Raw genomic sequence first — 57,671 nt, forward strand, 5'->3', positions numbered from 1 at the left:
ACCTCCAAATAATCTATAGTTATTTTGAGGTTTTGCTATATGTCTAGATTATTAATAGCATTATATTTTAATAATATTGACTTTTTTCTATAAATTGAAACTTCTGTGTAAATTTGTGTGGTAAGTATACTGGAGTGACCTAAAAGCTCTTGAACGGATCGTAGATCAGCACCATTACTCAAAAGTTGAGTTGCAAAAGTATGACGTAAGTAGTGAGGTGTAGCATGTGGGTTAATATCAGCTATTTTTTGATACTTTTTAAATATATTTTCTACTGAAAAAATTGATAATCTAGTTCCGTATTTATTTAGAAATAATGCTGAAGTCTTTGGACTTAGTTGTCTTCTAACATTTAACCATTCTTTCAGTTTGTTAATGACTTTTTCGCTAGATAGAAACATAATCCTTTCTTTATTTCCTTTTCCTGAAATGAGTAATATTTGAGTGTCAAGATTGATATGTTCAATATCTAATGAGGAGAGTTCACCTATCCTCATTCCAGTAGAATATAATAAATAAAGTATGGCAATATTTCTTTTACATAAAACTACTTTGAAGGATGATTTACATTCATCTAATTCCCTTATTGGAACTTTTAAAAGTGAGATAATTTCATTATCTGTTAATGTTTTAGGTAATTTTTTACGAGGAGCAAACTTAATATCTATAGTGTTAAAAGGGTTAGTAGTCAAATTGAAATTCTTCACTAAATAGTTAAAGAAAATCTTTATTGAAATGTACCTACGTTTGATAGTACTTGGTTTTAAGGTTAACGTATTCTTTAAATATGTAAAATACATTTCTATTTCTGTATGGGTTATATTTGTATTTCTATTAGTATCACACCATCTTTTAAAGTTTGACACATCACAATAATAAGCTTTTAGGGTATGCTGTGATAAATCATTGTGGGTATTAAGATGATTAAGATAATTATTAATGTGTTCAGATGTTAACTGTATAAGACTGTTCATGGAAGACCTCCTAGTAAATTTAATTAGATTAAGTTATAGATTTTATAATAGTATAGTAAATATATAAAGTGCAAGTAGTTTTGGTGTATTTTCGACAATTTTTTTTATGTTTTTTAAAAGAAATACTTCATTAAAGATCATTTTCAATTGATTTACAAAAGAAAAAGTATATTGAGTAACAAAAAGGCTAAACAAAATTTAAATAGGAATTATAATTTCCTACTCATTATAAAAAAATGGATATCTAAGATTGATATTAGAGGGCAAAGTAATTATATATATAATAAAATTATATTTAAAACAACAAAACTAATGAGGTGGAATTTATGTTTGAAGAAATAGATAAAAAGAAAAAGTTACTAGATAGTAAAAGGCCTTTTTCAAAAACTGCAATAGATAATTTAAAGAAATATTATGATGTGGAATTGACATATAACTATAATGCTATAGAAGGAAATATACTAACAATAACAGAAACTAAAGTTGTACTTGAAGATGGAATTACAATATGAAAAGGAAAAACATTAAAGGAGCATTTAGAAGTTATAAATCATAAAGAAGCAATAGATTATATAGAAGATATAGTAAGAAAAGATATAGACATTAGTGAAACAGTTATTAAAAATCTTCATTATATTATTCTAAAAAGCATAAACAATGAAAATGCAGGAATGTATAGAAGTGTAAATGTTTTAATAAATGATAGTAAACATAGACCACCTGAACATTTTTTAGTAGAAGATCAAATGAGAGAATTAATTTCTTGGTATAATGAAAATAAAACAAAGCTTCATCCAGTAGAACTTGCAGCAGTATTTCACCATAAATATACTTATATACATCCTTTTATAGATGGTAATGGAAGAAGTGGAAGGCTTCTTACTAATTTAATATTAATGAGAAGTGGATACCCTATCTGTGTAGTAAAAATGGAAGACAGAGATGAATATATGAATGCTTTAAAAAAAGCTAGTGTAAATAATGATTATACTAATTTTATAGAAATTATAGAAAAATCAGTGGATAGTAGCTTAGATATGTATTTTTATATTGTTGGATAATACGAAAGTAACCTAGAGAAATAACATTCTTTAGGTTACTTTTTTTATATTCAAATATTTAATATTAACATAAATTCAAATAATAGGAAAAATAATTGACCAAGACAATAAAATAATTTGTAATATAAATATATTGACTAAGACAATAATAGGAAGGTGATTTATTGATTGGACTCGAGTATATACTTAGCTTATATACCATGCAGCATATAGAGCTTTCGGAAAAGCTAGGAATAAAAAAACAAAACATACACTTATGGATAAAAGGAAAACAAAAAATTCCTAAAAACATCTCCCTAATTTAAAAGGAGTATTAGATAAAAGATATGCAAGACCAGAACTTGATAAAAGAAGACTTGGAGAACTGATAGACTTAATCTCCACAATAAAACTTCATAAAAACGGAGAAAAAGATTTACTTGTTAGAGTATATGAATACTTCTTAGGAAAATTCGCAGGAGCAGAAGGTAAAGGAGGAGGAGAGTTTTATACTCCTACGAGCATAGTTAAAACATTAGTCAAAATGATAGAACCATATAGAGGAAGAATATATGACCCATGCTGTGGTAGTGGAGGTATGTTTGTTCAAAGTGAAAAGTTCCTTGAAGAACATCAAGGAAAAATAAGTGACCTTTCAATATATGGACAAGAATTTAATACAACAACTTGGAAGCTTTGTAAAATGAACCTTTCCATTAGAGGATTAGAAGGAAATATAGGACAGCATCATGCGTATACTTTTCATAATGATGTACATAAAACATTAAAAGCAGATTATAGTATGTTATTTCTTATAATACAACTTATTATTTCAATAATACTTTTAATACTAGCTATTAAGTATAGAAAAATAAGTGAATCAAATTGGTTTACAGATATATTACCTTTTTTTATTGTTGCTTTTATAATTATTGATAGAGATTTTAAGGATTTAAATAAACTAGATTATATAATTATAATCATATCAATTGGAGTTTTAATATTAGGAATTAGTAATGTAGTTTTAAGAATAAAGAAAAAGCTTTTAGAAAAAGGAGAAGACTAAGAATGCAAATGAACTACCCCCTGTCAAGTAGATAGTGGAACTAATTAAAAATTCGTAGCGTCAATCATTCAATTGATTGGCGCTATATTTATGCAACTGATGAATAGTGTCCATAGTCATTGATAACTTACTGGAATCTAATTTAGTTTGAATATCTTTAGACAGGGTTGATTGATGTAGTTCATAATAATAAAAAAATTATGAATAGAAAAGGAAGTTGGTGTATATGAGAAAGTTATTATGTGTTGTATTTGGATCGTTACTTATAATTATTCTATTATATAATAAAAGTTCTATTGCTTATGAAAAGACAGCAGAGGAGTATATTAAAACTAAAGGCTATGTGATTACTACTCGAAAAGGAGAAATAAACAGATACACTTTAGAAAAAAATAAACTTTATGGAGGAACAGAAACTATACCATATCAACAATCATGGGCGGTTCAAAAGGTAAATCCTGATGATTATTTAGGAAAAGAAATAATCATCTATTGTTTTACGGTAAAAAAACACCCCTTAGAAAAAATTTATAACGTTGATACAAATCTTTACATTATTATTTGTGATGGTAAAGTTATTGGTGGATATTCATATCCTAATGCTAATATATGCGGTGCAGTAGATTCATTAGATGGAGAAACATTAGAAGAAGTAACAGGATTAAATTTTCAACAATGGAGAGAACGCTGGCGAAAAAATATGATAATTAAGTATGAAACAACAAAGTTGTTTGTTAAGAGCAAAGAACAATATGAGTTAAAAATTATAACTGGTAGAAAGAATATTTTTGATTTTATTAGTCTTTTATTGGAACAGGCAAGTCAACGTGTTGATATATATATGGAAGGAAGAGTAGAAGGATTTGGAAGAACACTTTAATGAGGCAATTAATCGTGGTATTAAAATTAAGGGAGTATAAAACAAGGTGCAGAAAATTTAGGATGGGACATGAACTATTTAATGGGGGAAACTCTATTAGCTATGAAGGAGTTAGTGGAGAAATTGAATATTTAGTAAAAAAGCTATCAAATTTGATAGCTTTTTTAATCTACAACAATTATTTTTCGGAAAATGTATTATATCTTATATAAAGTTACTTCTGTATATTTTAAATAATATCCTTAAGAGAATCGGATATTTCTTTAAGTCTATCGGATATTTTTTTACTTAGCTGTTCATTATATCTATGATTTGGAATAACAATACTTATAGCACCGATAGCGATGGATTTTGAGTTTATTAATGGAGAAGCTATACAGTAAAAATCATGTTCAGGTTCGAACTTTATATAGAATCCATTTTGTCTTATTTGATTAAATATATCCATAAGCTGAGGAGTCTTTTCATTCATTGCTTCCTTATTATTAAATTCTTGCATGAATTTCTCTAAATTAGGTTTTGAAAGGTGAGCAAGAATTACAAGACCTATTGCAGAATTATAAGCCTTTTCTACTGTGCCAACCATAGAAGTAAGTCTTAGCTGATGTTTAGATTCTACCTTGTCAACATAGAGAATTTTATTTTCAAATGGAACGGCAAGGTGGATTGTTTCACTAAATTCGTCAGCTAATTTTTCTATAAAAGGATGAACAGTATCAATAAGAGATATATCAGATTCATAAATTTTTCCCATTTCAAAAAGCTTTACACCTAAATGATATTTATTACTTTTAGGATTTTTATATAAAAATCCTCTATACTCTAATGTAGAAATTATTCCATGTAATGTGGTTATTTTCATATCAAGAGAAGTGCTTATATCTGTTAAAGTAAGCTTTCCATTTTTCTTCGATATATGTTGAAGTACAGATATTGCCTTATCTATAGATTGAATAGTTTTCATATTTCTGTTACTCACCCCTAAATTTTATATAATACTTTTAAAAAGAATATGTTCAAATAAAAATCGTGTAATAAAGTAGTTGATGTAATTCTATCTGAAGAAATTATCTCTAGTATAGCACAAAGTGCAAGTAGATTCAATATAACCGTTTTACATTCGATAATAACAAAAAAATATTGACAAGAAAAAAAGCAAATGATATTATTCAAGTGTGTTATTAATGAAATTAGTTCGACAATAATGAAATTATAAAGTGGGAGGGGAATAAATATGAATCAAGTAATGAAAGATTTATTAAAATTAGAAGAGGAATTACAATTCACTAAATTTTCAAGTGAGGATGCATTAAATTTAGGATTAACATTTATTAAAATAGCAAAAGAATTAAATCAAGGAGGTATAGGTATCAAGATTGAGAGAAATAGACAAGTATTATTTTCTCATTTAATGGATGGAACAATGGTAGAAAACGCATACTGGTATGATAGAAAAAAGAATGTTGTTGATAGATATAATCACTCATCTAAGTTTGTTGAGGAAATGTATAAAGATATGGGAACGACTTTTGACAAATCTAGTCTTTTAAATCCGGAAGATTTCCAAGCAGTTGGAGGATCATTCCCATTAATAATCTCAAACGTAGGAGTCATAGGATCTATTACTGTTTGCGGATTAACTGGGGAGTTAGATCATAAAATATGTATTGATGGAATCAGAGAATTCTTAAATAACAATAAATAATATTCTAGAAAGGAAGAATATCATGACAAAAAGAATATTAATAACTGGTGGCACATCAGGAATAGGGCTTAGTGCAACTAAGCTTTTCATTGAAAAAGGATGGAGTGTTATGGTTGTAGATATAAATCAAGATAAGGGAGAAAAATTGATTAAAGAGCTTAAAGAACAAGGAAATGATAAAGTATACTTTTGGAAATGCGATATTACAAAGGACAGCGAAGTAAAAGCTCTTTATGATTATACTATAAAAACATTAGGTGGAATTGATAGTGTTATTAATAATGCTGGCATTTGGATTGGTGGAATGCTTCACGAAACGAAGGAAGAAGATTGGGAAAAAGTATTTAATGTTGATGTAAAATCCATATATTTAACTTCAAAATATTTTGTACCATATATGATTGCAAATGGTGGAGGAACTATAGTAAATACAGCTTCAGTTTCAGGTATGCTTGGAGATTACAATATGGCAGCATATAATGCAGCAAAAGGTGCTGTTGTAAATATGGCTAAAGCTATGGCACTTGACTATGGAAAATACAATATTCGTGTGAATAATGTTTGTCCTTCAGCATGTGCAACACCTATGTTTTTGGCAAACTCACAGGAAGTTATAGATATGTTTAACGAAGCAAATCCACTTAAGAGAATTTGTACTCCAGATGAGGTAGCAAAAGTTATATACTTTTTAGCATCAGAGGATTCAAGTTCGTGTAATGGCATGAACTTACCAATCTCAGGTGGTCTTGACATACATACAGGTCAACCAATGCAGTAGATTATGAGAATATCTATATAAGTTTTAAGTAGATTTTATAAAAAATTCCAAAATATTTATCAAAGAGTTACAACTTAAAAAGTAAAAGAAGATATCTATAAATTATAAAAAGTGCTCAGAAATCGAGTACTTTTTTGTAAGTGTAAAAAAATTGTGAATACGATATTACCTTCCTCGTGTTATTTTTATATATTCTCCCGGCAAAATTCCTGTGGATTTACGGAAAAGTTCTGAAAATCTTCCTGCGTTGGAATATCCTACTGCATTAGCTACTTGTCCTATATTTAAATCTGTATATGTCAAAAGATGTTCTGCCTGTCCTATTTTTCGGCATTGAATATAGTCATCAATAGATTATATATCGCAAAAGGGAACTATTAAAATAGGTGGATATACCTCCACAGATGATGAAGTTGAAGAAGCTTACCGTCTTGCTAACTGCGAAACATTTATTCTAAATATGGAAAAAGAATATGATACAGAGATAGGTGAAAATGGTAATAGACTTTCCGGAGGAGAACGACAAAGGTTATCAGTGGCAAGAGCAATTTTAAAAGATAGCCCTATTATACTGCTTGATGAAGCGACAGTCTCCCTTGATATTGAAAATGAATTATTTGTGAAACAAGCAATAAGTAATCTTTTAAAGAGCAATAAAACAGTGATTATGATAGCACATACTTTGCCAATCATTAAAAATGCTAATAAAATTCTTGTTGTTGAAAACGGAAAATATGCTGACATGTGGAAAGCATCACAAAAATTAAATTTAATATCTTTGTCAAAATCTAAGTAAATAAAGACTCTCATACAATTGATTTCTTTCTGTATTTCTATTATATGCTATAATAGCATTAGCTAATTTATAATATAGTATGTGTTTACACAGAAAGGTAGATAACATGAATAATAAAATAAATATTCAGATATATGGTTCTTTAGATTGGGTTTCTGGTGGAAGCTCTTCTGGTTGTGGAGGGTGTTCTTTAAGCAAAGGGGGAGGCTGTGGTGGTTGTAGAGCCAAGGCTTCAAAGTCTATGATTGAAGTATACGAAGATTTTGTAAAGTTTATAGAAAAAAGCGATGTAAAGGAATCTATAAACTATGAATTTTATGACATAAGTAAAATTAACGTGCTAGATCATGAGAATATTATATATGTATATGAAGAAGGATACGAACTTCCTTATTGCGTTATAAATGGTATGGTAAGATATTACGGTGGAGTGTCTAAGGAACTAATTTATGAAGAGGTAAAAGAGCTATTAGATTAATTTTAGAGACGATTACTCTTAAAGAGATTGCATTAAAGCTCGTATTCATTGTTGATAATGCAATAATACCAGGAATCAGATAATACATATAATTATAAACGTTTTTCCTTCCTTTTTCATAGCTTTTAAAACATCCCATATTCTTCTTCTTGCATTTAAGTCTATTCTTATAGTAGGTTCATCCATAAATATAATGTCAGGATCATGAATAAGAGCCTTAGCAATCATTAATTTCCTCTTCATCCCACCAGAAAGCTTTCTAGTCGTTTTATTTTCTACACTTTTTAAATCAATAAAATCTATTAATTCATTTGTTTTCTTTTCTGCTTCTATTTTAGGGATTTTAAATAACTTTGCACTAAATAATAAATTTTCTTTTACTGTAAGATCTTTGTCTAAGTTTGTATGCTGTGGAACAATACCAATTTTTTTCTTTAATTTATTATTGTTTCTATCTAAAACCATATCATTTATCGTAATGATTCCTTCTTCTGGCTTTAATAGTCCTACTAGCATCTTTATTAATGTAGTTTTTCCAGCTCCATTAGGTCCTAATAAAGCGCAAAATTCCCCTGTTGTTATTTCTAAATTTAAAGAATTTACAGCTGTAAAATGACCAAATTTTTTTGTAACATGATTGATTTTTATCATATATAAACCTCCATGTTATTCTGTATTTTACTATATATTAAATATTTATAACTTTTTTTTCACTTAAAAGTATTATAGAAAGAATGAGGCTTCGTGTAAATGATTATCATTATCGAAATGTTTGCTGCTATATGTTCGGTAATGAACAAATCTATTATATTAATTATTGTTTTGATTAAACTTTAGATTTATAATTACAGCACAATCTGTTCTGTAATAAATATATTGTACTGGTATGGCTAGTTCCTGTTGCACTTTTGATTGCTATATTGGTTTGGATTTTTACTGGAGCAGCACTTGAGACTATGGAGAAGGTATATACAATAACCTTTGATAAAACAGGAACGTTAACTTATGGAAAACTAAAAGTTAGTGAAATATATTTTAATAAAGATATAATAAATCATGTATATATAAGAATTAGCGACTTTTTCAGGAGATTTTTTAAAATTAAGATTAAACCACCATCGAATAGCTTGAATAAAGCTTGATACAATATGATTATTGATAAAGTCTATATCAATCACATTCATAAAATGTAGTCTAAATGGAGCAATAAAGACAAAATGGAGTGGAAATGATAATTGATATCAATTATAATTTATATAAAATAAATATATTGGAGGAGAAAAATGATAGAAAAAAGTAACCGATTGAAGGGAAAAGATCAAGTTACAATAGGAATATTCGCTGCTATTTATTTTGTTTTGAGTTTTTTATCAAACGTTTCAGGGGGAATACATCCAATACTATGGATTATGTCACCAATTGTTGCTGCTTTGCTTGGTGCTACACCATATATGCTTGCGGTAAGTAAAGTCAAAAAACCTTTAGCAATTTTGATGTTGGGGATTATTGTTGGGTTTATTTATTTTATTACAGGTCAATTTCCGTATACAGTACCTATTGGATTCATTATAGGTGCTATTATTGCAGAAATCATTAGATATAAAACAAAATATGATAGTTTTTGGGCTAATGCATTAGGTTTTTCATTCTTTTCTATGGGGATGGCAGGATCGCCTCTTCCATTATGGATATATCGTGAAAGCTTTATAGCTCAAATTTTGGAATATGGTATGTCGCAAGAATATGTAAATAGCTTAGAAAGTATTGTGTCCCCTAGTATGTTGGTAGTTATGATTGTTTCTACTTTTTTTGCAGGTCTTTTTGGAGCACTTTTATCACGAAAAATTTTTAAAAAACACTTTAATAAGGTTGGTATTGTATAAATGCAAAGTCAAGAAGAATGGATACCGTTAGATCCAAGAACTATAATAATATTACTTATATTTGCAAATGTAATTGCTTTTACTCAAAAATCAATATACGTAGAAATAGGAGTTATTGCTGCTCTTTTCATATTTATGCTTTATTGTGGCTGCTTTAAAGAAGCAGTTAAATTGGTTCTTTTGTTTATAGTTATTGATTTATTTAAACGTTATATTTTTTCAAAATCATTACCTGTATTTGTAACTATTTTTGCAATGATGTCAGTTTATATACGTAAGATTATTCCTTGCTTAATGATTGCAACAGTAATTTTAAAAAAAATTCCTATGAAGTACATAATATTAGCTATGAGAAAGTGGCGTTTTCCTCATAAATTTATAATTTCACTATCAGTTACATTAAGATATTTTCCTGCAATACGTCAAGAAAGTAGATATATAAAAGATGCTATGAAACTTAGAAATATAAAAGGGATTAAGATGATTGAATATTTTATGATTCCTCTAATGATGTCAGCAATTGGTACTGCAGAAGAATTATCAGCGGCTGCAGTTACTAGGGGAATAGAAAACCCTATAGAAAAGACTAGTTTGGTTAATAGTAAATTTATGACACATGATTGGATTATTCTAATAATTGGGATTATTCTTGTAGCTATAACTTTGGTGATGGGGGTATTATGATAAGTATAAGAAATGTATCATTTTCATATGATGGGAAAAACAGTGTATTAAAAAATATTAATTTAGATATAAAAAAGGGAGAATGTATACTGTTGTGTGGTAAAAGTGGTTGTGGTAAGACAACAGTTACAAAGCTTATAAATGGTTTGATTCCTCACTTTTATGAAGGGTGTTCAGTAACTGGAGAAGTCACAGTAAATGGGGAAAATATTTTTCAGACTGAGATTTATGAACTTGCACAAATGGTAGGTTCTGTGTTTCAGAATCCAAAATCACAGTTTTTTAATTTAGATTCAGATGCAGAAATTGTTTTTGGCATGGAAAACTCAGGAGTAAATCCAGATATAATTAAGGAAAGATTAGAGTTGACAACTCAAGCCTTAAGAATAGAAAAACTAAGGCATAGGAATGTTTTTTCAATGTCTGGAGGTGAAAAACAAAGTCTTGCATTTGCATCTGTTTATGCTATGAACCCTGATGTATATGTATTAGATGAACCAACTGCAAATTTAGATGAAAGAGCAATTGATATTTTAAAGACACAGATTAAGAAAGTTAAGTCAGAGGGTAAAACAATCCTAATTTCTGAACATAGAATATACTTTTTAAAAGAAATAATTGATCGTGTAATATATATTGAGGATGGAGAGATAGAAAAAGAATTTACACGAGATGAATTTTTATTACTTAATGATAATGACAGGATTAGAATGGGGCTTAGAACCTTAGATAATAGAATTTCTTGGAAAAATAAATATAATAAATCGTTAAAAAAAGATAAATTGATAGTTAAAGATTTAGCTTATAAATATAAAAATAAAGAAGTATTTACCAAGCTTTCTTTTGAAGTTAGTAGTGGTGAAATTCTAGGAGTGACAGGTTATAATGGTGCGGGTAAAACAACATTTTTAAGATGCTTAGCAGGTCTATTGCCTTTTTCAGATGGTGATATACAATATAATGGTAAAACTTTGAAAAGAAGAAAAAGAAATAAGCTTTCTTATATGATTATGCAGGATGTAAATCATCAATTATTTAGCGATTGTGTATGGAATGAGTGCAAGAGCTTATCAAAAGAAGTAGATTGTGAGGAAATTTCTACTATATTGAAAGCTTTTTCTTTAGATAATTGGAAGCAACATCACCCAATGGCATTATCAGGTGGACAAAAACAAAGGCTTGCAATTGCAACAGGCATTTTATCAAGAAAAAGGATTTTGCTCTTTGATGAACCAACCAGTGGATTGGATTATGAGAATATGATAGCTGTAAGTGGGATGATAAAAAAGCTATCAAATCAAGACTTTATGATTATTATAGTTAGTCATGATAAGGAATTTTTATCATGTACTTGCAATAGACAAGTAAAAATATAAGGAGTGTTTTATGGGATTTACTGATAGATTTCTATTAGGTGAAAATGTAACTATAGTTGTGTCGGAAGAAAATACAAAAGTGCTTCAAGTGAAAAATAAAAGTGGCGAAGGGATAATGACTTCACATAAGATTATTGGTGGAGTGTATTTAATCTTTAATGATTTTCACATGGAGAATTTTTACTCTGATGTCACTCATGATACTAATGTTTTTTGTATTGATTATTGTAGAGAGGGTAGAATAGAACATATAGAAACTGATGGTAGTTATTGCTATATAGAATCAGGGTATTTAAAGGTTGATGACCGTAGTAATCATAATAAAAAATTTTCATTTCCACTTTCACATTATCATGGAATTACTATAGTATTTTTTCTAGATGAAGCACCTAATTCCATTACTAATACATTTCGTGATTTTCCAGTTGATTTAAGAAATCTAAAAGAAAAGTATTGTAATAATAAAAAATCCTTTGTAATTCGAAATGAGGAAACTATCGACCACATTTTTAAGAAATTGTATGAAGCACCTCATAATATAAAAAATTATTATTACAAGATAAAAATAATGGAGTTATTATTATATTTAGATGTACTAGAAATATCTGACTGCTATCAGGGGAAGCCTTATTTTTATAAAACTCAACTAGAAAAGGTCAAGGCAATTAAGGAATTTATGACTAGTCAATTAGAAACACACTATACTTTAGATGAATTATCACAACGTTTTAATATATCATTAACTTCAATGAAAAAGTGTTTTAAGGGTATATATGGATCATCTATATATGCCTATATGAAAATGTATCGCATGAATAAAGCTGCGGTATTACTTAGTACTACTGATGTTAGCATAACCGAAATAGCAGGGAAATTAGGCTACAATAGTTCTAGTAAGTTTGCGGCAGCATTTAAAGCTGTGATAGGGAAAAATCCTCGCGAATATCGTAAATCATTAACATAGTAAAAGGATGCATTTAATTGTAGCATAAAATAAAGGAAGCTAATTTTACAATGGTACCTATAGAATAGACACATTGAAAAAAGTGTTTATGCTATAGGTACTTTTTCTGTATAATTATTAGTATTTAATCATTTTAAATTACCGTTTAAAGTCACTTCAATCCTTTCTTTTTACAATGTAAGTCCGTTGAAAGGATTCACAAAATATTACACATCTTATATATAGTTACTATAATATACATTACTAAAAAGATATAAATAGAGTTATTACAGCAATTCATGGATATTGAATAGCATCCAGAGATTGTAATTGCTTTGCTAGTAGCTTTTATCATATGATTGAGGAAAATGTATTATATCTTATATAAAGTTACTTCTATATGTTTTAAAGAAGTCATATAGGCTGAATCACTTGACACATATATCCATTTAATTATATTATTTCAATATAAGTATAAATTCGACATCAATATTTAAAAATAATTTCAGAATGTACAATTTATTCAGAAGATAAGTAGAAAGGTAACTAAAATGAAATAATTATTAAACAATATAAAAAATATAGAATGGAGGAAATAAGTTGAAACTAGATGATTTAACTATAAAAAGCACTAAAGAAATTATTGGATTAATTGAAAATGAAATACAGAGAAAAGAAAGTTATGAAGATGCTAGTCAATTGTTTTGTGAAAAAATATTTAACTTATTTGGTGAAAGTGTGCTACTTGTTAGAGTTTTTTTGTCAGTTCCATTCGAAGAGTTGCCTGAGAAGAATAAAGTATTTGTTAATAATCTCTTAGGAGCTAAATCCAACCTATTAAAGCCTGAAACAAAAATATTATCATTGATTGGGACAAAGGGTGTTCTACCTGAATGGAACAGCAGATTGAAATCAAAAGGTCATGTAGGAATACCACTAATATCCCGAGATTTTATTCATGAAATTCCGATGATGGATAGAGTTTTAAATCAAATAGGTGTTTCTTTTGGAGATGATAGAAATAGAGCTTCACAAGATAAATCATTCTCTGGATTATTTTATGTTAAGGATTCAAAATCAGAAGTAGATGAGTTAGGTAGGCATGTAATTGCAAATCAGAAATTCGTATAAGATTACGGTGTTAAAACGGTTTTTGGTTTTGGAGGTGCGTATTTAAATCATGATGAATTTTTTACAGCAATTGTATTCTTAAAAAAACATATGAACATGGGTCCAGCAGAAAACTTAGCTTTAACTACAACCAACTTCAAAATTGCAACAAAGGGATACTTAGAATCAAGAAAAATATTCAATTATTAATGGAATTAAAATCGAGAAAATAAGGGAGTGATCACATGAAATTGGAAACAAATAACAGACTAACTAGCAACTTAAAATCAACAGGTCAGATAATTCTTATGGCATGTATAAATATTACTCTATTAGTAACTATAATCTTCATAATGTGGGAACGTAATAAATTTCTTACAATTGGAGTAATTTCATTAGTGAGTATCTTATATACAATTGTTTTACATATAGTATTTGATAGATCAAGAAAGCAAATAGATAGTATAGCATTGATTATGGAAGATTTCATTGAAGGTAATCTACAAGAGTTTGATTTAAAAGATAAGGGTTTTATTAGTAATGACAAAATAGGAATACGTCTAAAGATGATAGTTGATAAAATGAGATTCTTAATGAAGGAACTTAGCTACACTTCAGATATGGTTGCTCAGTCTTCAATTTTCTTAAGTGATAATCATACAGAATCATCTCAAGCGACCAATAATATTGCAAAGGCAATACTTGAAATACTAGAAGGTGCAGAGTTACAGCATAGTGAGACTTCAGATGCTGTTGTACAGGTTAGTAAGATGACAGAAGAAATATCTGAAATGGTTGATAATATTGAAATGGTATTAAAATTTGCTGAGGAATCTGCCCATAAGACAATGATTGGGAATGAGAATATGCAAAAGGATGTTGAACAAATGTCTGCAATAACAAAATCAACAGATATTGTTAATGAAGCTGTACATGGGTTCGAGAAGAAGTCTAAGGAAATTAGCCATATGGTAGATACAATATCACAAATCGCAAATCAAACCAATCTTCTTGCACTTAATGCAGCAATTGAAGCAGCAAGAGCTGGAGAATATGGAAAAGGATTTGCTGTAGTGGCTGATGAAGTACGTAAGCTTGCAGAAGAATCACAAATTGCTGCGGGTGAAATTGTAGAGGTAATCACGGGCATAAATGAGACCAATAAGCAAGCTGTTGAAGCAATAGAAGTTGGTAAACGAGAAATTAAAACTGGTCAAAAGACAATCATTCAAGCAGGAAATGATTTTAATGATGTTAAGATATTAGCAAATGATGTTTCTGATAGAGTAAATGAAATATCAGAGGCAATCAAAAGAGTTTCTAAGAGTGGAGGGGAGGTCAATCAAAAGATGACACTGATTAATACAATTTCTGCAAAAACTGTTGAAAATTCACAAACAGTTTCAGCTGCCTCGGAAGAACAGGCTGCTTCAAGTGAAGATATAGCGGAATCTAGTCAGAAGTTAGCATATCTATCTAAAGAAATGAATAGTGCTGTTGTTACATATAAAGTTGAGTAAAGTCAATAAAAATAAAAAAGTATTCATTATAAAAAATCTGCCATGTTGGTGTTCAACTAGGGCAGATTTTTTTGTCTTTATGTAAGAGGTTTGCCTATTATTTCTTCAATCTTCTGATGTAGTAATGTAGCTTCATTATCAAAAGTACTGTTCATAAATGGTTCTTTTAGAGCATCACTTGAATCTTCCCATATATCATATTTTTCAACAATACTATCAGATGAAGCCATTATAGACTCATAAAAAGAATTAATCGGTTTGGAAGTATATTCACACTCTGAATACTGTATGAATTCTTGATCTTTAAATCTATCAATCATAATTTCTTTAAAACGCTCATATCTATCAGGATTTTTTTCAAAATACTCAACAAGGTCTAACTCTGTTTGATCATCATAAAAATCTCCACCAAGCATAATTGATCTAGCTTCCTCATTGTCACAATAGCAAAACATCTTTAACATATTATCATCAAATCCAAATCGACTTGTAATTTCATAAGTATAAATAATTGCATAATCTGCATGCTCACTATCCCAGTATGGAATCAAGTAAGAACCTATCAAGTAAGCATATTCAGGAATATTAAGTGCCAGTAAATATAATGCTTCAATACCAAATACACATAAATCATCTATCCACATATCATAAGTATCACTGTGGCGTATAGAATAGGATACAATTTCTTTGGCCGTAGATATAACATCTTCTCTAAGCTCTGGAAATTTTAAAGCATGAGAGAATAAAATTGTTTCTGATGCATTCCCATCAAAATCTATTGTATCAAAATTCAAATGACTTTCTCCCCAAATACTAAGCTTATCTAGTTGCTCAAAGCAACCATCAGTTTTTTGTAAGGGCTCAATAGTATCTTCAACTTTTTTAACAAATTCAATATGATAAACATCATCTTCGATAACTTGATCTGATTTTAAAAGTTCCTGATACTCCTTTAGTACAGATCGAATGCTATTAATATCATTTAATTCAAATGCTAATTTTTTATTCATAGTTTTACTCCTTTTAAATCATATTATATATGCTATCAAAAAAATAGATAATATGTATAATTTTATCATTATAAAGTATATATATAAAGTAAAAAATCACTGAAAAAGTAGTATGAATTACAATTAAAAAATCATATACATTAAATAAAGTGAGTTTTGAGTGAAATTCAACAAAAAAGGAGGCGATTGTAAATATGAATTTGGTTGAAATAATTAAAAGCGATTTTAAAGACAAGTTTAATAGAAGAAAAAATGAAATAAGAGTTTTTTTGCCCCTGGAAGAGTAAATTTGATTGGAGAGCATACAGACTATAATGGTGGATATGTATTTCCTTGTGCTTTAAGCTGTGGAACTTATGCTGTAGCAGCTAAGAGAGATGATGAAAGAATAAGATTATATTCTAAAAATTTTAAGGAATTAGGTGTACTAGAATTTAGTTTAAAAGAATTAGTTTATCAGGAAGAACATTATTGGGCTAATTATCCAAAGGGAGTTATGAAAACCTTTAAAGATGAAGGCTATAATATTGATTTTGGTATGGATATTTTATTCTATGGAAATATACCAAATGCATCAGGATTATCATCATCAGCATCTATAGAATTAGCTACAGCTGTATTATTAAAGGGATTATTTGATATAGATGTGTCTATGATATCAATGGTGAAAATGAGTCAGAGAGCAGAAAATGAATTTATGGGAGTTAATTGCGGTATTATGGATCAGTTTGCTATAGGCATGGGAAAAAAGGGAAAAGCTATTTTGCTTGACTGTAATACATTGGAATATAAATATTCTAATATAATGCTAGACAATATGTCTATAGTTATTACGAATACAAATAAAAAAAGGGGTTTAGCAGATTCGAAATATAATGAAAGAAGAAGTGAATGTGATAAAGGGCTTTCTCAATTGCAAAAAAGATTAAATATAAATTTTTTAGGAGAAGTAACAAAAGAGCAGTTTGAAGAAAATAAATATTTAATAACTAATGAAACTGATAGAAAAAGAGTAAAACATGCTATATATGAAAATTGGCGTACAAAAAAAGCTGTAGAGGTTCTGGAAAAAGGAAATATTGAGGAATTTGGTAAGTTAATGAATGAATCTCATAAATCCTTAAAATATGATTATGAAGTAACAGGAAAGGAACTGGATACCTTAGTAGAATTATCATTAAAGCAAGAAGGGGTTATAGGATCAAGAATGATAGGTGCAGGCTTTGGAGGTTGTACAGTTAGCATTGTAAAAAATGAAAAAGTAGATGAATTTATGCAAAATGTGGGAAAAGAGTATTTGAACAAAATTGGATATGAAGCAACTTTTTACATAGTAAATATAGGAGATGGTGCAAGGGAATTAAAAAAAGAGGGGATGAGTTTATGATTTTAGTATGTGGGGGAGCTGGTTATATAGGAAGCCATACTGTATTTGAATTGATTGATCAAGGGGAAAAGGTTGTTATTGTAGATAATTTGCAAACAGGTCATAAGGATGCAATTCATGAAAAAGCAAAATTTTATGAAGGAGATATAAGAAATAGAGATTTTTTAGACAAGGTATTTAGTGAAAATGAAATAGAAGTAGTTGTTCATTTTGCTGCTAATTCGATAGTTGGGGAGAGCATGGAAAATCCTATCAAATATTATGATAATAATGTATATGGTACACAGGTTCTTTTAGAGACTATGAAAAAGCATAATGTTAAGAAAATAGTGTTTTCATCAACAGCGGCAACTTATGGAGAGCCTGAAAGAATCCCTATACTAGAAACAGATAAAACAGAGCCTACTAATGCTTATGGAGAAACAAAGCTAGCTATGGAAAAAATGTTCAAATGGGCTGATTTTGCATATAAAATCAAATATATTTCATTAAGATATTTTAATGTTGCAGGAGCACATAAAAGTGGGGAAATTGGAGAAAATCATTCTCCTGAAACACATTTGATTCCACTTGTATTACAAGTTCCACTTGGTAAGAGAAAATATATATCTATATTTGGAGACGATTATGATACTCACGATGGTACTTGTGTTAGAGATTATATACATGTAACAGATGTAGCAGATGCACATATTTTAGCAGTAAAAAAATTGAGAAATGGTAGTGATAGTTCTATTTATAATTTGGGAAATGGAGAAGGCTTTACAGTTAAAGAAATAATAGAAGCTGCTAAAAAAGTAACAGGGCTTGATATAAAATCATCTATTGAAAAAAGACGTAAGGGAGACCCAGCCAAATTAGTAGCATCATCTCAAAAGGCTATGACTGAGCTAGGATGGAATCCTAAATATACAAGTATAGAATCTATTATTGATAGTGCTTGGAAGTGGCATAAAAATAAACCAGATGGGTTTGAAAATTAAAAGGAGTAACTATATGAATATTTATTTAGAAATACAAAAATTAATAAGATATGCTTTAGATAAAAATTTAATAAAAGAAGAAGACTGTATATATTCTAAAAATATGATTTTAGCTGTTTTGCGACTAGATAATTTTGAAAAAACAGAAGCTGTATATGAAAAAACAGAAAGTCCAGTAGAAATAATAGATAATATTTTAAATTGGTCATATCAAAAGGGAGTATTAAAATACAATACCCCTGTTTATACAGATATATTAGATACAAAAATAATGAATTGTTTAATGCCTAGACCTTCTGAAGTTGTTTCGAATTTTTATAGAAAATATGAAGAAGATCCTAAAAAAGCTACAGACTATTATTATGAACTTAGTAAAAATTCAAATTATATTAGAACAGATAGAATAGCTAAAAATGCAAATTGGAAGGTACAAACAGATTATGGAGAATTAGATATTACCATTAATCTTTCAAAACCAGAAAAAGACCCTAAAGCTATTGCAGAAGCTAAGAATATAAAATCTACTGGTTATCCTAAATGCTTGTTATGTAAAGAGAACGAAGGATACTTAGGTAGAGTTAATCATCCAGCAAGACAGAATCATAGAATTATACCTATGAAAATAAGAAAAGAAAAATGGTTTTTACAGTATTCTCCATATGTTTATTATAACGAACATTGTATTGTCTTAAAAAAAGAACATGAACCTATGAAAATATCAAAGGATACTTTTGATAGATTATTGGAATTTACTGAGAAAATACCACATTATTTTATAGGCTCAAATGCAGATTTGCCAATAGTAGGGGGGTCGATTTTATCACATGATCATTTCCAAGGTGGAAACTATGAGTTTGCTATGGCAAAAGCCTCTGTAAAGCAAAGTATTGTCTATGATAAATATCCATATATTGAAGTGGGAATTCTTAAATGGCCTATGTCCGTTATAAGGTTAAGAGGAAAATCAAGAAAAGAAGTTTCAGAATTGGCAGAAATTATTTTAAATAAATGGAGAAATTATAGTGATAAAGATATGGAAATAATAGCATACTCAGATGATATTCCTCATAATACAGTAACACCTATTGCCAGAAGAAGGAATGATAAATTTGAGCTAGATTTAGTTCTTAGAAATAATAGACTAAGTAGTGATTATCCAATGGGAATTTTTCACCCTCATCAAGAATTGCATCACATTAAGAAGGAGAATATTGGTTTGATTGAAGTTATGGGATTGGCTGTATTGCCAGCTAGACTAAAAAATGAATTAGAAAAAATGTCTAATTATCTGTTAAATGAAGAATTGGATATAAAAAAAGATGAAAGTATGTTAAAGCATATAAATTGGTTTAATCAGATAAAAGATAAGTATAAAAATTTGAATAATGAAAACGTAATCAATATTTTAAAAAATGAAGTTGGAAATAAATTTATAACTGTACTTGAACACGCAGGTGTATTTAAGGATGATGAGAAAGGGCAAAAAGCATTTGTTAAATTTCTAAAAAATATTATGTAAATGGAGATAAAAATGAAAAAAATAAAGAAAGCTATATTTGGAAGATTAAAAAATGGTGAACAAGTATTTGAATATATAATGAAAAACAAAAATAATTTTACTGTTAAAATATTAAACTATGGTGGAATTATAAGAGAAATATTAGCTCCAGATAAAGATGGGAATTTTGAAAATATTGTTTTAGGATTTGATAATATAGAAGATTATGAAGAAAAATCACCTTACTTTGGTTGTATTGTAGGACGAATTGCAGGTAGAATATCTAATGCTAAATTTAAAATAGATAATCAAGAATATACTCTTTCTAAAAACGATGGAAATAACAATATTCATGGAGGATATAAAAGCTTTAGTAAAGTTATTTGGGATACAAAAGAAATAATAACTGAAGATAGTATTGGAGTAAGAATGAGATATTTAAGTGAGGACAAAGAAGAAGGGTTTCCAGGGAATATGAATACTCAAGTTGTGTATATGCTTAATGATAATGATGAATTAACTATAAAGTATGAGGCAGTAAGTGATAAAAAAACGATTATAAATTTAACAAACCATACATACTTTAATCTTAGTGGAGACTTAAAAGAAAATATTTTAAATCATAATTTAATAATAGATGCTAATAAAGTAATATATGTAGATGAAAAAATCATACCTACAGGAAAAATTGAAAATGTTTCAAATAGTGTATTTGATTTTACAAAATCAAAGAAAATAGGGAAGGATATAAAAAATCTAGAAAAACAATTAATTAATTGTGGTGGATACGATCATCCCTTAATATTTAACGAATCTAATAAATTTAAGATTAAGCTAGAAGATAAAAAAAGTGGAAGATGTATGTATATTGATACAGATCAACCAGTTGTAGTAGTATACACATCCAATCAAATGGGCAAAGATTTAAAGCTTATAGGGGGTAAGGTATCAGAGAAAAATTTAGGTGTATGTCTTGAAACACAAGACTATCCAGACGCAATCAATCAAAATAAATTCCCTACAAAGATATACAATGCAAATGAAGTGTATCAAACTTATACAAGATATAAGTTTTGTGTAGAATAATATCTCGTATTCTAAATTTTGAGTAATAATAATGGTTTGGACAACGTATTATATTAGTACATTAATATAAATTGATTTTAAAATATATTGTTACTTAGAGGGAAGTGAATGAAGAATACATTAGAATTTAGAAAAATAACTAAATATTTTCCTGGAGTAAAGGCTTTGGATGATTTTAGCTTTAAAGTAGAAAGTGGAGAGGTAATTGCTTTTTTAGGAGAAAATGGGGCAGGTAAATCAACTCTTTTGAAAATATTAAATGGTGATTATCAACCTACTAGTGGGGCGTATTTATTAAATGAAAAAGAAATGCATTTTAATAATCCTAAAGAAGCTATAGATGCAGGAATTAGTGTTATTTATCAAGAAAGACAAATTTTAATGGATTTAGATGTAGCAGAAAATATATTTTTAGGAAGACTTCCAATAAAAAAATCAGGCTTAATTGATACTAAAAAGCTTCACTTGGATGCAAAGGCTATTATAGATGAATTTGGTTTATCTATTGATTCAAGAAGCAAGGTTAAGGATTTAAGCATTGCTCATCAGCAAATGGTTGAAATTATGAAAGCTTATAGCAGAGAGTTAAAGGTAATTGCATTTGATGAGCCTACGGCTAGTTTATCAGATAGTGAAATTGTTGTTTTGTTTAAAATTATAGATAAACTAAAAAAGGAAAATAAAATTATTATCTATGTTTCACATAGAATGAAGGAAATAGATGAAATTGTAGATAAGGTTGTTGTATTTAAAGATGGAAGATTCGTAGATTTAGTAAAAAAAGATGAAGTAACAAGGCAACAATTAATCAAAATAATGGTAGGTAGAGATTTAGGAAATATTTTTAGTGAGTTACAAATAGATCATAAGCTAGGAGAAGTTTTATTAGAAGTAAAAAATTTATCGTCAGATTATATAAAGGATATATCCTTTAAAGTGAAAAAGGGAGAAATATTAGGATTTGCAGGATTAGTAGGAGCAGGAAGAACAGAGGTAATGCGTGCTATTATTGGTGCAGATACTATAAAATCAGGATACATAATATTAGAAGGAAAAAATGCTATTAGCAAAAGTCCAAAGGAGGCTATGGAAAAAGGAATTGTACTTGTACCCGAGGATAGGAAAACACAGGGTATATTACCTAATTTAAGTGTTGGTGAGAATATAAGTATTTCTCTTTTAAAAAAGTTAAGTAATAATCTAGGATTTATTGATGTTAAAAAAGAGAAAGAAATCGTAATTGAAAATATTGATAAATTTAATATTAAAACTCCTTATCCAGAGAAAAAAATTGCAGAGCTTAGTGGAGGAAACCAGCAAAAAGCTATTGTTGCTAGATGGCTAGCTACAAATCCAAAGGTTCTCATACTAGATGAACCCACAAAAGGGATTGATGTAGGTGCAAAATCAGAATTTTATAGATTCATTTGTGAAATTGCTAAAGTAGGGATGAGCGTGATTTTAGTTTCTTCTGAGCTTCCTGAAATCATAGGGTTAAGTCATAGAATTTTGGTTATGAAATCAGGTGAAATAACAGGTGAAATTTTAAAAGAGGATGCAACAGAGGATAGAATACTATCTCTAGCTATGCTAGATGAAGGAGGATATTCAAATGCTTAATAAATTAAAGAAAAATTTTTCTACAGATAAAATAGGTTTAATTTTGGCATTAATTGTTATTGTATTAATATTTTCTACTTTTAATCCTAATTATTTAAGTAGTACAAATATGGTAAATATTTTAATTGCAGCATCTTTGACAGGATTAGTTGCAATTGCTGAAACTTATTTGATTATAGCAGGATTGATTGATTTGTCTACAGGATCTGTTGCAGCTTTTGCTAGTGTATTAGCGGCTGTTCTCATACAAAAGGGAATGGGCTTTATACCTATGTTGTTAGTAGTAATTGTTGCAGGTTTATTTGTAGGCTGGCTAAATGCACTAGCTGTTAATAAATTAAAACTTGAGCCATTCATTGCCACACTAGCTACTATGTCTATTCTAAGGGGGATGGCATTTATTATATGTGATGGACGCCCTGTTTATATTATGAATAAAACCTTTATAAATTTTGGTAAAAATCGAATCTTTGGACTACCAATTCCAGTCATTATACTAATTTTAGCATTCATTGTGTTTGGAGTTTTATTAGCAAAAACAAGATTTGGAAGAAGTGTGTATGTAGTAGGAGGAAACAAGAATGCAGCAAGGCTTGCAGGTCTTAATCCTCAAAAAATCACAAATATTTTATACATGATTACAGGGGGATTATCTGCATTAGGTGGAATTATCTTAGCAGCACGTATGAGTTCAGGTCAACCAGCTGCATCTGTAGGATTGGAATTTGATGCTATTACTGCTGCTGTTTTAGGAGGAACTGCTTTTACAGGTGCTGTAGGAACTATTTTTGGAACTGTATTAGGTGTTTTAATTTTACAAGGTTTCAATACTGGTTTGATTATGTTAAATGTTCCAGTATTTTGGCAATATGTGGCTAGAGGATTATTATTACTTATTGCTCTTGCATTTGATTATTTAAGAAAGCAAAATCGAGAAAAAAAATTATTAGAATCTAGTATGAAACAATCTTAACAAAATATGTATATTATCTTTCTATATAATGAAGGAAAATATAAACTTACATAATTGTGTAAGAAAATAAAAAAGGAGGAAGACGCGTGAAAAAAATATTATCAATGCTTTTGGTAACAATGTTAATGCTAACTTTATTGGTGGGCTGTGCTTCAACTGAAAAAACAGATGAAAAACAAGCTGAGTCTAAAGACAAAGAAGTTGTTATAGCTGGTATTTATAAAGCTGGAGATCAAGTATGGTTTATTGATGAAGGAAAAGCTGCTGAGGCAAAAGCAAAAGAATTAGGTGCCGATAAATTCCTTTTTATTGATGCAAAAATGAATCCAGATATTTATTTACAGGCTATTGACAATGTTATTGCACAAAAAGTAGATGGTGTTGTTACTTGTATTCCAGATCAAAAGTTATCTCAGGTTACAGTAGAGAAATTAAATGAAGCAGGCATTCCAGTTATTGCGGCAGATGATGCCCTACAAGATGAAAGTGGAAAAAAATTAGCTCCTTGGGTAGGTATTAATGCATATAAAATAGGTGAGACTAATGGGGAATGGATGGCAAATTATGCAAAAGAGAATAAATTAGATAAAAATGAAAAATCTGCTGTACTTATATTAACAATGGATACAGTATCAAGCTGTGTACCTAGAACAGAGGGAGAATATGCAAAATTCACTCAAATTATTCCAGATTATCCACAAGAAAGAATATTTAAGGCAGATTATAATGGTGAAACAGATAAAGGATTTAATGCAGCAGCAGCTATTTTTACAGCTCACCCTGAAATAAAAAATTGGATGGTTATGAGTGCTAATGAAGAAGGAGCAGTAGGAGCAGTAAGAGCTTTAGAGCAAGCTGGTTTAGATAAAGATTCAGCTGTAATTGGATTAGGGGCTTATTTAGCTAAAGATGAATTTAAAAAAGAATATTCAGCTATGAAGGCTGCTACATTCTTCTCATCTGATGCAGTTGGAGGAACTTCTGTAGAACTTTTAATGAATAAAATATTAAAAGATGAAGAAATACCTATGGAAACAGCAGTAGATGCACAGGTTGTAACAAAAGATAATTATGTTGAAATAATGGGTAAATCAGCAGAATAATATTAAGTTTAAAAAGCTGACTGTTTATAGGAATTAATATCCTAAGCAGTCAGCTTTTATATTTTATTCTATAGGAAACTATATTTTAAATTTATCTATTTGATTATTAAGCTTTAGAGAAAACTCGTTTAATTTTTCAGCACTCTTTGCTACTTCTTCAACTGCCATTGCTTGTTGTTGAACAGAAGCAGTAACTTCTTGAGATCCTGCTGCTGTTTCTTCTGATACTGCGGATATATTTCCTATAGATTCTACTATTAAATCTTTATCCTTTAGAATATCTATTACAAAACGATTAACTTCTTCTATTTCATTTGTAATATTATCTATTGATTTAGATATTTTTTCGAAGGAATTATTCACATCTTTTACAGATTTAGTTTGATCTATAGAAACAATCTTTACTTCATCCATAATAGTAACTGTATTTTCACTTTCTTCTTTAATAGTATCTACTATTTGTTTTATTTCATCAGTTGCAGTACTTGAGCCTTCTGCAAGTTTTCTTATCTCATCTGCTACTACTGCAAATCCCTTTCCTGCTTCTCCAGCTCTTGCTGCTTCTATGCTTGCATTTAGTGCTAATAAATTCGTTTGCTCTGCTATAGATCTTATTGTATTTAGTATATCTTCAATGTTACTAGATTTTTCACTTAATTGTCGTACTGCAGATTCTATTTTTGATATAGATTGGTTATTTAAATCAGTTTTTTCTTTAAGCTCATTAACTACATTAAGACCTTCTTTATTTACATTGATTGCTTCATTTGCATTTTTATACATACTATCACTGTTATTTGCTAAATTATTAAGTTTATGATCTAGATTAGATGTAAGCTTTGCTCCGTTTTCTGCATCTGCTGCTTGTTCACTTGCGCCTCTTGCTATTTCTTCTACAGTTCTTGATATTTCTTCAGCAGATGCACTTGTTTCTTCTGATGTAGCTGCTAAATTTGTTGCAGCATCGGATACTTCAGAGCTTACTTGTTTTGCATCTAATAATAGGCTTTTAATATTTTCTATCATGATGTTGAAGTTATTTGAAAGTAATCCTATTTCATCATTTGCCTTAATATCTGATTTTACTGTAAAATCTCCATCCTTTACTTTATTCATATTAGCTACTATTGATTTTATAGGATTAGAAATTTTATTTGCAAATATTATACCTAATACTGATGCTGCAATAATTATGAATAATCCTATGAATATAGCATTAGTTAGTATACCTTTAGTAGCTTTTCCAAGCTCATCTAGATATATTGTTGATACTATATACCAACCTGAATCGTCCATTTTCGTATGCACGGCAATTTTATTAGACATATCACCATTAGCTTCTTTATATTTATATTCTGAAATTCCAAAATGTTCATTGTTGTTTATGGTTTCTAAAATCTCTGGAACGCTTATTTCTTGACCTATTTTTTCAGGGTTTTTATGTGTAATGAATGTTTTATCAGAATTTAAAATAAAGGAATACCCCTTTTCTCCTACTTTTATAGAGCTTATTTTTTCAGATAATTCATCTAATAATATACTTATAGATACTGCACCAACTAAGCTTCCTTCATTGTTATATACGGGTCCTGCTATAGAAATGGCAAGATTACCACTAACAGCATCTATATACGGTTCAGTCATAGCAACGCTTTGTTCTTCTATTGCTTTTTTATACCACGGTCTTACTCTTGGATCAAAATCACTTCCTAAATCTACTTCAGGATAAATCCAAAATCCACCGTCTATAGTCCCCATATATATTTGCTTTACTCCTTTATAACTTTCTACATACTGCTTAAATAGATCCATTATAATAGGTTCATACTCAGGATTATTTAGAATCTCTGTAAGGTTAACATTTTTACTAATCATATCAACACCATATTTATATCCTATAAAATAATTTTCAATGGATTGCTTAATATCGTTATTTAACTGTTCTACAGAAATCTTAAATTGATTTTTTAATTCTTGCTTTGCTTTAAAATAAGATGTTGTACCTAAAATTGAAATAGGTAGAATTATAACTAATAAAATTATGGCTATTAATTTTGTTTTTATTGTTAGTTTCATAGTTACCTCCTTGTGTAAAATAAAATTCAAAAATTATTTCGACAATATTCGATGAATGTTCTAATATTCTTATCGTCATCTTTATTATAGAAATTAACTGATTTTAATTTTTCTAAAAATAATTATCTTGGTATAGATTGAAGAATATATAATAAATAGTAAAGAATTTCGATATGGGCATATTTATCCATATTTTGAGTATCACTAAATAAAAACTGATAGAGGAGAAGTTGTAGATTTAACTAAGTTATAGACCTTTGAAATTTATTTTCACGATATTAAAAAGCCATAACACTGATAGAAATCAATGTTATGGCTTTTTAAACTATAATTTAAATGATTGAATAGATGATTGAACTTTACTAGAAAGAGTATCGAGTATTTGTATTTGAGAAGAAAGTTCTTCTATAGTGTTAAGCTGTGTTTGAGTTGAAGCACTGACTTCTTCTGATGAAGCTGCAGATTGTTCAGAGACTAATGCAATTTGATTTATTGAGTCTATAACTTCATTTATTTTATTTTCTAAAGTATGATTCACTTTATATAGATTTTCTATTTTTTCATTTGAATTTTCAACAGAACCTATTATTCTATTAAATACATTTCTAGCACCTTTTACTGCTGTGTTTTGTTGTTCTACTATACAACTTATTTCATCTACTTTAGTAGTTGTAGCAGCAGTTTCTTCCTGAATTTTATTAATTAAGTTGTGTATTTCTTCAGATGAATTTCCTACTTCTAGAGAGAGTTTTCTTATTTCATCAGCAACTACAGCAAATCCTCTTCCAGCTTCTCCAGCACGAGAAGCCTCAATATTTGCATTTAATGAAAGTAAATTCGTCTGTTCAGCTATTTTTTTTATAGAATCAGATATATTTGAAATAAGTCCCATTTTTTCATTTAATTTATATGCTAAATTTGATACTTCTTTTGAAGCGTTTTCAGTTTCATTTGATTTTTTTTCTAGTTTATCAACAACCATTATACCTTTTTTACTATTTTCTAAAGCCATTTTAGAATGATCTCTACTATCATTTATTACGTTATTAACTTCATTCATCATAAGACTCATATCATTACTTAAATCGATTGTATTTGATGCGTGTATAGCTTGGGAGGTAGCTCCATTTGCTATATCTTCTATAGCATGTGAAATTTCTTTTGATGTATTTATAGAAGTTGTTGATGAGTTTTTTATAAAGTCTATAGATTCTGACATATTTACAGACATTGCATCTACATCATTTATAATACTTGATATTTTCGAAATCATACTGTTGAAGCTATTTGATAACAGTCCAACTACATCTTTTGTTTGAATGTTAGATCTAACAGTAAGGTCTCCATTTTCACATTCTTCCATTAATTTCCCGATTTTATGCACTCTTTTCATAAAGTAACTATAAACTATATTTGAAAATAGAGTACCTATTATTATCCATATAGCAATAACCATAAAAATACTTTTGTTAACATTGTTACTTAAACCCATACTTAAACTGATTTGTACTATAAAAAGTGGTAATATTGAAAAAAACACTGTGACTGATATTAATTTGGCTTTAACTGAATTAAACATAACATACCTCCAATTTATATTTCACCCTATATTTTACTTCTTATATAAAATAGTTCTATAAAAATTATTTTATCATATTTGATTTAAAAATTTTATATAAATATTATATTTTTTTAAAAATTCGCTTAAATACCAATCAATTATACCTATTTATTTTTACTATTTCAAAAAATAAAGCTTGAAATTGTCGATAAATATAAAATCCGTTATGAGTTTCAAAAAAGTCTACATTAAAAATTTTCAGAAGAAAGACTTTTTTATTATAAAATACGTAAAATTGGAAAAAATGTCTATATGGTAGTTGATAGAAAGAGGTGTAGTATGAAGAATATATTACATGTTGGATTTGATGTTGGTTCAACAACAGTGAAAGTTGTAGTGATTGATAAAAATAAAAGGATATTATATAGCAAATATAAGAGACATTTTTCAGATATTAAAAAAAGCATAAAGGAACTTATTGAAGAGGTTTATAATGAGTTTAGCGAAGAATATATTACATTTAAGGTAAGTGGCTCTAGTGGGCTTGCAGTTTCAGAAAATCTTGATATACCTTTTATTCAGGAGGTAATCGCTTGTAATTTAGCAGTTGATAAGTTTATTCAAAATACAGATGTTGCAATAGAACTTGGAGGCGAAGACGCTAAAATTACATATTTTAAAAATGGAGTTGAACAACGAATGAATTGTGCCTGTGCAGGAGGGACAGGAGCATTTATAGATCAGATGGCATCGCTTCTTAAGACCGACGCAGCAGGTTTAAATGAACTTGCTAAGAATTATAAAAATATATATCCAATAGCAGCAAGATGTGGTGTTTTTGCTAAAAGTGATGTTCAACCGCTTTTGAATGAAGGAGCAGCAAAAGAAGATATAGCAGCATCTATATTTCAGAGTATAGTCACACAGACAATTAGTGGTCTTGCATGTGGAAGACCAATAAAGGGTAAAATTACATTTTTAGGAGGGCCTCTTTATTTTCTTTCAGAATTAAGACAGAGGTTTATAGAAACCTTAAATTTAACCCAAGAGCAAGTTATATTTCCTCCTAATTCACATTATTTTGTTGCAATAGGTGCAGCTATGAGTTCTATAAAAGATGAACCTTATAAGTTTAAGGAACTTTATGATAGGTTAGGAGAACTAGAAAAGAGAAATAAAAATGATGTTAAGAGATTAGGAGCATTATTTAAAAATGAAGAAGAATTAGAAAAATTTAGAAATAGACATTCAATGGCAACAGTGAGAAAAGAAGATTTGTCATGTTATAAAGGTAATTGCTTTTTAGGCATAGATGCAGGCTCAACAACTACAAAGGTACTTTTAATGGGTGAAGAAGATGAGATACTATACACACACTATGGGAGTAATGAAGGACATCCTCTTAAAATAGTGGTAGAGGTAATTAAAGATTTATATAATAAGCTCCCAAAGGATGCAAGTATAGTAAATTCTGCTGTAACAGGTTACGGAGAAGGGCTAATAAAAAGTGCTTTAAATATAGATTTTGGAGAGATAGAAACGGTTGCACATTATAAGGCGGCAGAGAGATTTTTACCAGGAGTAGAGTTTATATTAGATATTGGCGGACAGGACATGAAATGCCTAAAAGTCAAAAATGGAGTAATACATAATATAATGCTCAATGAAGCGTGTTCTTCAGGTTGTGGTTCATTTATTGAAACATTTGCTAAATCAATGAATTTGACAGTGGAAGAGTTTAGCCAAATGGCATTACTCGCAAAGGAACCTGTCGATCTTGGATCTAGATGTACAGTATTTATGAACTCAAAGGTTAAGCAAGCACAAAAAGAAGGAGCTAGTGTTGGGGATATATCTGCAGGACTTTCATATTCAGTTATAAATAATGCTCTTCAGAAGGTTATAAAAATTAAGAATCCAGAAGATATGGGTGAAAAGATTATAGTTCAAGGAGGAACCTTTAATAATGATGCTGTACTTAGAAGCTGTGAGCTAATATTAGGTAAAAAAGTTATTAAACCTGATATTGCTGGTATGATGGGAGCATATGGATGTTCTTTAATTGCAAAGGAAAGATATGTTGAAGGAGAGATTAGTAGTTTATTAACTAGAGAAAAGCTGAATAATTTTAAAAGTGAAGTTAATCATCTCAGATGCGATGCATGTGCAAATAACTGTCTACTTACGATTAATAAATTTGATAATGGAAGTAGCTTTATAAGTGGTAATAGATGTGAGAGGGGAAGTGGAAAATCTAATATAATAAATGATATTCCAAATTTATATGATTATAAGTATAAAAGACTTTTTGAGTATGTGCCACTAGATAAAGATAAGGCAAGAGCTGTTATAGGCATACCAAGGGTAATGAATATTTATCAAAACTATCCTCTATGGTTTACATTTCTTACTGAACTTGGTTTTAGGGTTGAGATATCACCAAGAAGTAATAAAAAGATATATGAAAAGGGAATGGAAACTATACCAGCAGAGTCAGCTTGTTATCCTGTGAAATTAAGTCATGGACACATAATGAGTCTTGTTGAAAAAAATGTAGATATGATATTTTATCCATGTGTTTTTTATGAAAATAAAGAATTTGATCATAGTGATAATAATTTAAATTGTACACTAGTAATATCATATCCAGAAGTTATAAAAAACAATATGAAGATTTTAGGAGAGAAAAATATTGAATTTATAAATCCATTTGTTACCTTAGAAAGTAAAAAAGCACTTTCAAAGGTTCTTTATGAAACTTTTAAAGATTATGGTTTTAAAAAAAGTGAAATTGATATAGCTCTTAAGTTGGCATTAAAAGAAAATGAAAAGTTTAAAGGTGATATAAGAAAAAAAGGAGAAGAAACACTTGAATATTTACAAAAGAGTGGTAAAAAAGGAATAGTTCTGTGTGGAAGACCTTATCATATAGATCCTGAAATTAATCATGGTATTCCAGAACTTATAACTAATTTAGGAATGGCTGTACTTACAGAAGATTCAGTAGCTCATTTAGGAAAGATTGATAAACCTTTAAGAGTGGTAGATCAGTGGACATATCATTCACGAGCTTATGCAGCAGCCAGTTTTGTAAGTAAGACAGAGTATCTAGAGGTAGTACAACTAAATTCATTTGGATGTGGTTTAGATGCTATTGCAACGGATATGATTGCAGAAATATTAGAAAATAATAATAAAATATATACTTTAATAAAAATAGATGAAGTCAATAATTTAGGAGCTAATAGAATAAGGCTTAGATCATTAAAAGCAGCTATTGAGGAAAGAGAGAAAAATAACATTAAACCTAAGCTTTTAAAAGAACACAGAGATAGGATTGTTTTTACTAAAGAAATGAAGAAAAATCATACAATTCTTGCACCTCAGCTCTCACCGATACATTTTGAATTACTTGAGCAAGCAATAAAAAGTTGCGGGTATGATTTGAAGATACTTCCAAATGTTGATGAGAAAATCATGGAAGAAGGGCTTAAATATGTTAATAATGATACATGCTATCCATCAATATTAATTATTGGACAATTTATAAGTGCATTGAAATATGGAGACTATGATTCAAATAATACATCTATAATTATTTCACAAACAGGAGGAGTTTGTAGAGTTACAAACTATATATCTATTTTAAGGAAAGCTCTAGAGGATGCAGGTTTTGGACATGTTCCTGTACTATCTTTTAATGGCATAGGGTTAGAAAAAAATCCAGGATTTAAAATTACACCTAGTATGATAAATAAAATGATTATATCAATATTGTATGGAGATTTATTTATGAGATTAATATATAGAACAAGACCTTATGAGGTTGTGAAAGGTCAAACAGAAAAGCTACATGATAAATGGGAAAAGATTTGTATAGAAAATATTACAAAGGGAAATTTATTTAGATCAAAAGAAATTATAAGAGGTATTGTAGAAGATTTCGATAATATAGAGTTAAATAATATTAAAAAACCAAAGGTAGGAATAACTGGTGAAATATTTATTAAATTCAATCCCTATTCTAATAATCAAATTGTCAAAATTATTGAAGAGGAAGGGGCAGAAGTAGTAATTCCTGATTTTATTGATTTCTTTTTATACAGTTTATTTAATTCAAACTTTAAGAGTAAATATCTTGGTAAAAGTAAATTAAAGGCTTTAGTTAATAATATGGGAATTAGTTATATTGAAGCTTTTAGAAAGTATTCTAGAGAAGCACTTGAAAATAGTAAGAGATTTAAAAACCCAAAAACTATACAGGAGCTTGCTAAAGATGCTCAAAAGATTCTTTCATTGGGAAATCATGCTGGAGAAGGATGGTTTTTAACTGCTGAGATGATGGAACTTCTAGAAAGTGGAGTTAATAATATAGTGTGTCTGCAGCCGTTTGGGTGTTTACCTAATCACATAACAGGAAAAGGAATGATAAGAGCAATCAAAGAGAAATATCCTGACTCAAATATTTTAACACTTGACTATGATCCTGGTGCAAGTGAGGTTAATCAGATTAATAGAATTAAGCTAATGCTTTCGGTAGCATTCAAAAATTTAGAGAAAATAGATTTGTATGAAGAAGGTGAAATAGTGAATGTGGATTAATTAGATTCTATGTATCTTGCAAAGATGATGACATATAGTAGCACAATTCACAGATTATGTAATTTAGTATTAATTGGTTGCCTTTTTATAAAATATTAAATAATATATATGTATATATTATTTAATAGGTTGAGTTAGAATTTAAACTATAGAAAGGATAATCAGAATATTTTGAGGAGTTGCTGCTAATGAATATAGACAGATTTATAGATAAAAAAAAGTATATGTTGAAATACAGTAGCATTTTATTTACTACATTAAGTGTTGTATTTATATTGATAGCATCTGTTTTTAAATATAATATTATAAATTTAAAGAAGCAAGAGATAGAAAAAAATGAAAATAGAATTGTAAAATTAGAAAAAAATATACTAGGAGAAGATATTTATGATGTAATATCTGACCTTTTGTTTTTATCTGATTCATTTTATTTATATAGTTCAGACGAGATAACATACTCAGATATTGCTGAACAATGGAAGTTTTTCTCTAATAGAAAGAAAGTTTATGATCAAATACGTTATATTGATATTTCAGGTAATGAAATTATAAGAATTAACTATTCTGATAAAGGGTCATATATAGTTAATAAGGAAGAGCTTCAGAATAAAAAAGATAGATATTATTTTAAAGACAGTATTAATTTAAAGAAAGAACAAATATATATATCAAAATTGGACTTGAATATTGAAAATAGTAAGATTGAACAACCTCTAAAGCCGATGATGAGACTATCAACACCTGTGTTTGATAATGAAGGACATATTAAAGGAATAGTCATTCTTAACTATTATGCTAAATATTTATTGGATGATTTTAGAGATATATTACAAACTAGTGTAGGAGAAACTTACTTATTGGATTCGAATGGATATTGGATTTATAATAAAGACAAATATAAAGAATGGGGTTTCATGTATGAGCAAAAAAAGCACATTAGCTTTAAGAATGAATATCCTAAAGAATGGGAATATATAGTGGAGAATCAGGAAGGAAAATTAAATACTAAAGATAGTTTTTATATTTTTTCAAGTATCATTCAGACTGATGAAAATAAAAAATTAGAAAATGCAGATATTGTATTTGGAGAAGGCAACTGGATAGCTGTTTCATTTATTTCAAGGGATAGTAAATATGGGATATTATTTGATAATAATTATTTTGAAGTATTTTTTAGTATAGTTAATAATCAAAAAATGACTTTTTTAATTATATTAATAGTATCTATAGTGTATTCAATTTTAATGACAATGAATAAAATTTCAAATGAAAAAATTAAATACTTTTCTGAATATGATGAAATGACTGGTGTTTTAAATAGACGAGCAGGTCTTAAAAAATTGGACAAGGAATATAAAGAAGTTTTAAGTAATGAAGGTTGTGTTAGTATATGCTTTATTGATATTAACGGACTTAAAGATGTGAATGATTCATTAGGTCACGAAGGTGGAGACGAGCTTATTATGACGGTTGTTAGTTGTATTAAGAAGAATATAAGAAAATGCGACTTCATTATAAGAATGGGAGGAGACGAGTTTCTTATAATTTTTATGGATATTAATAAAGAGAAAGCAGAAAGTATTTGGGAAAGTATAAATAATGAATATAAGAAAATAAATGATGAAGAGAATAGATTATATATTGTAAGTGTGAGTCACGGCATAGAAGAATGCAACTTCTATGACAATAATTACATTGACAATATTATAAATTCTGCCGATGAAAAAATGTATAATGAAAAAAGAGAAATAAAAAAAGGCCTTACAATTATTAGAAAAGTAAAAGAGTAAGGTTATAAATTAATCAAAAAATAAATTGGATTAAAACAGTAATATATAATCTGTATTTTGATCCAATTTATTTTAGATTAATCAAATAAATATGATTATCTATATGATTTTTTAAACTCCAAATAACCATTCTTTCTTAATTTACATGCGGGGCAATCTCCGCATCCGTTTCCTTTGATTCCATTATAGCACGTTAAAGTTTCGTTTTTAACTATATCAAGTACACTTAAATCATCTGCCATTTTCCAAGTCTCAGCTTTATCAATCCACATTAGTGGAGTATGAATCACGAATTGAAAATCCATAGATAAGTTTAATGTAACATTTAAAGATTTTATGAATACATCTCTACAGTCAGGATATCCGCTAAAGTCACTTTGAGATACACCCGTTACGATATGATTTGCTTTTTTTTGCTTTGCAAATATTGCAACGAAAGATAAAAATAATAAGTTTCTTCCATCTACAAATGAGTTTGGAGTTCCATCTTGAGGAGAATCCTTATCTACTTCTATGTCTGTTCTCGTTAAAGAATTTGGTGCTAATTGATTTAATAAATTTAAATCTAGACAATGATGTTCTACATTATATTTTTTACAGATATCTTTAGCACATTCTAATTCTAGTCTATGTTTTTGACCATAGTCAAATGATACTGCAATAACTTCCTTAAATTTTTTCTTTGCCCAGAATAAACAAGTAGTACTATCTTGACCTCCACTAAATACTACTACAGCTTTTTCTTTATTTACTTCTATATTCATATGAAATACCTTTCCTTTCGCTATTTATACATCATCATTAAAGTGTTTTGTAAAGTCGGATCAGTTTTAAATTTTCCTCTTAATGTAGTTGTTACTGTTTGGGTATTAGTTTTCTTTATACCTCTAGTTGTCATACATCCATGTTCACCTTCAATTATAACTGCTACATCATCAGAATCAGTTACCATTTGTATAATCTCAGATATATCTGTTCCTATTCTTTCTTGAAGCTGTAATCTGCGTCCAACAAGATCTGCGATTCTAGCAATTTTACTAAGGCCAATAACTTTATCTTTTGGAATATATGCAACTGCTACTTTCATATTGTACATTAAAGCTAAATGGTGTTCGCAATGACTGAATATATCAATATTTTTCATAAAAACCATATCATTATTATCTTTATCTATACTCAAATCATCCTCAAATGTTTTACCAAACATATCTGCAATTTCTTGGTTTGTATAAGCTTGTCCTTTAAATACTTCTTCGTACATTTTAGCAACTCGTTTAGGAGTGTCTTTTAGACCTTCTCTATCTGGGTTTTCTCCTAAAGCTATTAAAATTCCTCTTATATGCTTTTCAATTTCTTTTAAATTAATACCCATTGTATCTATACACCTCTTTCATTAGGATCCCATATAATTTTGTGAAGTTGTACCTGTAGGGTAACCCCATTCATATTGTATTTTTGCATAAATTCAACTATATCAGTCATATGAATTTTACTAAATACTGGGCTTATATATACATTAGTATTATTTGATAAGTCATATTGATTAATTAAATATCTAGATTTTTCTAAATCTGTAATACTACCTGATACAAATTTAACTGTATCATTCTTAGTGAGATATTTAAAGTTATCAACTAACATTTTGTTTTCCATATCACTTGAAGGAAGTTTGTAATCCATTGTAAACTTTGGTGGATTTTTTATATTTATAAACTCCTTTAAAGATACACTACCATTTGTTTCTATTTCAACTGAAAGATCATTATCTTTTGATAATAAAGTTAATAATTTTATAATACCATTTTGAAGTAAAGGCTCACCACCTGTTAATGTAACGTTCTTAACCTTAGTAGATTTTATATATTCATATATTTCTTCTTCACTCATCAATTCATATTCAGCACTTTCTTTATTAGCCCATTTTGTATCACAATAACTACAATCTAAATTGCATCCTGCAAATCTTATAAATATAGCTAATTGACCAGATAAGCGGCCTTCTCCATTTATACTTACGAACTTTTCAACTACTTTAAAATCCATGCTATTTCACCTCGCAATCTTCATAGGTAGCACTATTAGTAGGGGTTTCATAAACAGTAGCTCTTCTTACATTGTATCCTTTTTCCTTTATATAATTAAAGAAAAAGAATGAAAAGTTTTCTGCTGTTGGTCTGAATTTAACTTCTAGTATTCTAAACCCATCTTGAGATAGATACTCTAAAGTTTCTTTTCTCATAGTACCTTCTTGTATAATTAAGGAATGATCATAGTAATCAACTATTTCTTTAACATCTTTTTTTAAATCTCCAAAATCTATTACCATGCCATCCAACTGTCCTCCATTGATTAATGCTTCTGACTGTACTTCTATTATAACTCTCCATCTATGACCATGAATATTACTACATTTACCTTCATAATTTGCAAGAAAATGAGCACTATCAAAACTGTGTTCTGCTTTTAAAATATACATTAATGTCGTCCTCCTAAATTTACTTTATGAACCTACTTCCATAATAACAACATCCTATTGCTCCATTAAATTGAGGATTTTTAACTGATATAATCTCATTATAATCCTTCTTTAAATATTCTTGTATAGCAGAGTTATTAGCAACTCCACCAGTTAAAACTAATTTTCTTCCTTTAAACTTTGTCAGAAGGGGTCTTAATCTCTTATATAATGAATAATTAACTCCTGCACACAAACTTTCTATGCTAATGCCTTCAGCTATTTTTCCTATTAACTCAGATTCAGAAAATACTGCACATGTTGAATTTAGCTCTACTGGGTTTTGGTATTCTTTACTCATATCATCGACAGAGATTTCAAGTACATTTGCCATATTTTCTAAATATCTGCCACATGAAGCGGCACATTTTTCATTAAGTTCTAAATCTGTTGTAATTCCTTTTTCAACCTTAACTACTTTGACATCTTGTCCACCTATATCAAGGAGTATAAAATCTTTTAAGCCTGTTTGATAAAATCCTCCATAAACATGGGCTTTTATCTCATTTATAGGGGTGAATTTATTTAAGTCAGTATTGTTTCTACCGTATCCTGTAGATACAGCTATATCAATATCACTTATATTTAATTTATCTAAATCTACTGTAACTTTACCATCATAATTGCAGTAGTCTCTATAAAAAGACATTGTACTAACTTTTAGTGTTTTAATTATTTTATTATCTTCCATTACTGCAATTTTCACTTCTCGGCTTCCAAGATCTATTCCTAAAACTTTCATTTACTTTTCCTCCTTTAAATCAGATAGCATATCGAGAAAAGCTTCAATTCTAAGTTTTGTTCTAGCATCTAAGGTATTTAACTTATCTCCTTCAATGTTAAGAATTGGAATATCTAGCTTTTGCTTTAGGATTATATCTTCAACCGCTCTATAGCAAAAAGCTTGAGTATAATGGATTATCCCATCTAATTGTCTCTCTTTGATTTGTTTCTTTAATTCTATAGTTCTAAACTCAGTATCGTATGGATATGTGTAATCATAATACTGATCATATAGATTCTCAGCTTTATCTGCTCTTGGAAAAGCAAATTCTCTTTGAACCTCATTATATACAAAAGATGCATCAAAGTTTTCAACAAATTCATATATATCAGCAGTCATAGGAGGAACACCAACGTATCCTAATCTAAGTTTTTTATTTAGAGGTTGCCTTTTTTCTATATTAGAAATAACATCTTTAAGATTAGACTCAAAAGCGTCAATATCTCCATTTAAATCACTTAAACTTACTTGATAAAGGTGATTTTCAAATCCATTAGCTTTATCATCTATATATGTTAATTTATCAATTTTCTTAGCTAGGTCTCTTACTTTATTTAATGTAGTTCTTATTTTTTCAACTTCCTGTAAATTTACATTAAAAGTTTTCATGAAATTATCTATTTCTTTTGTTACATCTTCTTTTTTATGATTGTGTGGAAATGAAAAAGGGTAGACTTTAATTCCTGAAAGTTCTAATATCTCTATAAGAGCTTTAGTATTAGAACAATCTCCTTCCATAACTCCAACTATTTCTTTTATACCATTCTCTATACAAGCTCCATAGATTCCTTTTATCCATGCACACATACTTTTAGGGAAACCATCTCTTTCTGCTATATCAATATAATTGTAATAATCTTTGGAAGTTATAAAGAGATTGTTTAAATCTATTGGTGTATATCCTGCTGCTATAAGTACTTCAACAGGAACTGTAGTCGTTAAACCTATTTTTTTCATCAAGTAAAGCCTCCTTAAATTTAAAAAAGGACACAAAAAGAGGGCATAACTGCCCCATAAACAAAAAAACTACCATTTAAGGTAATTTGGTCCTAGTTTTGTTTATAGACAGGATGGTTACGAACTGTCTTAATTTATTCATATAAATTATAATAACATTTTAAAGAGAAAATGAAAAGTATATATTTATTTTACACCCTATATTAATCAATAAATGTAATATTATGTATTATAGTATTGATTTCTTAAATACACAATGTTATAATTTAGACAATTAAAGTTACTAAACTAATAGTTTCAATTACAATTATTATGAAAACTATAAAAATAGGGGGTATATAAGAGTGAAAAAAAATCCAAGAGAACTATTAAATGCATTTATGGGTGGTTTACAAGATTTAGGTAAGACTAATGGAGAACAGGTAAACGCTTTCATGAATTTGTTAGGAGAAGCTTATAAACCTGGAAAACTTGATACAAAAGCTAAAGAATTAATAAGTGTAGCTATTGCAGTTTATAATCGTTGTGAATACTGTATAGTATTTCATGCATATAAAGCATTAGAAGCAGGAGCTACTCGTGAAGAAATTATCGAAGCTGCAATGGTATCAGTAGCTTTTGGTGGAGGACCTGCTGTGGCATACACTGTAACTTTATTAAAAGATTCAATTGATGAATTTGAAAAAGATTTTAAATAATACATAAAGACTCTAAAAAGGCAGAAGATATTTTAACTGCCTTTTATTTTTTTTGAATGGAGGCGCCAATAATGATTGAAATAAAACTTGAACAATTATCTGGAGAGAGTAAGAATGGAAAAGTAGGAAAGATAAACGTAAAAATTGGTGATAAAATAAAAGAGGGAGATGTGTTGCTTCAAGTTGAATCTCAAAAAGGGAATGTTTCTGTAAAATCTAATGCTAATGGAATTATTGAAGAAATTGTGATAGATGAAGGACAAATTGTTAATATAGGTGATGTTTTATTTAAAGTAGATGGAGTAAAAACTGAAGATAAGATTTCAAAAACAGGTGGATTTAATTATTTTAATAATTTAATAAAGCCTCAAAAAGGAGAGATTGAATCAGATATAACTATAATAGGGGCAGGTCCAGGAGGATATGTTGCAACAATTTATGCAGCAAAGCAAGGGAAAAAAGTTGTTTTAATTGAAAAAGAACATGTAGGAGGAACTTGCTTAAATCATGGCTGTATACCTACAAAAGCACTTGTGCGCTCATCAGAAGTTTATAGAAATATGAAAAAGTCTGATAGCTTTGGTATTTTTGCTGAGAATGTTTCTGTTAACATGGAAAAAGTTATCAAAAGAAAAGATGACATTAAAAATCAACTTAAAAATGGAATAGAGTACTTATTAGAGAAACATAACATACAAAAGATTGATGGAAAAGGTGAAATTATAGATAAAAATACTGTACTTGTGAAAACAAATAGAAAAGAAACAACTATAAAAACTAAAGATATAATAATTGCTACGGGATCAGAAGCATCAGTTCCGTCTATTAAAGGTATAGATTCTAAGTATGTATTAACAAGTAAGGAAGCTTTAGATATGACAGACTTACCAAATAAATTAGCAATAGTTGGTGGAGGCGTTATAGGAATGGAGTTTGCTTTTATTTATGCAAGCTTTGGGGTACAAGTTTTTGTTATTGAATATGCAGATGAGATATTAGCTTCTTTAGATAAAGATGTATGTTATGAAATAAGTGAAATTGCAAAAGAAAATGGAATAAAATTATATACTAGCTCAAAGGTTGAATCGATAGATGAAACTGAAAATGGTGAATGTGTAGTTTCATTTATTAAAGATGAGCAAAGAAAATATATTTCATGTGATAAAGTATTAGCTTCAGTTGGAAGACAACCATACTTTGAAGGATTAGGTATTGAAAAATTAGGTATTGAAATGAATGATAATAAAAAAGGTATAGAGGTTAATGAAAAAATGCAGACAAGTATACCAAATATTTATGCTATAGGAGATGTTACAAATATAATACAATTAGCTCATGTTGCCTCGCACCAAGGTATTATTGCAATTGATAATATTTTAGGAAAAAATAAAACTATTGATTATTCAACAGTTCCAAGTGCTATTTTCACTGAACCTGAAATAGCAGTAGTAGGAATTACTGAAAAAATAGCAAATGAAAAAGAAATTGAAATAGAAGTTGGAAAATTTCCTATGTCTGCTAATGGGAAAGCATTGACATTAGGAGATGCAAAAGGTTTTGCTAAAATAATAAAAGAAAAATCAACTGGAAAAATAATAGGTAGTACTATAATAGGAGCACATGCAACAGATTTATTAGCTTCTGTAACATTATGTATAAACAATAAACTTACTACAAAGCAAATAACAGAAACTATATTTGCGCATCCAACAACTGCGGAATCAATACATGAAGCAGTATTGAATGTAGAAGGTGGTGCTATACACTTTGAATAATAATATTTCAACTAAAATAATATGTTCAACATCATATAATCCTTGGCACAATCTAGCTGTTGAAGAACATCTTTTAAGCCAAGTTAAAGACAATGAAATAATATTATATCTGTGGCAAAATGAAAATACTATTGTAATAGGAAGAAATCAAAATCCATGGAAAGAATGTATGTGTAAAGATTTTGAAGAAGATGGTGGGAAAATAGCTCGTAGATTATCTGGTGGAGGGGCCGTTTTTCATGATATTGGAAACTTGAACTTCACTTTTGTTATGGATAAAAAATCATATAATTTAGAAAAACAGCTAAGTGTAATCCTTAAAGCTGTTAATAATTTAGGCATTAACGCTAAGTTTTCAGGAAGAAATGATATATTAGTAGGCGAAAAAAAGTTTTCAGGAAATGCATTTTATGAAAAAGAAAATGCGTCATATCATCATGGAACTATACTCGTTGATGCAAATATGGATAAGTTAAGTAAATACTTAAAAGTATCAAAAGAAAAGATTGCTTCTAAAGGAATTGAATCAGTTTGTTCTAGAGTAGTAAATTTAAAAACTATTAACGATAATATAACAATCGAAAAATTAAAAGAGAGCCTTATAAATAGTTTTGTTGAAATTTATAAAGGTGATCTAAATATAGAATATATAAAGGATGAAAAGGATATACAGGATTTATATAAAAAATATTCTTCTTGGGAATGGAAATATGGGCAAACTCCTAAGTTTGATATAAACTTTGTCAATAGGTTTAAATGGGGGGAAATAGATCTGAATCTAAATCTAAAGAACGGTATAATTGATTCTCTAGTTATTTACTCTGATGCAATGAATAGTGTTTTAATTAAGGATATAGAAAATGAATTATTAAAAATACCATTTAAGATGGAGTCTATTTGTAAAAAATTAAATAATATAAGGTGTAGGATTGATGAAAAAGATATGATTTTTGAAATAGAAGAATGGTTAAAAAGTAAAATTGGATAATATGCTCCTAAAAATAGATAGGTTATCTTTAATTAAAAATTCAGATGGAATAAAAATTCCATCTGAATTAATTTGATTTCTATCTTTTGTTTATATTATAATCGGTGTGATCATTTCCATAGTAATGAAGTTCACTAGTTAATCTTATCGTATGTCTATCTTTATTGTGTTTGATTTTTACATTGTCAAATCTAGCATCATCATCAACATTCACTAAATACTGCTTAATTAAATTGTCTGCAATTTTATCATCAACATCCTCATACACTTTAAAATATTCTCTTTCTGAGATTTCAAGTGTTAAATCATATATTCCATTCTCTCTTTTTTTTCTCATTTCCTTTATATCAGTAAACATAGTATTCCTCCTAATTTTTTTTTTTATTAAAAATCTAAATTAAGATATTAAAACTTTCTTATATTTAAATTATAACCATTTATGATTTAAAAATTTATTAATAATATAAAAATATAAATCTTAAGAGTATTTATTGACAAAAATAATTTTATGTGTTAAATTTAAGAAAATTAAATAAATCTTCAGGGCAGGGTGAAATTCCCGACCGGTGGTAAAGTCCACGAACCACAATGTGGTTGACTTGGTGAAATTCCAAGACCGACAGTAAAGTCTGGATGAGAGAAGATAGATTGATTATTTCCAATGAACAATTGTTATTTATAATATTAATTAGACTGTTAAGCTCTGAAGATAAATATCTTCAGAGTTTTTTTGATGAAGAAAAAGTATAAAATTTGGACATTTAGATAATTATGGTAAATATAATGAACATACGTATGAGCATAATACTAAGGGGAATAGAGGTGATTATATGGACAGCAAGTATATGAAACGAGCAATTGAATTAGCATTTAAAGGCAGAGGATATACCAGTCCTAATCCTTTAGTAGGTGCTGTTATTGTAAAAGAAGGTAGAGTTATTGGAGAAGGGTATCATGAATATTACGGTGGAAATCATGCAGAAGTAAATGCTATTAATACATCTTCTGAGGATGTTGCAGGAGCAACAATGTACGTTACATTAGAGCCGTGTTCGCACTTTGGGAAAACACCTCCATGTGCAAAATTGATTATAGATAAGAAAATTAAGGAAGTTATTATAGGAATGATGGACCCTAATCCAATAGTAGCAGGCAGGGGTATAAAACTTTTAAGAGATCAGGGTATAAAAGTTACTGTAGGTATATTGGAAGAAGAAGTAAGAAGATTAAATGAAATATTTATAAAGTACATAACAACGAAATTACCATTTTGTATTTTGAAAACTGCGATGACATTAGATGGAAAAATTGCAACGAATATAGGAGATTCAAAATGGATTACTAATGAAAAATCAAGAGAATATGTTCATGAAATAAGACATGAAGTTTCGGGAATAATGGTTGGTATAGGAACTGTTTTGGCAGATAATCCTTCGTTAACAACTAGATTAAAAGATAAAGAAGGTTCTGATCCAGTTAGAATCATAGTAGATACAGAATGTAGAATACCTTTAGAATCAAAAGTTTTAAACCTTGATTCAAAAGTAAAGACTATTATTGCAACCACAGAAAAAGCAGACAAAGATAAAATTAAATTAATTAAAGAAAAAAAAGCAGAAGTAATTATAACTCCATTAAAGAACAACAGAGTAGACTTAGGATATCTAATTAAAAAACTTGGAGAAATGAAGATTGATAGTATTTTAATAGAAGGTGGTTCTACTTTAAATTATAGTATTTTAAAAGAAGGATGTATAGATAAGGTAATCTCATTTATTGCACCAAAGATTATAGGTGGAGAAAATGCAAAAACTCCAATAGGTGGTGTTGGAATAGATTATATTAAGGATTCTATAGAGCTAAAAAATATTCAATCAAAAATGTTTGACCAAGACATTATGATTGAAGGCTATTTAAGAAAGGAAGAATAATGGATGTTTACTGGATTAATAGAAGAAATAGGAACTATACATACTATTAAAAAAGGATTAAATTCAGCTCAGATTACAATAGGTGCAACAAAGATACTAAGTGATGTTAAATTAGGCGATAGCATAAGTACAAATGGTGTTTGTCTTACTGTTATTGAATTTACGAAAAATTCATTTACTGTTGATGTCATGCCTGAAACTATGAGAAGAAGTAATCTTAATAACTTAAAACATGGAAGCTTAGTAAATTTAGAAAGAGCTTTAAAGATTAATGATAGATTGGGTGGACATATCGTTTCTGGCCATATAGATGGTGTAGGTAAGATAAAGAAAATAGAAGAAGAAGACAATGCTACATGGGTATCTATTGAGGCTTCAAGTAATATTTTGAAATATATAATTGAAAAAGGTTCTATAGCAATAGATGGTACTAGCCTAACAGTAGCTTATGCTGGATTAGATATATTTAAGGTTTCAATAATACCACTTACAAAAGATAAGACTACTTTACTTGGCAAAACAGTTGGTGATGAAGTAAATCTAGAATGTGATATGATGGGGAAATATATTGAAAGACTCTTATCGTTTAAACAAGATGAAAAAAAGGAAACTAAAATAGATTTAGATTTTTTAGCAAAAAATGGTTTTATGTAAACTTAGAAATAGGGGTGAATCATAAATGAAATTTAATACTATAGAAGAAGCAATAGAAGATATTAAAAATGGAAAGATGATTGTTGTAGTTGATGATGAGGATCGTGAGAATGAAGGAGATCTTTTGATGGCAGCAGAGAAAGCTACACCAGAAGCTATCAATTTTATGGCAAAGTTCGGTAGAGGGCTTATTTGTACTCCTATGTCTAAAGAAAGGTTAAGTGAACTAGATATTCACGCTATGGTATCTAATAATACTGATCCAAAAGAGACTGCTTTTACAGTTTCTGTAGACGCAACAAGCACAACAACAGGAATATCTGCTAAAGAAAGAGCTATGACAATTCAAAAACTTATAGATAATAAAACTACTTCAAATGATTTTACAAGACCAGGACATATATTTCCATTAGTAGCTAAAAAAGGTGGAGTACTTAAAAGAGCTGGTCATACTGAAGCGGCAGTAGATATAGCTAAGCTTGCAGGTTTATATCCAGCAGGCGTAATTTGTGAAATTATGAATGAAGATGGAACAATGGCAAGAGTTCCTGAATTAATCGAATACACTAAAAAACATGACTTAAAGCTAATAACAATAGCAGATTTAATTGCATATAGAAGAAAAAATGAACTTTTAGTAGAAAGAGTAACTCAAGCTAACTTACCTACAAAGTATGGTAACTTCAAAATGATTGGATATATTAACAAATTGAATAAAGAACACCACGTTGCGCTAGTAAAAGGCAATGTTGATGATGGCAAACCTGTACTTGTTAGAGTTCATTCAGAGTGTCTTACAGGAGATGCTTTTGGATCTTTAAGATGTGATTGTGGAGATCAATATGCAGAAGCAATGAAAAAAATTGAAGAAGAAGGAAGAGGAGTTTTATTATACATGCGCCAAGAAGGACGTGGTATTGGATTAATAAATAAGATTAAGGCGTATGCCCTACAAGATGAAGGAATGGATACTGTGGAAGCTAATTTATCATTAGGATTTCCTGATGATCTTAGAGATTATGGAATAGGGGCTCAAATACTCTGCAATCTAGGTATAGAAGAAGTAAAACTTATGACAAACAATCCTAAAAAAATATCTAGCCTTTCAGGATATGGTATAGAAATTGTAGAAAGAGTTCCAATACAGATGAATCACAATGAAAAAAATGAATTTTACTTAAAAACAAAAAAGAATAAAATGGGACATATGCTAAATTTTAAGGAGGAAAAATAATATGAGAATTTATGAAGGAAAATTAGTTGCAAAAGAACAAAAATTTGGAATAATAGTTGGAAGATTCAATGAATTTATTGGAGGAAAGTTATTATCAGGTGCACTTGATGGATTAAAAAGACATGGAGTTAATGAAGAAAATATTGAAATAGCATGGGTTCCAGGTGCCTTTGAAATACCACTTGTTGCTAAGAAGATGGCTAATTCTAAAAAATATGATGGAGTAATATGCTTAGGAGCAGTTATTAGAGGTGCAACTCCTCATTTTGATTATGTTTCAAATGAAGTAACTAAAGGAGTAGCAAGTGTTTCTCTAGAGACAGAAGTACCAGTAGTATTTGGAGTTCTTACAACAGATACTATTGAGCAGGCGATTGAAAGAGCTGGAACAAAGGCAGGAAATAAAGGATATGAAGCTGCTGTAACTGCAATTGAAATGGCAAATTTACTATCAGACTTAGAAGGATAAACACTAATATGCTTGAAAATATAAAAACCATTTTCTTCGATTATGATGGAACATTACATAAGAGTATAAGAATATATGCTCCAGCATTTAGAAAGGCATATCAATATTTAGTTGATAATGAATTTGCAGAAGATAGACAGTGGACTGATAAGGAAATATCATATTGGCTAGGCTTTAGTAGTAAAGATATGTGGAAAGAGTTTATGCCAGATTTAGATGAGGATATAAGAAATAAAGCAAGTAAGATTATAGGTAAAGAAATGATTAACCAACTATCTAACAATAAAGCTCAGTTATATGATGGAGCAATAGATGTTCTAAAATATTTAAAAGATAAAAAATACAAACTTGTATTTATTAGTAACTGTGGCATATATTATAAAGATATGGCTAGAAAGCTATTCGATTTAGATGATTATTTTGAAGAATTGGTGTGCTCTGAGGAATATAATCATATTCCTAAGTATGAAATCATTGAAAAAATCAAAAATAAATATCCATCTGAAATGGTTATTATAGGAGATCGTATTCAGGATATTGAGTGTGGAATAAAAAATAAAGTAAATACAATTGGATGTAATTATGGTTATGGTAGTAAGGACGAGCTTATAAATGCTAATTATGAAATATCTAGTATATATGATTTGATGAATATTTTATAAATAGAAAAGTTCCCTAGATTTTTACAAATAAAATCTAGGGAACTTTTTTTATTTACAAATATAAAAATATGATAAACTAATGTATATGCTGTGGCTAACAAGGAGGGAGAGTATGATGAAGAAGAATATTAAGGCTGTGTTTATTGGTATAGGAGTTATAATAGCTTTAATTGTAAGTTTTAATTTAGAAAATAAGTTATCAAAAGGAGAACTTTTAAATTCTAAAAAATACAAAGAAATTATTATAGCAAGACCTAGTGATTCTATTAGCTTAGATCCTGCAATAACAACAGATATGGAATCATTTAAAGTTTGTGTGAATATATATGATACACTAGTTAAATATGAAAATAATGGTGATGAGATAGTTCCATCTTTAGCCCAGAGCTGGAAAACAAGTGAAGATGGTCTTAGATGGGTATTTAAGTTAAGGAAAAATGTTGAGTTTCACGATGGAACAGATTTTAATGCTCATTCTGCTGTATTTAATTTTGAAAGATGGATGAATGTTGATAATCCATACCATATAGGTTCTTTTAGTTACTGGAGTTACAACTTTGGACAGTTTCCTGGATTGATAAAAAGTGTGACAGCACTTTCTGATTATTCACTTGAAATAGTTTTAAATGAACCATATTCCCCTTTTTTAAGCACTCTTACTATGCCTGCATTTGGGATTTCAAGTCCTGATTCTATAATGAAATATAATGAAAGCTTCAGGGAACACCCTGTTGGAACAGGACCATTTGAATTTGAGAGCTGGGATAAAGGTAATGAGATAGTCTTAAAGAAAAATCATAATTATTGGGGAGATACTACAAAAATAGATGAAGCGATATTTAAAGTGGTGCAGTCAAGTGATAAGAGATTAGAACTTCTTGAGCAAGGTAAAATAGATATTGCTGATAATTTGACACCCGATGAGGTTGATAAAATAAATGAAAATGTAAATTTAGATTTATATTTAAAGCCTTTTTTTAATATAGGATATCTAGCTATGAACAATCAACGAAAACCTTTTGATGATAAAAATATAAGAAAAGCTGTAGGGCATTTAATAGATAAAGATAAAATGGTTGAAGAGGTTTTCAACGATTTTGCAAGACCTGCTAATTCATTTATACCTCCTATAATATGGGCATATAATGAAGATATTAAATCTTTAGATTATAATGTAGATAAAGCTAAAAAATTACTTAAAGAATCTGGGTATGAAAATGGATTTGATACAACTCTTTGGGTTATGGAAGCTCCAAGAGCGTATTTTCCAGATACAATTCTTATAGCTAAATTTATAGAAGAGAGTCTTTTAAAGGCAGATATTAGAGTTGAGATTATTACTTATTCATGGGATGAATATATTGAAAAAATTAAAGAAGGAAATCATGATTTAGCACTTATGGGATGGACTGGGGATCATATTGATCCAGATAATTTTTTATATACCTTCTTTTCATCAGATAATAGAAAAACAGAACTTACTAGTAATTATTCATTTTATAAAAATAAAGAGGTTGATAAGATGTTAAAGCAAGCTAGACAAGCTACGGATAGAGAGTTTAGAAAAAATATTTATAGAACTTTACAAGAAACTATTAATGAAGATACTCCTGCTATACCTCTTATACATACAATGCCTATAATGGGTGCATCTAAAAATGTAAAAGGTTACACACCACATCTTACAGGTGAAGAAAGATTGCAAGATGTTTACTTAGTAACTGATTAATACTTTGGAGGAAATTATGAAATCTAATATATTAAAATTTATAGTTTTTATATGTGTTTTAATAATACTTGCCGCACTTTCAAATACTTCTAGAATACAAGTAAATGATAACAGATATGTGCTTCCTTCTCTTCCAAGACCCATAGCAAAAGATAAGGTTTTGATAACCTCTGCTGGTCAAAGTACAGATACTTATATTGTAAAGGATATTGCAAATAAGCTTATGATTCATAATTTTTTTATGCCTCAGGCAGAAAATGTAGAGCTTGAAGATATCAATACTGTTGTATTCGTTGTAGGGTATAGTGCTATTGGTGAGAATTTACATGATTTAACTTATGAAGAAGAGAAAAAACGTATAGAGGATTTAATTAAAAAGCTTGAACATAGGGATATAACTATAATAACCATATTTATTGGTGATAGAGAAAATAAAAAGAAAGAAACTAATGAATTTCTAGACTTAGCGTGTAGATATGCTAATTATGTAATAGGTACTCAAAATAATAATAACAATAGGTATTTGGTAAAGCTTGCGAGAAAATATAATTTTCCTCTTACAATCGTTGAGGATGTGACTGGTTTATCAGAGCCTTTTGCATCAGCATTTAGGTAGGAGGGAGAGTATGAAAAATAAATATAGTATGATTTATATAAGAGCTTTTAGTTTTATTTTTCTAGGTTTTTTATTTTCATTTTTTACAAGTTCATTTTGGTTTAATGTTATAGTAAAAATTAGAGAGTCCATATATACTGGAGACAGTGGACATCTTATTCTAGCTTCAGCTTATAGTAGTATTCTTTTTTCTATTCAAAGTACATTGTTTTTTTTGGGTACTATAAGTTTATTTTCTATAACAATTAAAAAATATAAAATTTCATCTATTGGAGTGTATGCCTTTATTATTGTGGTATTTTTTATTCTGAACAAAATTTCAGATGTATTGTTTGTTGTTCCGTGGGAACCTATAACTATGCTTATAGGATTGTTTGCAACTGTAATTTTATTATATAAACAAAACTATTCAACATTTCCATTTATACAAGCCATTATAATAGCTATTCAGGTATTTTTTGCTTTTCAATGGCTGAATATAATGCCTATTTTTTCGTTTTTACAGGTTGGACAAAGTGATATATCTATAAGTATTAAAATTGCAGGAGAATATCTTAAATCAGAATCTGTACTGAATTTTATAGGATTTTCTTTCTTTTTGCCGTTTACATTCTCAGCATCTATTACAGCATCTTTATTTATAAGTTACGCTCATAATATAGTAATTCTTCAGGAAAACCACAAAAAAGAGAGAGATATACAAATAATAAAATCTAAGGCTATGGAGAACAAAATATACCAAGAAATAAACTCTTTAGCTCATGACTTAAAAACCCCTTTGGTAACCGTTAGAGGTCTTAATTCATTGATTCCACTGTGTAATGACACGGATAAGTTGATAGATTATAGCCAACGTATAGAAGGGGCTATCACTAAGATGAGTGAGATGATTTCAAGTTTTTTATATTCAAGTTCACGACAACAAATTAAAGTAGAGGATTTGATTCAATATATTCAGGCTCAAATACCTATTGAAGATGAGACTTTGAATATTGATATAGATATGGAAAATCAATTACCATTACTTTATGTAAATAAGGTAAGAGTTGTTAGAGCACTAATAAATATTGTTGAAAATGCAATTGTAGTTCCTTGTATTCACGAATTCAAACATATAACAATCAAGGTTAGACAATCAGAAGATGGTGTGAAAATATGTATATATGATAATGGTATAGGAATAGAATCTTCAAACCTTGAAAATATATGGGAAATAGGGTATTCTACTTCTAAAACCTCTGGACTTGGACTACCATTTGCAAAACAAATTATAGAAGATCATAATGGAAACATAAAAATAAAAAGCAATCCAGACGGCACGGTTGTTACAGTATATTTACCATCAGCTAATAATACTCAAAATAAAAGGGGGGATTGTGGTGAATAACAAAGATAAAATAAGCGTTGTAGTGATAGATGATGAAGAAGATATTTTATATACTATAAAAGAAATTTGTACATTTGGAGGATATGATGTGCTAACAGCAACTAGTGGAAGAGAAGGTTATGAACTTTGTAAAAAATATAAACCTGAGCTTGTAATTGTAGACTATCATATGCCTGATTGGGATGGAATGAATACGGTTAAGAAAATTAGAAGTATTAATAAAGCTGTATCTATTTTAGTTTTGACAGTTGATGAAAGACAGGAAATTTCAGATAAATTCATTGAGGTTGGTGCCACTGATTTTGCAATTAAACCTATTAAAGCACCTGATTTAATATCTAGAATAAAGGTTAATTTGAAAATATATGAAATTAATAAGAAAAGTATTGAAGATAGAGCAAATGTTTTTGTAGATAAGGGAATTAGCCCAGCTACTTTAAATTTAATATGGGACTTTTTGTTAAGTCAAGATAAAGATATAACTATAGAAGAAATTGCTAAAGGTATGAATTTAGCTTATCAAACTGTACATAGATACGTTCAATACCTTATTGAACATGAAAAATTAGAACTTATACCAGTCTATGGTCAGATCGGAAGACCTAAAAATAAATATAAGGTTAAGAAAGAAACAAAGTGTTAATAGACGAATTTTTTTCAGAGAAAAAAGTGATAAAAATAAAATAAACATTTAAAAAATATATAATGTTAAATGATACTATATACTTTTGAAAAAATTTTATAGGGAGGTTTAGCATATGGCAAAAGAAAGTAGTATAAAAGAAGAATTTAAGCCTTTTATACCTGCAGACAAAATTTTACCAGAGTTTACGATGACTTCAATACTTTTAGGTATTTTATTAGCAGTTGTATTTGGTGCTGCTAATGCATATCTAGGATTAAAAGTAGGAATGACAATAAGTGCATCTATTCCTGCAGCAGTTATTTCTATGGGAATTATAAGAGGACTTTTAAAGAAAGAATCTATTTTAGAAAATAATATGGTGCAAACTATTGGTTCAGCTGGAGAATCATTAGCAGCAGGAGCTATATTTACATTACCTGCTCTTTATATTTGGCTAGAAGAGTGGGGGAAGGGAACTCCAAGCTTATTAACTATAACAACTATAGCTTTATGTGGTGGAGTTTTAGGGGTATTATTCATGGTTCCTTTAAGAAAAGCTTTAATAGTTAAAGAACATGGTGTATTACCTTATCCAGAGGGTACAGCTTGTGCTGAGGTACTACTTGCTGGTGAAGAAGGTGGAGATAAGGCTAAAGCTTGTTTTACAGGTCTTGGAATGGGAGCTTTATACAAGTTTATAGCTGATGGATTAAAGTTATTCCCAAGTGAAATCGAAACGAGTATTAAAGGATATAAAGGTGCTGCTATTGGAGCAGATGTTTTACCAGCACTTTTAGGGGTTGGATTTATTATAGGACCTACTATATCTGCTTACATGTTAGCAGGTGCTTTTATTGGATGGTTTGCATTAATACCACTAATTGCTAATATAGGTAGTATGGGTGAGGTTATAATGTATCCTGCATCTGTTCCTATTAGTGAATTAGGATACTGGGGAATATGGAATTTTTATATAAGATATGTTGGTGCTGGAGCAGTTGCTTTTGGTGGTGTTTTCAGCTTAATAAAATCATTACCATTAATAGTTCAAACATTTAAGGATGCTATGAAGGATTATTCTGCTAGTGGATCTGGAGCTACATCTCTAAAAAGAACAGAGCAAGATATGCCTATGAAATTTGTTTTAATAGGAGTATTAGTAATAGTATTATCTATGATGATGCTTCCAACAATACCTGTAGGATTTGGTGGAGCTTTAATGATTGCTGTATTTGGTTTCTTCTTTGCAACTGTATCATCAAGAATTGTTGGGCTTGTAGGAAGTTCATCAAATCCAGTTTCTGGTATGACTATTGCTACATTAATAATAACAGCTATTGTGTTTAAATCAACTGGAAATGATGGTCAAACAGGAATGATAGCTACATTAACAGTAGGAGCTATTATATGTATTGTTGCTGCTATGGCAGGAGATACATCTCAAGATTTAAAAACAGGATTTTTAGTAGGAGCAACTCCTAAAAAGCAACAATATGGGGAGTTAATTGGGTCATTTGCAGCAGCTATTGCAATTGGTTCTGTTTTAACATTATTAAATCAAGCTTGGGGATTTGGATCAGCTGAGTTACCAGCACCTCAAGCAACTCTTATGAAGCTTGTTATAGAAGGTGTTATGGGAGGAAGCTTACCTTGGGCATTAGTATTTACAGGTGTTGGTATAGGTATTGCTATTGAATTATTAGGACTTCCTGTTCTTCCTATAGCAATAGGTCTATATCTTCCAATTCATTTAAGTACACCAATTATGGTAGGTGGAATAATAAGAGGAGTATTAGATAAGAAGTTAAACAAAGCAGGTGGCGAAGAAGCTGTACATGAAAGTAAGGAAGCTAGAGGATTTAAAGATAAGATTGAATCAGGAATCTTATATGCATCAGGCCTAATTGCTGGAGAAGGTTTAATCGGAATACTTCTTGCCGTATTTGCAGTAGCAGAATGGAATTTAGACCGTGGAGTTAATCTAGGACAAATGGGTTCACTTGCATTCTTTGCATTATTAACATACTCATTAATGAGACATTCTGTATTGAAGAAAAATTAATACTAAAAATACTTGAAGGCATTTTATCAAAACTAAGTAATTTCAATGTTTTGATAAAATGCCTATTTATTAAAAGAAGGTGACAACATGAGCAACAAAATAAAAAAAGATGATAACTTTTTGGAATTAGTACCAAAAAAGACTCAAGAATATGAATGGAAAGAAAAAGATAATGGTTTAGTTCAAATAATTATACCAAGACAAGGAATATTAGATAAAATTGTTAGATTCTTTTTTAAAACTCCAAAAGATATGAAAATAGATTTAGATGAGAATGGAAGCTGTGTTTGGAAATTAATAGATGGTAAAAATAATGTTGAGGAAATTGGAAGAAATCTTAAAGATGAGTTTGGAAAAAAAGCTGAGCCTGTTTATGAAAGATTGGGAACTTATATAAATATTTTGAGAAACAACAATTTTATAACACTTGAAAAGGTAAGGGATTAATATGGTAAGTTTCATATTTAAGATAATATTAGTTGCAATTACATTCACTTTTTTATTATCATGGGGATATATTAAGCAACAAAGAAAGAATGAGGAATTATTGAATAAATTATATAAAAAAATAGAGAATAAAATAATGAGTGAATTTAATAAAAAAGAAAAGCTTACTATTAAAGATATAGAAAATCTTATTAAGGGAACAAAAGCCTCCCTATTTTGGAGTAAGAATAAAATAACAGTAACCGACCCAAGATTATTTATTAAAAATCTAATAAAAGATATGTTAAGTAAAGGGCTTATTATAGAGATTATAGATAATAATTCTAGAGTATATAAGGTTAAATGAAATATATAAAGGTGTATGTAAAAATAGTTTTTCTAAAACTATTTTTACATACACCTTTGTTGATTTTTGTTTTTTAATAAATCAAATGTTATAAGTTATTATGATATGGGTATAAAAATAGAAAATAAATTTACATAAATTGGAATAAACTTCTCTACACCTTTGTTTTTGTGAGATTATCTCAAAAACATTTCCTATATAAGAAAAAAATGCTATAATTTGGTTAATATTATATAAAAATATACCAAAAGTGTTATAATATAGGTAAGGGTGTAATATTTTATCGAAAGGGGATGATTGTAATGAATATAGGTTTTGATTTAGAGAAAGAGATTGAATTGACTCGTAAAAAACTAAATAGTATTATAGTTGAAAAAAATGAGAACTTACTAGATCAAGAGGTTATAAAGCTAAGTGAAGAATTAGATGAATTAATAGTTAAATTTCAATATATTAAATCTATACAAGATACTTGCTTAATGAGTTTAAAAAATATAAAGGGTACTCACTCTACTTTTTATTATTATGGAAAAGGTCATCTCTTTGCAAATATGGTTCAATATATTAAAGTTGGAATAGACAATAATGAAGTGATATATGTATCAATGCAACCTGAATTGTATGAAGACTTAAGAAAAACTTTGAAAAATTTCGGAATAAATGATGAGCATTTAAAATTTGAATCAGTAAAACAACTCATATATGCAAGTAAAATTGCTGGAGTAAGAGGACTTAAAGAAAAAATTGAACTTTTAATAGAAGAAGAGATTAAGCAAGGATATAGTGGTATTCGATGGATAGGTCAACCAACATATGCTATTGGGCAAACTTCTAAAAATGATTTTTTGGATTGGGAAATCAATTTAAATAAGGGGCTACAAAATACTAGGGCTTCCCTTATTTGTATATATGACTATTATGATTACATAAATTATAGGAAAGTTATAGATGAAGAAATTATAGAAAAGTCAGTAAATACACATACTCATATTCTAGAAAAGTTTTCTTTAAGAGGATAAATAAACTAAAGAACTCCTATAATTATAGGAGTTTTTTAGTTTAGACGAATTTTTTATATTTAAGATTCTTTTAAAGAAAAATTTTTTTATAAATATAGAATAATATTGTTGATTAATTCATATTTTTTTGGGTAAAGTAATAAAAGCAAAGAATAAATGGATTTTAATATCTACATATTGCGATAATAGCATATCTATAATAAAAGAGTATACTATGGATATGATAAATGTAAAATTGATTTTTGGGAGGAATTTAATTATGATAAAAGTTATAAATACTAATGATTTTGCAAAAGAAGTAGAAAATGATAATGGAGTAGTTGTAGTTGATTTTTTTGCAGAGTGGTGTGGACCTTGTAAAATGTTGGCTCCAGTATTTAAAAATTTAGATGATGAAATTGGTGATAAGGTTAAGTTTATGAAGGTTGATATAGATAAAGATATAAATCTAGCTGAGAAATTTCAAATAACAAGTGTTCCTACTATGATAGTGTTCAAAAATGGAAAACCAGTGGATGCTATAATGGGCTTTAGACCTAAGGATATGATAAAGTCTCAAATAGAAACATATTTATAATGAGTAGGAAATTATATTCCTATTTAAATTGTGGATAAGTATAATTTGCGTTACGAATTTCAAAAAAATTTACATTGATAAGATTCTTTTAAAGAAAAATTTTTTTATAATAGGGTGAAATCTTATGAGATATGATATAGCTATATTAGGAAGTGGTCCAGCTGGATTATCAGCTGCTATAAATGCTAAAATTAGAAACAAAAGTATAGTAGTATTTGGTAACAGCAATTTAAGCGATAAAATAGTAAAAGCACCTAAGGTAGATAATTACTTAGGTATTTATGATATAACGGGTGAAAACTTAAAAGATATGTTTAAATCACATATAGATAAGATGGGGATTGAGATTATAGAGGAAAGAATAAATAATGTATATGCTATGGGAGACTATTTTGCTTTAATGGTTAATGAAAAAACTTATGAAGCTACTACAGTAATACTTGCTACTGGAATAGAGTATGCAAAGCCTATAAAAGGTGAAGAAGAATTTTTAGGCAGGGGAGTGGGATATTGTGCTACTTGTGATGCTGCTCTGTATAGAGGAAAGAAAGTAGTTATAGTAGGTTATAATAGTGAGGCTGAGGAAGAAGCCAATTTCTTAATGGAAATAGCATCTAATGTTTATTATATACCTATGTATAAAGGAAAGTATGAGCTAAGTGATAGTATAAAAATCATAGAGGATGTTCCTATTGAGGTATCTGGTGAAATAAAGGCTAATAAACTTATACTTAGAAGGTCAGAGTTAGATGTAGATGGCATATTCTTCATAAGAAACAGTATATCTCCTAAATACTTAGTTCCAGGTCTTGAAGTTGAAGATGGACATATAAAAGTAGATAGAATGATGAAGACTAATATCAATGGTTGTTTTGCAGCTGGAGACTGTATAGGAAAACCATATCAGTATATAAAAGCTGCAGGAGAAGGTCAAGTTGCAGCACTTAATGCAGTTTCATATATTGATAAAAAACTATAAAAATAAAGCTAAAGCACGCACTTATTGATAAGTAGCGTGCTTTTAACTTACTAATTAGTAGTAAATATATATAATATAAAGGTTTATAGATATAAATATAAGAGAATAATAAATAGGTATAGTTAAATTATATTGACAAATTAAGCTAATATGTTATTATAATATGTGACAATGATAATTGTTATTAATTAATAAGGGGTGATGATATTGAAGAAAAATTTAATTTATATAGTTATTATTATAGGGTTATTTTTGATGATCGGATGCTCAAATAAAGAAGTAGATATTGATAAAA

General features: G+C 28.8%; 57 protein-coding genes and 1 riboswitch (1 of these 58 running past the window's edge). Of the genes, 43 read left to right on the forward strand and 14 right to left on the reverse strand.

Translation table 11 applies throughout. The features are described from left to right. Positions 1 to 35: 35 nt before the first annotated feature. Complete coding sequence (locus N4A48_RS11145; protein ID WP_293666045.1) at positions 36 to 974, reverse strand: tyrosine-type recombinase/integrase; 939 nt, start codon at positions 972 to 974, stop codon at positions 36 to 38. Between the two features lie 326 nt (positions 975 to 1,300). Here N4A48_RS11145 and N4A48_RS11150 point away from each other — a divergent pair, with 326 nt between their 5' ends. From N4A48_RS11150 to N4A48_RS11165, 4 genes are all read left to right on the forward strand, one after another. Next, positions 1,301 to 1,486, forward strand: coding sequence for a hypothetical protein (locus N4A48_RS11150; protein WP_293666046.1), 186 nt, complete (start codon positions 1,301 to 1,303; stop codon positions 1,484 to 1,486). A gap of 90 nt (positions 1,487 to 1,576) precedes the next feature. After that, positions 1,577 to 2,035 (forward strand): Fic family protein, encoded by a 459-nt coding sequence (locus tag N4A48_RS11155; protein WP_293666142.1) that lies wholly within the window; start codon positions 1,577 to 1,579, stop codon positions 2,033 to 2,035. Positions 2,036 to 2,420: 385 nt separating this feature from the next. Next, positions 2,421 to 3,080: an N-6 DNA methylase gene (locus N4A48_RS14980; RefSeq protein WP_330665111.1), complete on the forward strand. Its 660-nt coding sequence runs from the start codon at positions 2,421 to 2,423 to the stop codon at positions 3,078 to 3,080. Positions 3,081 to 3,306: 226 nt separating this feature from the next. Beyond that, on the forward strand, positions 3,307 to 3,960 hold the full coding sequence (locus tag N4A48_RS11165) for a hypothetical protein (RefSeq protein ID WP_293666048.1): 654 nt from the start codon (positions 3,307 to 3,309) through the stop codon (positions 3,958 to 3,960). Positions 3,961 to 4,189: 229 nt separating this feature from the next. On the opposite strand, the gene N4A48_RS11170 is transcribed toward N4A48_RS11165, so the two are convergent. After that, positions 4,190 to 4,924 carry an IclR family transcriptional regulator gene (locus N4A48_RS11170; RefSeq protein ID WP_293666050.1) on the reverse strand — a complete coding sequence of 245 codons (735 nt, stop codon included), beginning with the start codon at positions 4,922 to 4,924 and terminating at the stop codon, positions 4,190 to 4,192. 270 nt (positions 4,925 to 5,194) lie between these two features. On the opposite strand from N4A48_RS11170, the gene N4A48_RS11175 reads away from it, so the two are divergent. Both N4A48_RS11175 and N4A48_RS11180 read left to right on the forward strand, forming a co-directional pair. Beyond that, complete coding sequence (locus tag N4A48_RS11175) at positions 5,195 to 5,665, forward strand: heme-binding protein (RefSeq protein ID WP_293666052.1); 471 nt, start codon at positions 5,195 to 5,197, stop codon at positions 5,663 to 5,665. Between the two features lie 22 nt (positions 5,666 to 5,687). Further along, a complete protein-coding gene (locus N4A48_RS11180) occupies positions 5,688 to 6,443 on the forward strand; it encodes an SDR family NAD(P)-dependent oxidoreductase (protein ID WP_293666054.1) in 756 nt (251 codons plus the stop codon). A gap of 165 nt (positions 6,444 to 6,608) precedes the next feature. Here the strand turns inward: N4A48_RS11180 and N4A48_RS15085 are convergent, their stop codons facing one another. Then, positions 6,609 to 6,794 carry a helix-turn-helix domain-containing protein gene (locus tag N4A48_RS15085; protein WP_443081758.1) on the reverse strand — a complete coding sequence of 62 codons (186 nt, stop codon included), beginning with the start codon at positions 6,792 to 6,794 and terminating at the stop codon, positions 6,609 to 6,611. A 109-nt stretch (positions 6,795 to 6,903) separates the two neighbouring features. On the opposite strand from N4A48_RS15085, the gene N4A48_RS11190 reads away from it, so the two are divergent. Both N4A48_RS11190 and N4A48_RS11195 read left to right on the forward strand, forming a co-directional pair. After that, on the forward strand, positions 6,904 to 7,239 hold the full coding sequence (locus N4A48_RS11190; RefSeq protein WP_330665108.1) for an ATP-binding cassette domain-containing protein: 336 nt from the start codon (positions 6,904 to 6,906) through the stop codon (positions 7,237 to 7,239). A 79-nt stretch (positions 7,240 to 7,318) separates the two neighbouring features. Next, the gene (locus N4A48_RS11195; protein ID WP_293666056.1) at positions 7,319 to 7,717 is read left to right on the forward strand and encodes a hypothetical protein; all 399 of its coding nucleotides are present in this window, start codon (positions 7,319 to 7,321) and stop codon (positions 7,715 to 7,717) included. A gap of 75 nt (positions 7,718 to 7,792) precedes the next feature. Here N4A48_RS11195 and N4A48_RS11200 read toward each other — a convergent pair whose 3' ends face one another. After that, positions 7,793 to 8,368 (reverse strand): ABC transporter ATP-binding protein, encoded by a 576-nt coding sequence (locus N4A48_RS11200; RefSeq protein ID WP_293666058.1) that lies wholly within the window; start codon positions 8,366 to 8,368, stop codon positions 7,793 to 7,795. A gap of 257 nt (positions 8,369 to 8,625) precedes the next feature. Here N4A48_RS11200 and N4A48_RS11205 point away from each other — a divergent pair, with 257 nt between their 5' ends. The 7 genes from N4A48_RS11205 to N4A48_RS11235 all read left to right on the forward strand — a co-directional run bounded on the left by N4A48_RS11205 (position 8,626) and on the right by N4A48_RS11235 (position 15,233). After that, positions 8,626 to 8,859, forward strand: a complete 234-nt coding sequence (locus N4A48_RS11205; RefSeq protein ID WP_293666146.1) for a hypothetical protein — start codon at positions 8,626 to 8,628, stop codon at positions 8,857 to 8,859. Between the two features lie 141 nt (positions 8,860 to 9,000). Then, complete coding sequence (locus N4A48_RS11210) at positions 9,001 to 9,600, forward strand: MptD family putative ECF transporter S component (RefSeq protein ID WP_293666060.1); 600 nt, start codon at positions 9,001 to 9,003, stop codon at positions 9,598 to 9,600. Then, complete coding sequence (locus tag N4A48_RS11215; RefSeq protein ID WP_293666062.1) at positions 9,601 to 10,284, forward strand: energy-coupling factor transporter transmembrane component T; 684 nt, start codon at positions 9,601 to 9,603, stop codon at positions 10,282 to 10,284. It begins immediately after the preceding gene. Next, positions 10,281 to 11,660, forward strand: a complete 1,380-nt coding sequence (locus N4A48_RS11220) for an ABC transporter ATP-binding protein (protein WP_293666064.1) — start codon at positions 10,281 to 10,283, stop codon at positions 11,658 to 11,660. The genes N4A48_RS11215 and N4A48_RS11220 overlap by 4 nt, the downstream gene beginning before the upstream one ends. Positions 11,661 to 11,670: 10 nt before the next feature. Continuing rightward, positions 11,671 to 12,624, forward strand: coding sequence for a helix-turn-helix domain-containing protein (locus N4A48_RS11225; protein ID WP_293666065.1), 954 nt, complete (start codon positions 11,671 to 11,673; stop codon positions 12,622 to 12,624). A gap of 579 nt (positions 12,625 to 13,203) precedes the next feature. After that, positions 13,204 to 13,734 carry a hypothetical protein gene (locus N4A48_RS11230; RefSeq protein WP_293666066.1) on the forward strand — a complete coding sequence of 177 codons (531 nt, stop codon included), beginning with the start codon at positions 13,204 to 13,206 and terminating at the stop codon, positions 13,732 to 13,734. Positions 13,735 to 13,958: 224 nt separating this feature from the next. Continuing rightward, a complete protein-coding gene (locus tag N4A48_RS11235; RefSeq protein WP_293666067.1) occupies positions 13,959 to 15,233 on the forward strand; it encodes a methyl-accepting chemotaxis protein in 1,275 nt (424 codons plus the stop codon). A 77-nt stretch (positions 15,234 to 15,310) separates the two neighbouring features. On the opposite strand, the gene N4A48_RS11240 is transcribed toward N4A48_RS11235, so the two are convergent. After that, positions 15,311 to 16,243 carry a hypothetical protein gene (locus N4A48_RS11240; RefSeq protein ID WP_293666068.1) on the reverse strand — a complete coding sequence of 311 codons (933 nt, stop codon included), beginning with the start codon at positions 16,241 to 16,243 and terminating at the stop codon, positions 15,311 to 15,313. Positions 16,244 to 16,532: 289 nt separating this feature from the next. Between N4A48_RS11240 and N4A48_RS11245 the strand changes: the two genes are divergently transcribed. The 7 genes from N4A48_RS11245 to N4A48_RS11275 all read left to right on the forward strand — a co-directional run bounded on the left by N4A48_RS11245 (position 16,533) and on the right by N4A48_RS11275 (position 24,893). Next, entirely contained in the window at positions 16,533 to 17,630 is a 1,098-nt protein-coding gene (locus N4A48_RS11245) for a galactokinase (protein ID WP_330665109.1), read from the forward strand. Then, positions 17,627 to 18,613 carry a UDP-glucose 4-epimerase GalE gene (gene galE, locus N4A48_RS11250; protein WP_293666069.1) on the forward strand — a complete coding sequence of 329 codons (987 nt, stop codon included), beginning with the start codon at positions 17,627 to 17,629 and terminating at the stop codon, positions 18,611 to 18,613. The genes N4A48_RS11245 and galE overlap by 4 nt, the downstream gene beginning before the upstream one ends. A gap of 13 nt (positions 18,614 to 18,626) precedes the next feature. Further along, a complete protein-coding gene (gene galT / locus N4A48_RS11255) occupies positions 18,627 to 20,132 on the forward strand; it encodes a UDP-glucose--hexose-1-phosphate uridylyltransferase (RefSeq protein ID WP_293666070.1) in 1,506 nt (501 codons plus the stop codon). A gap of 12 nt (positions 20,133 to 20,144) precedes the next feature. Beyond that, entirely contained in the window at positions 20,145 to 21,197 is a 1,053-nt protein-coding gene (locus N4A48_RS11260) for an aldose epimerase family protein (RefSeq protein ID WP_293666071.1), read from the forward strand. 108 nt (positions 21,198 to 21,305) lie between these two features. Then, a complete protein-coding gene (locus N4A48_RS11265) occupies positions 21,306 to 22,817 on the forward strand; it encodes a sugar ABC transporter ATP-binding protein (protein ID WP_293666073.1) in 1,512 nt (503 codons plus the stop codon). Continuing rightward, positions 22,810 to 23,790 carry an ABC transporter permease gene (locus N4A48_RS11270; protein WP_293666075.1) on the forward strand — a complete coding sequence of 327 codons (981 nt, stop codon included), beginning with the start codon at positions 22,810 to 22,812 and terminating at the stop codon, positions 23,788 to 23,790. The genes N4A48_RS11265 and N4A48_RS11270 overlap by 8 nt, the downstream gene beginning before the upstream one ends. A gap of 86 nt (positions 23,791 to 23,876) precedes the next feature. Next, on the forward strand, positions 23,877 to 24,893 hold the full coding sequence (locus N4A48_RS11275) for an arabinose ABC transporter substrate-binding protein (protein ID WP_293666077.1): 1,017 nt from the start codon (positions 23,877 to 23,879) through the stop codon (positions 24,891 to 24,893). 78 nt (positions 24,894 to 24,971) lie between these two features. Here the strand turns inward: N4A48_RS11275 and N4A48_RS11280 are convergent, their stop codons facing one another. Further along, complete coding sequence (locus N4A48_RS11280; RefSeq protein WP_293666079.1) at positions 24,972 to 26,969, reverse strand: methyl-accepting chemotaxis protein; 1,998 nt, start codon at positions 26,967 to 26,969, stop codon at positions 24,972 to 24,974. A 325-nt stretch (positions 26,970 to 27,294) separates the two neighbouring features. Further along, the gene (locus N4A48_RS11285; RefSeq protein WP_293666081.1) at positions 27,295 to 28,548 is read right to left on the reverse strand and encodes a methyl-accepting chemotaxis protein; all 1,254 of its coding nucleotides are present in this window, start codon (positions 28,546 to 28,548) and stop codon (positions 27,295 to 27,297) included. A gap of 321 nt (positions 28,549 to 28,869) precedes the next feature. Here N4A48_RS11285 and N4A48_RS11290 point away from each other — a divergent pair, with 321 nt between their 5' ends. Together N4A48_RS11290 and N4A48_RS11295 are read left to right on the forward strand one after the other, a co-directional pair. Then, positions 28,870 to 33,132, forward strand: a complete 4,263-nt coding sequence (locus N4A48_RS11290; protein WP_293666083.1) for a 2-hydroxyacyl-CoA dehydratase — start codon at positions 28,870 to 28,872, stop codon at positions 33,130 to 33,132. Positions 33,133 to 33,320: 188 nt separating this feature from the next. After that, the gene (locus tag N4A48_RS11295) at positions 33,321 to 34,922 is read left to right on the forward strand and encodes a sensor domain-containing diguanylate cyclase (protein WP_293666085.1); all 1,602 of its coding nucleotides are present in this window, start codon (positions 33,321 to 33,323) and stop codon (positions 34,920 to 34,922) included. Between the two features lie 95 nt (positions 34,923 to 35,017). On the opposite strand, the gene queC is transcribed toward N4A48_RS11295, so the two are convergent. Genes queC through N4A48_RS11325 form a run of 6 tightly spaced genes read right to left on the reverse strand, consistent with a single transcriptional unit; the run spans position 35,018 to position 39,178 of the window. Further along, positions 35,018 to 35,686, reverse strand: coding sequence for a 7-cyano-7-deazaguanine synthase QueC (gene queC, locus N4A48_RS11300; RefSeq protein WP_293666086.1), 669 nt, complete (start codon positions 35,684 to 35,686; stop codon positions 35,018 to 35,020). Positions 35,687 to 35,706: 20 nt separating this feature from the next. Then, complete coding sequence (folE, locus tag N4A48_RS11305; protein ID WP_293666103.1) at positions 35,707 to 36,294, reverse strand: GTP cyclohydrolase I FolE; 588 nt, start codon at positions 36,292 to 36,294, stop codon at positions 35,707 to 35,709. A gap of 5 nt (positions 36,295 to 36,299) precedes the next feature. Then, positions 36,300 to 36,965: a putative 7-carboxy-7-deazaguanine synthase QueE gene (gene queE / locus N4A48_RS11310; protein WP_293666105.1), complete on the reverse strand. Its 666-nt coding sequence runs from the start codon at positions 36,963 to 36,965 to the stop codon at positions 36,300 to 36,302. A gap of 1 nt (position 36,966) precedes the next feature. After that, complete coding sequence (gene queD / locus N4A48_RS11315; protein WP_293666107.1) at positions 36,967 to 37,398, reverse strand: 6-carboxytetrahydropterin synthase QueD; 432 nt, start codon at positions 37,396 to 37,398, stop codon at positions 36,967 to 36,969. A gap of 19 nt (positions 37,399 to 37,417) precedes the next feature. Beyond that, positions 37,418 to 38,179: an acyl-CoA dehydratase activase gene (locus tag N4A48_RS11320; protein ID WP_293666108.1), complete on the reverse strand. Its 762-nt coding sequence runs from the start codon at positions 38,177 to 38,179 to the stop codon at positions 37,418 to 37,420. After that, complete coding sequence (locus N4A48_RS11325; protein WP_293666110.1) at positions 38,180 to 39,178, reverse strand: 2-hydroxyacyl-CoA dehydratase family protein; 999 nt, start codon at positions 39,176 to 39,178, stop codon at positions 38,180 to 38,182. 344 nt (positions 39,179 to 39,522) lie between these two features. On the opposite strand from N4A48_RS11325, the gene N4A48_RS11330 reads away from it, so the two are divergent. From N4A48_RS11330 to N4A48_RS11340, 3 genes are all read left to right on the forward strand, one after another. Continuing rightward, positions 39,523 to 39,876, forward strand: a complete 354-nt coding sequence (locus N4A48_RS11330) for a carboxymuconolactone decarboxylase family protein (RefSeq protein WP_293666112.1) — start codon at positions 39,523 to 39,525, stop codon at positions 39,874 to 39,876. Positions 39,877 to 39,947: 71 nt separating this feature from the next. After that, entirely contained in the window at positions 39,948 to 41,651 is a 1,704-nt protein-coding gene (lpdA, locus tag N4A48_RS11335; protein ID WP_293666114.1) for a dihydrolipoyl dehydrogenase, read from the forward strand. Then, complete coding sequence (locus tag N4A48_RS11340; RefSeq protein WP_293666116.1) at positions 41,644 to 42,639, forward strand: lipoate--protein ligase; 996 nt, start codon at positions 41,644 to 41,646, stop codon at positions 42,637 to 42,639. The genes lpdA and N4A48_RS11340 overlap by 8 nt, the downstream gene beginning before the upstream one ends. Before the next feature lie 79 nt (positions 42,640 to 42,718). Here the strand turns inward: N4A48_RS11340 and N4A48_RS11345 are convergent, their stop codons facing one another. Further along, entirely contained in the window at positions 42,719 to 42,997 is a 279-nt protein-coding gene (locus N4A48_RS11345; protein WP_293666118.1) for a hypothetical protein, read from the reverse strand. Between the two features lie 174 nt (positions 42,998 to 43,171). Further along, a riboswitch (FMN riboswitch) is annotated at positions 43,172 to 43,288 on the forward strand. 181 nt (positions 43,289 to 43,469) lie between these two features. Between N4A48_RS11345 and ribD the strand changes: the two genes are divergently transcribed. The 16 genes from ribD to N4A48_RS11425 form a co-directional block, all read left to right on the forward strand. Further along, positions 43,470 to 44,570, forward strand: coding sequence for a bifunctional diaminohydroxyphosphoribosylaminopyrimidine deaminase/5-amino-6-(5-phosphoribosylamino)uracil reductase RibD (gene ribD, locus N4A48_RS11350; RefSeq protein WP_293666119.1), 1,101 nt, complete (start codon positions 43,470 to 43,472; stop codon positions 44,568 to 44,570). Positions 44,571 to 44,573: 3 nt separating this feature from the next. Further along, a complete protein-coding gene (gene ribE / locus N4A48_RS11355) occupies positions 44,574 to 45,224 on the forward strand; it encodes a riboflavin synthase (protein ID WP_293666120.1) in 651 nt (216 codons plus the stop codon). A 25-nt stretch (positions 45,225 to 45,249) separates the two neighbouring features. Continuing rightward, on the forward strand, positions 45,250 to 46,458 hold the full coding sequence (locus tag N4A48_RS11360; RefSeq protein WP_293666121.1) for a bifunctional 3,4-dihydroxy-2-butanone-4-phosphate synthase/GTP cyclohydrolase II: 1,209 nt from the start codon (positions 45,250 to 45,252) through the stop codon (positions 46,456 to 46,458). A gap of 1 nt (position 46,459) precedes the next feature. Beyond that, on the forward strand, positions 46,460 to 46,927 hold the full coding sequence (gene ribH, locus N4A48_RS11365; RefSeq protein ID WP_293666122.1) for a 6,7-dimethyl-8-ribityllumazine synthase: 468 nt from the start codon (positions 46,460 to 46,462) through the stop codon (positions 46,925 to 46,927). Positions 46,928 to 46,935: 8 nt separating this feature from the next. Further along, on the forward strand, positions 46,936 to 47,589 hold the full coding sequence (locus N4A48_RS11370; RefSeq protein WP_293666124.1) for an HAD family hydrolase: 654 nt from the start codon (positions 46,936 to 46,938) through the stop codon (positions 47,587 to 47,589). Between the two features lie 112 nt (positions 47,590 to 47,701). Further along, positions 47,702 to 49,318, forward strand: a complete 1,617-nt coding sequence (locus N4A48_RS11375) for an ABC transporter substrate-binding protein (RefSeq protein WP_293666125.1) — start codon at positions 47,702 to 47,704, stop codon at positions 49,316 to 49,318. Positions 49,319 to 49,334: 16 nt separating this feature from the next. Next, positions 49,335 to 49,934, forward strand: coding sequence for a DUF6305 family protein (locus N4A48_RS11380; protein WP_293666126.1), 600 nt, complete (start codon positions 49,335 to 49,337; stop codon positions 49,932 to 49,934). Positions 49,935 to 49,944: 10 nt separating this feature from the next. After that, positions 49,945 to 51,321 (forward strand): HAMP domain-containing sensor histidine kinase, encoded by a 1,377-nt coding sequence (locus tag N4A48_RS11385; protein WP_293666127.1) that lies wholly within the window; start codon positions 49,945 to 49,947, stop codon positions 51,319 to 51,321. Continuing rightward, positions 51,314 to 51,964, forward strand: coding sequence for a response regulator (locus N4A48_RS11390; RefSeq protein WP_293666128.1), 651 nt, complete (start codon positions 51,314 to 51,316; stop codon positions 51,962 to 51,964). Before N4A48_RS11385 ends, N4A48_RS11390 begins: the two co-directional genes overlap by 8 nt. A 115-nt stretch (positions 51,965 to 52,079) precedes the next feature. After that, the gene (locus N4A48_RS11395) at positions 52,080 to 54,008 is read left to right on the forward strand and encodes an OPT family oligopeptide transporter (RefSeq protein ID WP_293666129.1); all 1,929 of its coding nucleotides are present in this window, start codon (positions 52,080 to 52,082) and stop codon (positions 54,006 to 54,008) included. An 87-nt stretch (positions 54,009 to 54,095) separates the two neighbouring features. After that, positions 54,096 to 54,455 carry a PqqD family protein gene (locus tag N4A48_RS11400; protein WP_293666130.1) on the forward strand — a complete coding sequence of 120 codons (360 nt, stop codon included), beginning with the start codon at positions 54,096 to 54,098 and terminating at the stop codon, positions 54,453 to 54,455. 1 nt (position 54,456) lies between these two features. Continuing rightward, the gene (locus tag N4A48_RS11405) at positions 54,457 to 54,801 is read left to right on the forward strand and encodes a hypothetical protein (RefSeq protein ID WP_293666131.1); all 345 of its coding nucleotides are present in this window, start codon (positions 54,457 to 54,459) and stop codon (positions 54,799 to 54,801) included. Between the two features lie 302 nt (positions 54,802 to 55,103). Beyond that, complete coding sequence (locus N4A48_RS11410) at positions 55,104 to 55,820, forward strand: MEDS domain-containing protein (RefSeq protein ID WP_293666133.1); 717 nt, start codon at positions 55,104 to 55,106, stop codon at positions 55,818 to 55,820. A gap of 127 nt (positions 55,821 to 55,947) precedes the next feature. After that, a complete protein-coding gene (gene trxA / locus N4A48_RS11415) occupies positions 55,948 to 56,397 on the forward strand; it encodes a thioredoxin (protein WP_330665110.1) in 450 nt (149 codons plus the stop codon). Positions 56,398 to 56,521: 124 nt separating this feature from the next. After that, positions 56,522 to 57,376 carry an NAD(P)/FAD-dependent oxidoreductase gene (locus N4A48_RS11420; protein ID WP_293666134.1) on the forward strand — a complete coding sequence of 285 codons (855 nt, stop codon included), beginning with the start codon at positions 56,522 to 56,524 and terminating at the stop codon, positions 57,374 to 57,376. Positions 57,377 to 57,583: 207 nt separating this feature from the next. Further along, positions 57,584 to 57,671, forward strand: partial view of a metal ABC transporter solute-binding protein, Zn/Mn family gene (locus N4A48_RS11425; RefSeq protein ID WP_293666136.1) — the 5' end (the start) only. The gene runs 845 nt beyond the window's last position; 88 of the gene's 933 nt are visible here — the first part of the coding sequence; the start codon lies at positions 57,584 to 57,586; its stop codon lies beyond the right edge, outside the window.

Origin of the sequence: Tepidibacter sp., from assembly GCF_025210165.1 — a bacterium.
In the GTDB taxonomy this organism is placed as follows: domain Bacteria; phylum Bacillota; class Clostridia; order Peptostreptococcales; family Peptostreptococcaceae; genus Tepidibacter_A.

Coding starts and splice junctions, on each gene's coding strand:
- N4A48_RS11145 (WP_293666045.1), bottom strand. CDS start 974: ATGAACAGTCTTATACAGTTAACATCTGAACACATTAATAATTATCTT.
- N4A48_RS11150 (WP_293666046.1), top strand. CDS start 1,301: ATGTTTGAAGAAATAGATAAAAAGAAAAAGTTACTAGATAGTAAAAGG.
- N4A48_RS11165 (WP_293666048.1), top strand. CDS start 3,307: ATGAGAAAGTTATTATGTGTTGTATTTGGATCGTTACTTATAATTATT.
- N4A48_RS11170 (WP_293666050.1), bottom strand. CDS start 4,924: ATGAAAACTATTCAATCTATAGATAAGGCAATATCTGTACTTCAACAT.
- N4A48_RS11175 (WP_293666052.1), top strand. CDS start 5,195: ATGAATCAAGTAATGAAAGATTTATTAAAATTAGAAGAGGAATTACAA.
- N4A48_RS11180 (WP_293666054.1), top strand. CDS start 5,688: ATGACAAAAAGAATATTAATAACTGGTGGCACATCAGGAATAGGGCTT.
- N4A48_RS11190 (WP_330665108.1), top strand. CDS start 6,904: ATGGAAAAAGAATATGATACAGAGATAGGTGAAAATGGTAATAGACTT.
- N4A48_RS11195 (WP_293666056.1), top strand. CDS start 7,319: ATGTGTTTACACAGAAAGGTAGATAACATGAATAATAAAATAAATATT.
- N4A48_RS11200 (WP_293666058.1), bottom strand. CDS start 8,368: ATGATAAAAATCAATCATGTTACAAAAAAATTTGGTCATTTTACAGCT.
- N4A48_RS11210 (WP_293666060.1), top strand. CDS start 9,001: ATGATAGAAAAAAGTAACCGATTGAAGGGAAAAGATCAAGTTACAATA.
- N4A48_RS11215 (WP_293666062.1), top strand. CDS start 9,601: ATGCAAAGTCAAGAAGAATGGATACCGTTAGATCCAAGAACTATAATA.
- N4A48_RS11220 (WP_293666064.1), top strand. CDS start 10,281: ATGATAAGTATAAGAAATGTATCATTTTCATATGATGGGAAAAACAGT.
- N4A48_RS11225 (WP_293666065.1), top strand. CDS start 11,671: ATGGGATTTACTGATAGATTTCTATTAGGTGAAAATGTAACTATAGTT.
- N4A48_RS11235 (WP_293666067.1), top strand. CDS start 13,959: ATGAAATTGGAAACAAATAACAGACTAACTAGCAACTTAAAATCAACA.
- N4A48_RS11240 (WP_293666068.1), bottom strand. CDS start 16,243: ATGAATAAAAAATTAGCATTTGAATTAAATGATATTAATAGCATTCGA.
- galE (WP_293666069.1), top strand. CDS start 17,627: ATGATTTTAGTATGTGGGGGAGCTGGTTATATAGGAAGCCATACTGTA.
- galT (WP_293666070.1), top strand. CDS start 18,627: ATGAATATTTATTTAGAAATACAAAAATTAATAAGATATGCTTTAGAT.
- N4A48_RS11260 (WP_293666071.1), top strand. CDS start 20,145: ATGAAAAAAATAAAGAAAGCTATATTTGGAAGATTAAAAAATGGTGAA.
- N4A48_RS11265 (WP_293666073.1), top strand. CDS start 21,306: ATGAAGAATACATTAGAATTTAGAAAAATAACTAAATATTTTCCTGGA.
- N4A48_RS11270 (WP_293666075.1), top strand. CDS start 22,810: ATGCTTAATAAATTAAAGAAAAATTTTTCTACAGATAAAATAGGTTTA.
- N4A48_RS11280 (WP_293666079.1), bottom strand. CDS start 26,969: ATGAAACTAACAATAAAAACAAAATTAATAGCCATAATTTTATTAGTT.
- N4A48_RS11285 (WP_293666081.1), bottom strand. CDS start 28,548: ATGTTTAATTCAGTTAAAGCCAAATTAATATCAGTCACAGTGTTTTTT.
- N4A48_RS11290 (WP_293666083.1), top strand. CDS start 28,870: ATGAAGAATATATTACATGTTGGATTTGATGTTGGTTCAACAACAGTG.
- N4A48_RS11295 (WP_293666085.1), top strand. CDS start 33,321: ATGAATATAGACAGATTTATAGATAAAAAAAAGTATATGTTGAAATAC.
- queC (WP_293666086.1), bottom strand. CDS start 35,686: ATGAATATAGAAGTAAATAAAGAAAAAGCTGTAGTAGTATTTAGTGGA.
- folE (WP_293666103.1), bottom strand. CDS start 36,294: ATGGGTATTAATTTAAAAGAAATTGAAAAGCATATAAGAGGAATTTTA.
- queE (WP_293666105.1), bottom strand. CDS start 36,965: ATGGATTTTAAAGTAGTTGAAAAGTTCGTAAGTATAAATGGAGAAGGC.
- queD (WP_293666107.1), bottom strand. CDS start 37,398: ATGTATATTTTAAAAGCAGAACACAGTTTTGATAGTGCTCATTTTCTT.
- N4A48_RS11320 (WP_293666108.1), bottom strand. CDS start 38,179: ATGAAAGTTTTAGGAATAGATCTTGGAAGCCGAGAAGTGAAAATTGCA.
- N4A48_RS11325 (WP_293666110.1), bottom strand. CDS start 39,178: ATGAAAAAAATAGGTTTAACGACTACAGTTCCTGTTGAAGTACTTATA.
- lpdA (WP_293666114.1), top strand. CDS start 39,948: ATGATTGAAATAAAACTTGAACAATTATCTGGAGAGAGTAAGAATGGA.
- N4A48_RS11345 (WP_293666118.1), bottom strand. CDS start 42,997: ATGTTTACTGATATAAAGGAAATGAGAAAAAAAAGAGAGAATGGAATA.
- ribD (WP_293666119.1), top strand. CDS start 43,470: ATGGACAGCAAGTATATGAAACGAGCAATTGAATTAGCATTTAAAGGC.
- ribE (WP_293666120.1), top strand. CDS start 44,574: ATGTTTACTGGATTAATAGAAGAAATAGGAACTATACATACTATTAAA.
- N4A48_RS11360 (WP_293666121.1), top strand. CDS start 45,250: ATGAAATTTAATACTATAGAAGAAGCAATAGAAGATATTAAAAATGGA.
- ribH (WP_293666122.1), top strand. CDS start 46,460: ATGAGAATTTATGAAGGAAAATTAGTTGCAAAAGAACAAAAATTTGGA.
- N4A48_RS11370 (WP_293666124.1), top strand. CDS start 46,936: ATGCTTGAAAATATAAAAACCATTTTCTTCGATTATGATGGAACATTA.
- N4A48_RS11375 (WP_293666125.1), top strand. CDS start 47,702: ATGATGAAGAAGAATATTAAGGCTGTGTTTATTGGTATAGGAGTTATA.
- N4A48_RS11380 (WP_293666126.1), top strand. CDS start 49,335: ATGAAATCTAATATATTAAAATTTATAGTTTTTATATGTGTTTTAATA.
- N4A48_RS11385 (WP_293666127.1), top strand. CDS start 49,945: ATGAAAAATAAATATAGTATGATTTATATAAGAGCTTTTAGTTTTATT.
- N4A48_RS11395 (WP_293666129.1), top strand. CDS start 52,080: ATGGCAAAAGAAAGTAGTATAAAAGAAGAATTTAAGCCTTTTATACCT.
- N4A48_RS11400 (WP_293666130.1), top strand. CDS start 54,096: ATGAGCAACAAAATAAAAAAAGATGATAACTTTTTGGAATTAGTACCA.
- N4A48_RS11405 (WP_293666131.1), top strand. CDS start 54,457: ATGGTAAGTTTCATATTTAAGATAATATTAGTTGCAATTACATTCACT.
- N4A48_RS11410 (WP_293666133.1), top strand. CDS start 55,104: ATGAATATAGGTTTTGATTTAGAGAAAGAGATTGAATTGACTCGTAAA.
- N4A48_RS11420 (WP_293666134.1), top strand. CDS start 56,522: ATGAGATATGATATAGCTATATTAGGAAGTGGTCCAGCTGGATTATCA.